Origin of the sequence: Streptomyces sp. OR43, assembly GCF_008042275.1 — a bacterium.
Lineage (GTDB): Bacteria > Actinomycetota > Actinomycetes > Streptomycetales > Streptomycetaceae > Streptomyces.
On sequence record NZ_RDBK01000043.1, the window covers coordinates 2996998 to 3053370 of the forward strand.

Annotated in this window: 51 protein-coding genes and 2 pseudogenes (1 of these 53 only partly in view); 33 read left to right on the top strand and 20 right to left on the bottom strand. The window is 71.7% G+C overall.

Annotation, left to right across the window (positions count from 1 at the left end):
* Positions 1–175: pseudogene (locus EAO72_RS43470) on the top strand (glycoside hydrolase family 3 protein); the annotation flags it as partial.
* 172 nt (positions 176–347) lie between these two features.
* Here EAO72_RS43470 and nagB read toward each other — a convergent pair.
* Positions 348–1133, bottom strand: coding sequence for a glucosamine-6-phosphate deaminase (gene nagB / locus EAO72_RS32555; protein ID WP_148020654.1), 786 nt, complete (start codon positions 1131–1133; stop codon positions 348–350).
* 217 nt (positions 1134–1350) lie between these two features.
* On the opposite strand from nagB, the gene EAO72_RS32560 reads away from it, so the two are divergent.
* Both EAO72_RS32560 and EAO72_RS32570 read left to right on the top strand, forming a co-directional pair.
* Positions 1351–2421: an SIS domain-containing protein gene (locus tag EAO72_RS32560; protein ID WP_148020655.1), complete on the top strand. Its 1071-nt coding sequence runs from the start codon at positions 1351–1353 to the stop codon at positions 2419–2421.
* 364 nt (positions 2422–2785) lie between these two features.
* Positions 2786–4252 (top strand): sensor histidine kinase, encoded by a 1467-nt coding sequence (locus tag EAO72_RS32570; protein WP_148022166.1) that lies wholly within the window; start codon positions 2786–2788, stop codon positions 4250–4252.
* A 181-nt stretch (positions 4253–4433) separates the two neighbouring features.
* Here the strand turns inward: EAO72_RS32570 and EAO72_RS32575 are convergent, their stop codons facing one another.
* Together EAO72_RS32575 and EAO72_RS32580 are read right to left on the bottom strand one after the other, a co-directional pair.
* Positions 4434–4691: a WhiB family transcriptional regulator gene (locus EAO72_RS32575; RefSeq protein WP_003953983.1), complete on the bottom strand. Its 258-nt coding sequence runs from the start codon at positions 4689–4691 to the stop codon at positions 4434–4436.
* Between the two features lie 318 nt (positions 4692–5009).
* Positions 5010–5978 (bottom strand): diacylglycerol/lipid kinase family protein, encoded by a 969-nt coding sequence (locus EAO72_RS32580; RefSeq protein ID WP_148020657.1) that lies wholly within the window; start codon positions 5976–5978, stop codon positions 5010–5012.
* 244 nt (positions 5979–6222) lie between these two features.
* On the opposite strand from EAO72_RS32580, the gene EAO72_RS32585 reads away from it, so the two are divergent.
* On the top strand, positions 6223–6615 hold the full coding sequence (locus tag EAO72_RS32585) for a hypothetical protein (RefSeq protein ID WP_148022167.1): 393 nt from the start codon (positions 6223–6225) through the stop codon (positions 6613–6615).
* A 61-nt stretch (positions 6616–6676) separates the two neighbouring features.
* Here the strand turns inward: EAO72_RS32585 and EAO72_RS32590 are convergent, their stop codons facing one another.
* From EAO72_RS32590 to EAO72_RS32600, 3 genes are all read right to left on the bottom strand, one after another.
* Positions 6677–7603 (bottom strand): RNA polymerase sigma factor SigF, encoded by a 927-nt coding sequence (locus tag EAO72_RS32590; protein WP_371602880.1) that lies wholly within the window; start codon positions 7601–7603, stop codon positions 6677–6679.
* Positions 7604–7653: 50 nt separating this feature from the next.
* Positions 7654–8067: an ATP-binding protein gene (locus EAO72_RS32595; RefSeq protein WP_067163834.1), complete on the bottom strand. Its 414-nt coding sequence runs from the start codon at positions 8065–8067 to the stop codon at positions 7654–7656.
* A 230-nt stretch (positions 8068–8297) separates the two neighbouring features.
* Positions 8298–8558, bottom strand: coding sequence for a UBP-type zinc finger domain-containing protein (locus tag EAO72_RS32600; RefSeq protein WP_148020658.1), 261 nt, complete (start codon positions 8556–8558; stop codon positions 8298–8300).
* A 35-nt stretch (positions 8559–8593) separates the two neighbouring features.
* On the opposite strand from EAO72_RS32600, the gene EAO72_RS32605 reads away from it, so the two are divergent.
* Positions 8594–10192: a Na+/H+ antiporter gene (locus EAO72_RS32605; protein ID WP_148020659.1), complete on the top strand. Its 1599-nt coding sequence runs from the start codon at positions 8594–8596 to the stop codon at positions 10190–10192.
* On the opposite strand, the gene EAO72_RS32610 is transcribed toward EAO72_RS32605, so the two are convergent.
* The 4 genes from EAO72_RS32610 to EAO72_RS32625 all read right to left on the bottom strand — a co-directional run bounded on the left by EAO72_RS32610 (position 10171) and on the right by EAO72_RS32625 (position 13622).
* The gene (locus tag EAO72_RS32610) at positions 10171–11103 is read right to left on the bottom strand and encodes a 1-aminocyclopropane-1-carboxylate deaminase/D-cysteine desulfhydrase (protein WP_148020660.1); all 933 of its coding nucleotides are present in this window, start codon (positions 11101–11103) and stop codon (positions 10171–10173) included. The two genes, EAO72_RS32605 and EAO72_RS32610, sit on opposite strands and share 22 nt — an antisense overlap.
* Before the next feature lie 40 nt (positions 11104–11143).
* Positions 11144–11734: an N-acetylmuramoyl-L-alanine amidase gene (locus EAO72_RS32615; protein WP_187285297.1), complete on the bottom strand. Its 591-nt coding sequence runs from the start codon at positions 11732–11734 to the stop codon at positions 11144–11146.
* 149 nt (positions 11735–11883) lie between these two features.
* Positions 11884–13080 carry a globin domain-containing protein gene (locus tag EAO72_RS32620; RefSeq protein ID WP_148020661.1) on the bottom strand — a complete coding sequence of 399 codons (1197 nt, stop codon included), beginning with the start codon at positions 13078–13080 and terminating at the stop codon, positions 11884–11886.
* A 92-nt stretch (positions 13081–13172) separates the two neighbouring features.
* Entirely contained in the window at positions 13173–13622 is a 450-nt protein-coding gene (locus EAO72_RS32625) for an RrF2 family transcriptional regulator (RefSeq protein WP_148020662.1), read from the bottom strand.
* 178 nt (positions 13623–13800) lie between these two features.
* Here EAO72_RS32625 and EAO72_RS32630 point away from each other — a divergent pair, with 178 nt between their 5' ends.
* The 7 genes from EAO72_RS32630 to EAO72_RS32665 all read left to right on the top strand — a co-directional run bounded on the left by EAO72_RS32630 (position 13801) and on the right by EAO72_RS32665 (position 20399).
* On the top strand, positions 13801–15207 hold the full coding sequence (locus EAO72_RS32630; protein WP_148020663.1) for a family 2B encapsulin nanocompartment shell protein: 1407 nt from the start codon (positions 13801–13803) through the stop codon (positions 15205–15207).
* A gap of 142 nt (positions 15208–15349) precedes the next feature.
* Positions 15350–16396 (top strand): family 2 encapsulin nanocompartment cargo protein polyprenyl transferase, encoded by a 1047-nt coding sequence (locus tag EAO72_RS32635; RefSeq protein ID WP_148020664.1) that lies wholly within the window; start codon positions 15350–15352, stop codon positions 16394–16396.
* Between the two features lie 247 nt (positions 16397–16643).
* The gene (locus tag EAO72_RS32640; RefSeq protein ID WP_148020665.1) at positions 16644–17312 is read left to right on the top strand and encodes a DUF6304 family protein; all 669 of its coding nucleotides are present in this window, start codon (positions 16644–16646) and stop codon (positions 17310–17312) included.
* 183 nt (positions 17313–17495) lie between these two features.
* Positions 17496–18218, top strand: coding sequence for an SdpI family protein (locus tag EAO72_RS43865; protein WP_315986334.1), 723 nt, complete (start codon positions 17496–17498; stop codon positions 18216–18218).
* A 133-nt stretch (positions 18219–18351) separates the two neighbouring features.
* Positions 18352–18708 (top strand): DUF952 domain-containing protein, encoded by a 357-nt coding sequence (locus EAO72_RS32655; RefSeq protein WP_148020666.1) that lies wholly within the window; start codon positions 18352–18354, stop codon positions 18706–18708.
* A complete protein-coding gene (locus tag EAO72_RS32660; RefSeq protein WP_148020667.1) occupies positions 18705–19637 on the top strand; it encodes an SDR family oxidoreductase in 933 nt (310 codons plus the stop codon). Before EAO72_RS32655 ends, EAO72_RS32660 begins: the two co-directional genes overlap by 4 nt.
* A 147-nt stretch (positions 19638–19784) precedes the next feature.
* Positions 19785–20399 carry a nucleotidyltransferase domain-containing protein gene (locus EAO72_RS32665; protein WP_148020668.1) on the top strand — a complete coding sequence of 205 codons (615 nt, stop codon included), beginning with the start codon at positions 19785–19787 and terminating at the stop codon, positions 20397–20399.
* A gap of 19 nt (positions 20400–20418) precedes the next feature.
* On the opposite strand, the gene EAO72_RS32670 is transcribed toward EAO72_RS32665, so the two are convergent.
* A complete protein-coding gene (locus tag EAO72_RS32670) occupies positions 20419–21039 on the bottom strand; it encodes a TetR/AcrR family transcriptional regulator (RefSeq protein WP_148020669.1) in 621 nt (206 codons plus the stop codon).
* Positions 21040–21140: 101 nt separating this feature from the next.
* Here EAO72_RS32670 and EAO72_RS32675 point away from each other — a divergent pair, with 101 nt between their 5' ends.
* Entirely contained in the window at positions 21141–22598 is a 1458-nt protein-coding gene (locus tag EAO72_RS32675; RefSeq protein WP_148020670.1) for an MFS transporter, read from the top strand.
* Positions 22599–22705: 107 nt separating this feature from the next.
* On the opposite strand, the gene EAO72_RS42270 is transcribed toward EAO72_RS32675, so the two are convergent.
* Complete coding sequence (locus EAO72_RS42270; RefSeq protein WP_187285298.1) at positions 22706–23056, bottom strand: hypothetical protein; 351 nt, start codon at positions 23054–23056, stop codon at positions 22706–22708.
* A 256-nt stretch (positions 23057–23312) separates the two neighbouring features.
* Here EAO72_RS42270 and EAO72_RS32685 point away from each other — a divergent pair, with 256 nt between their 5' ends.
* Positions 23313–24422, top strand: coding sequence for a hypothetical protein (locus tag EAO72_RS32685; RefSeq protein WP_148020671.1), 1110 nt, complete (start codon positions 23313–23315; stop codon positions 24420–24422).
* A 159-nt stretch (positions 24423–24581) separates the two neighbouring features.
* Here the strand turns inward: EAO72_RS32685 and sodN are convergent, their stop codons facing one another.
* Positions 24582–24977 (bottom strand): superoxide dismutase, Ni, encoded by a 396-nt coding sequence (gene sodN, locus EAO72_RS32690; RefSeq protein WP_148020672.1) that lies wholly within the window; start codon positions 24975–24977, stop codon positions 24582–24584.
* 123 nt (positions 24978–25100) lie between these two features.
* Here sodN and sodX point away from each other — a divergent pair, with 123 nt between their 5' ends.
* Positions 25101–25616: a nickel-type superoxide dismutase maturation protease gene (sodX, locus tag EAO72_RS32695; RefSeq protein WP_410090520.1), complete on the top strand. Its 516-nt coding sequence runs from the start codon at positions 25101–25103 to the stop codon at positions 25614–25616.
* Here sodX and EAO72_RS32700 read toward each other — a convergent pair.
* Positions 25520–26149 (bottom strand): CGNR zinc finger domain-containing protein, encoded by a 630-nt coding sequence (locus EAO72_RS32700; RefSeq protein WP_148020674.1) that lies wholly within the window; start codon positions 26147–26149, stop codon positions 25520–25522. The genes sodX and EAO72_RS32700 overlap by 97 nt on opposite strands.
* A gap of 75 nt (positions 26150–26224) precedes the next feature.
* Here EAO72_RS32700 and EAO72_RS32705 point away from each other — a divergent pair, with 75 nt between their 5' ends.
* The 3 genes from EAO72_RS32705 to EAO72_RS32715 all read left to right on the top strand — a co-directional run bounded on the left by EAO72_RS32705 (position 26225) and on the right by EAO72_RS32715 (position 28377).
* Entirely contained in the window at positions 26225–27007 is a 783-nt protein-coding gene (locus tag EAO72_RS32705) for a class I SAM-dependent methyltransferase (protein WP_148020675.1), read from the top strand.
* Positions 27008–27154: 147 nt separating this feature from the next.
* Positions 27155–27643, top strand: coding sequence for a SigE family RNA polymerase sigma factor (locus EAO72_RS32710; protein ID WP_148020676.1), 489 nt, complete (start codon positions 27155–27157; stop codon positions 27641–27643).
* Positions 27640–28377 carry a hypothetical protein gene (locus EAO72_RS32715; protein ID WP_148020677.1) on the top strand — a complete coding sequence of 246 codons (738 nt, stop codon included), beginning with the start codon at positions 27640–27642 and terminating at the stop codon, positions 28375–28377. The genes EAO72_RS32710 and EAO72_RS32715 overlap by 4 nt, the downstream gene beginning before the upstream one ends.
* Positions 28378–28444: 67 nt before the next feature.
* Here the strand turns inward: EAO72_RS32715 and EAO72_RS32720 are convergent, their stop codons facing one another.
* The 3 genes from EAO72_RS32720 to EAO72_RS32730 are packed head-to-tail and all read right to left on the bottom strand — an operon-like array spanning position 28445 to position 31156.
* Positions 28445–29206, bottom strand: coding sequence for an amino acid ABC transporter ATP-binding protein (locus EAO72_RS32720; protein WP_148020678.1), 762 nt, complete (start codon positions 29204–29206; stop codon positions 28445–28447).
* A complete protein-coding gene (locus EAO72_RS32725; protein ID WP_148020679.1) occupies positions 29203–30153 on the bottom strand; it encodes an amino acid ABC transporter permease in 951 nt (316 codons plus the stop codon). The genes EAO72_RS32720 and EAO72_RS32725 overlap by 4 nt, the downstream gene beginning before the upstream one ends.
* Positions 30154–30181: 28 nt before the next feature.
* Complete coding sequence (locus tag EAO72_RS32730) at positions 30182–31156, bottom strand: ABC transporter substrate-binding protein (RefSeq protein ID WP_148020680.1); 975 nt, start codon at positions 31154–31156, stop codon at positions 30182–30184.
* Between the two features lie 522 nt (positions 31157–31678).
* On the opposite strand from EAO72_RS32730, the gene EAO72_RS32735 reads away from it, so the two are divergent.
* The 4 genes from EAO72_RS32735 (at position 31679) to EAO72_RS32750 (ending at position 34868) form a co-directional block, all read left to right on the top strand.
* The gene (locus EAO72_RS32735; RefSeq protein ID WP_148020681.1) at positions 31679–32902 is read left to right on the top strand and encodes an NAD(P)-dependent malic enzyme; all 1224 of its coding nucleotides are present in this window, start codon (positions 31679–31681) and stop codon (positions 32900–32902) included.
* Between the two features lie 177 nt (positions 32903–33079).
* Positions 33080–34051 (top strand): zinc-binding dehydrogenase, encoded by a 972-nt coding sequence (locus EAO72_RS32740; protein WP_148020682.1) that lies wholly within the window; start codon positions 33080–33082, stop codon positions 34049–34051.
* A 32-nt stretch (positions 34052–34083) separates the two neighbouring features.
* The gene (locus EAO72_RS32745; protein ID WP_148020683.1) at positions 34084–34293 is read left to right on the top strand and encodes a helix-turn-helix domain-containing protein; all 210 of its coding nucleotides are present in this window, start codon (positions 34084–34086) and stop codon (positions 34291–34293) included.
* Positions 34293–34868: a Clp protease N-terminal domain-containing protein gene (locus tag EAO72_RS32750; protein WP_148020684.1), complete on the top strand. Its 576-nt coding sequence runs from the start codon at positions 34293–34295 to the stop codon at positions 34866–34868. The genes EAO72_RS32745 and EAO72_RS32750 overlap by 1 nt, the downstream gene beginning before the upstream one ends.
* Before the next feature lie 152 nt (positions 34869–35020).
* Here the strand turns inward: EAO72_RS32750 and EAO72_RS32755 are convergent, their stop codons facing one another.
* Both EAO72_RS32755 and EAO72_RS32760 read right to left on the bottom strand, forming a co-directional pair.
* A complete protein-coding gene (locus EAO72_RS32755) occupies positions 35021–36034 on the bottom strand; it encodes a PadR family transcriptional regulator (RefSeq protein WP_148020685.1) in 1014 nt (337 codons plus the stop codon).
* A 1-nt stretch (position 36035) separates the two neighbouring features.
* On the bottom strand, positions 36036–36893 hold the full coding sequence (locus EAO72_RS32760) for a DUF4097 family beta strand repeat-containing protein (protein WP_148020686.1): 858 nt from the start codon (positions 36891–36893) through the stop codon (positions 36036–36038).
* Between the two features lie 165 nt (positions 36894–37058).
* Between EAO72_RS32760 and EAO72_RS42275 the strand changes: the two are divergent.
* The 11 genes and pseudogenes from EAO72_RS42275 to fxsT (EAO72_RS32810) form a co-directional block, all read left to right on the top strand.
* A pseudogene (locus EAO72_RS42275) lies at positions 37059–37271 on the top strand (hypothetical protein); the annotation flags it as partial.
* Positions 37255–40533: an SAV_2336 N-terminal domain-related protein gene (locus tag EAO72_RS32765; protein ID WP_410090553.1), complete on the top strand. Its 3279-nt coding sequence runs from the start codon at positions 37255–37257 to the stop codon at positions 40531–40533. The pseudogene EAO72_RS42275 and the gene EAO72_RS32765, both read left to right, overlap by 17 nt.
* A 155-nt stretch (positions 40534–40688) precedes the next feature.
* On the top strand, positions 40689–40880 hold the full coding sequence (gene fxsA, locus EAO72_RS32770) for an FxSxx-COOH cyclophane-containing RiPP peptide (protein ID WP_148020687.1): 192 nt from the start codon (positions 40689–40691) through the stop codon (positions 40878–40880).
* Between the two features lie 271 nt (positions 40881–41151).
* A complete protein-coding gene (locus tag EAO72_RS32775) occupies positions 41152–42351 on the top strand; it encodes an FxsB family cyclophane-forming radical SAM/SPASM peptide maturase (RefSeq protein WP_261991702.1) in 1200 nt (399 codons plus the stop codon).
* A complete protein-coding gene (locus EAO72_RS32780) occupies positions 42348–43739 on the top strand; it encodes an aKG-HExxH-type peptide beta-hydroxylase (protein ID WP_148020688.1) in 1392 nt (463 codons plus the stop codon). Before EAO72_RS32775 ends, EAO72_RS32780 begins: the two co-directional genes overlap by 4 nt.
* 81 nt (positions 43740–43820) lie before the next feature.
* The gene (gene fxsT / locus EAO72_RS32785) at positions 43821–46814 is read left to right on the top strand and encodes an FxSxx-COOH system tetratricopeptide repeat protein (protein WP_148020689.1); all 2994 of its coding nucleotides are present in this window, start codon (positions 43821–43823) and stop codon (positions 46812–46814) included.
* A gap of 68 nt (positions 46815–46882) precedes the next feature.
* Positions 46883–47296, top strand: a complete 414-nt coding sequence (locus EAO72_RS32790; protein WP_261991703.1) for a CU044_2847 family protein — start codon at positions 46883–46885, stop codon at positions 47294–47296.
* Positions 47293–48237: an AAA family ATPase gene (locus EAO72_RS32795; protein ID WP_148020690.1), complete on the top strand. Its 945-nt coding sequence runs from the start codon at positions 47293–47295 to the stop codon at positions 48235–48237. Before EAO72_RS32790 ends, EAO72_RS32795 begins: the two co-directional genes overlap by 4 nt.
* Positions 48238–48244: 7 nt before the next feature.
* Positions 48245–50161, top strand: a complete 1917-nt coding sequence (locus tag EAO72_RS32800) for a hypothetical protein (RefSeq protein WP_148020691.1) — start codon at positions 48245–48247, stop codon at positions 50159–50161.
* Entirely contained in the window at positions 50154–51434 is a 1281-nt protein-coding gene (locus tag EAO72_RS32805; RefSeq protein WP_148020692.1) for a CHAT domain-containing protein, read from the top strand. The genes EAO72_RS32800 and EAO72_RS32805 overlap by 8 nt, the downstream gene beginning before the upstream one ends.
* Positions 51431–54787 (top strand): FxSxx-COOH system tetratricopeptide repeat protein, encoded by a 3357-nt coding sequence (gene fxsT / locus EAO72_RS32810; RefSeq protein ID WP_148020693.1) that lies wholly within the window; start codon positions 51431–51433, stop codon positions 54785–54787. Before EAO72_RS32805 ends, fxsT (EAO72_RS32810) begins: the two co-directional genes overlap by 4 nt.
* A gap of 92 nt (positions 54788–54879) precedes the next feature.
* On the opposite strand, the gene EAO72_RS32815 is transcribed toward fxsT (EAO72_RS32810), so the two are convergent.
* Positions 54880–56373: the end of a multifunctional oxoglutarate decarboxylase/oxoglutarate dehydrogenase thiamine pyrophosphate-binding subunit/dihydrolipoyllysine-residue succinyltransferase subunit gene (locus EAO72_RS32815; RefSeq protein ID WP_148020694.1), read on the bottom strand. Its footprint extends 2313 nt past the window's final position; the window shows 1494 of its 3807 coding nt (coding positions 2314–3807); the start codon falls outside the window, past its right edge; it ends in the stop codon at positions 54880–54882.

A 56373-nucleotide genomic window follows, 5' to 3' on the forward strand; every position in this document is an offset into this window, starting at 1 on the left:
CCACCCGTGGATGACCGAGGCCCTCGACGCGGTGCTCGCGGCGCGCCCGGACACCATCGTGGTCGAGATGGGCGTTCCCCAGGCCGACCCCAGGGGCGCCCTCCACATCGCCACCCACGGCGCCGCCAGGGTCTGCGGCCTGGCAGCGGCGGAAGCGATCGTGGCGCCGAAGTAGCAGCAATCCAAGCCCGTCCGGCGTTCGAGGACGAAAACCTCGCACCGGACGGGCGGGCAGTCCCCGTCGAGCCCGCCCGGCGATTGAGGGCAGCACGTCCACGCGGGACGCCCCGTACGCGAGAGGGCCGGGACACCACACGGTGTCCCGGCCCTCTCGCGTACCGCCAGAACTAAATACCCTGCCACTGCGGCTTCGCCGCATACGTGGCGCGGAAGTAGTCCGCCAGCTTCAGCTTGGACGCCGCCGCCTCGTCGACCACGACCGTCGCGTGCGGGTGCAGTTGCAGCGCCGACGCGGGCACGATCGCGGCGACCGGTCCCTCGACCGTCTGCGCCACGGCGTCCGCCTTGCCCTCGCCCGTGGCGAGCAGGATCGGGTGGCGGGACTCCAGGATCGTGCCGATGCCCTGGGTGATGACGTGGTGCGGCACCTGTTCGATGTCGTTGTCGAAGAAGCGCGCGTTGTCGACCCGCGTCTGCTCGGTGAGCGTCTTGATCCGGGTGCGCGAGGCGAGTGACGAGCACGGCTCGTTGAAGCCGATGTGCCCGTCCGTGCCGATGCCGAGCAGCTGGAGGTCCACCCCGCCGGCCTCGGCCAGCGCCCGGTCGTACGCCTCGCAGGCGGCCTGGACGTCCTCCGCGGAGCCGTCGGGGCCCATGAAAGACGTCTCGGAGAGCCCGAGCGGCTCGACGACCTCGCGCAACACCACGGAGCGGTACGACTCCGGGTGGCCCGTCGGCAGCCCCACGTATTCGTCGAGCTGGCAGATGCGGGCGCGCGACGCGTCGACCGCGCCGGAGCGGACCTTCTCGGCCAGCGCCCGGTAGATGGGCAGCGGGGTCGATCCGGTGGCAACGCCGAGAAGGGCGTCGGGCTTACGGCTGAGCAGGGCGCCGATGGCCCCCGCGATCAGTTCGCCGCCTGCCTTGGCGTCCGGGACGATGACAACTTCCACGCGGGGCCTGCCGATCTAGAGTTGACGATATGTGGTATAGACCAATCTAAGTCCTAATCTAGCAGAACTCCCGATCCCGGACACGGCCCCCCGGTGCCCGCCGGCCACGCGTTTCGGGGCGCGCGGGCGCCCGTCCCGCCGGGTCGTCCGCTGGCGGGCCCACGGTGCCCCGTGTTGACTTGACCGAGGCACCGCGACACTCCGGGAGGCACCAGACATGTCCGCCACGTACCCGGCCGACGAGGGCGAGCAGCCCGGCCGGATCATGTCCGGCGAGATGGCCGAGCAGCCCGAGATGCTGCGGCGCATCCTCGAACGGGGGGCGCCCGCCATCCGGGCGGTCGCCGCCGAGATCGCGGGCCGGAAGCCGCGCTTCGTCCTGCTCACCGCCCGCGGCACGTCGGACAACGCCGCGCTCTACGCGAAGTACCTGCTGGAGATCACGCTCGGTCTGCCCTGCGGCCTGGCCTCGATGTCCACGACCACCGCGTACGGCGCCAAGCCGGACCTCCGGGACGTCCTGGTCATCACGGTGAGCCAGTCCGGGGGATCGCCCGACCTGGTGGCCTCGACGAAGGCGGCCCGGGAGGCCGGCGCGGTCACGCTGGCGGTGACCAACAGCCCGGACTCACCGCTCGCCGCGGTCTCCGAGTACCACATCGACATCCTGGCGGGACCGGAGAAGGCCCTGCCCGCCACCAAGACGTACACCGCCTCACTGCTCTGCCTGTACCTCTTCGTGGAAGGGCTGCGCGGCGGCGACGGCGCGGCGGCCGCGATCCTGCCGGAACTCGCCGGGGCGATCCTGGCGCGCAAGGACGAGGTCAAGGCCCTGGCGTCCCGCTACCGCTTCGCCGAGCGCATGGTCATCACCTCGCGCGGCTACGGCTACCCCACAGCCAAGGAGGCCGCCCTGAAGCTGATGGAGACGAGCTACATCCCCGCCCTGTCCTACTCCGGCGCCGATCTGCTGCACGGTCCGCTCGCCATGGTCGACAACATCTCCCCGGTGATCGCCGTGGTCACCGACGGCCGGGGCGGCGAGGCGCTCCAGCCGGTGCTCGACCGGCTGCGCGGCCGTGGCGCGGACCTCTTCGTGGTCGGCCCGAAGGCCCAGGTGGAAGCGGCCTCGGCGGGCTTCGTGCTGCCCACGGCCGGGGTCGCCGAGGAGGTACAGCCGATCCTGGAGATCCTGCCGCTGCAGATGCTGGCCTATGAGGTGACGATCGCCCGCGGCCAGGATCCGGACGCGCCGCGCGCGCTCGCGAAGGTCACGGAGACGCGCTGACCCGCCGAAACCCGCCTCCGGAAACACCCGCGGGCCGCGGCGCCGGGCCGGGACCCTCAGCCCGACCAGCACCGCAGCCCGGAGTAGGACCGCCCGTTAGGGGCGATCGGCTCGGCCGGCGGTGTGCGGTGCCCCCGGCCGGGGAGAGGCACCCGGCGCAGTCAGGGCAGAGAGCGCGGGTACCTCGTTCCGCTCTCCTGTGCGGGGAGAGCGGAGGCTCTGTCTTCAGCATTCTGGACTAGACCACTCGCGGTGTCCATCCGCGGGACGCGGTGAATTCCGGCCCTTCCTCCTGCACGTACGGGCGGGCCGTCCGGTTCGGAACCTGTCCGCATCCACAGGTACGCTCGCACACGTGCCCTCCATGAACGACCTCGTCCGCCAGCACACCGCCCTGAGTGACACCGACCTCGAGTGGCTCCATCTGCTGGTCTCGGAGTGGCAACTGCTCTCCGACCTGTCCTTCGCCGACCTCGTCCTCTGGGTCCCCACACGGGACGGTACGCGCTACGTGTCCGTCGCCCAGATGCGGCCCAACACCGGCCCCACGTCCTACCAGGACGACATGGTCGGCCATCTGGTCCCGCGCGGCCGCCGTCCGCTGCTGGACGCGGCGCTGGACGAGGGCCGGATCGTGCGCGAGGGCGACCCGGAGTGGCGGGAGGAGGTCCCGGTACGGGTCGAGTCCATCCCCGTACGCAGGGAGGGCCGCGTCCTGGGCGTCATCGCGCGCAACACCAACCTGCTCACGGTCCGCACCCCGTCCCGGCTGGAGCTCACCTACCTCCAGTCCGCCTCCGACCTGGCGCAGATGATCGCGGCCGGCTCCTTCCCGTTTCCCGGCCAGCAGGTCGACATGGATGCCTCGCCGCGGGTCGGCGACGGGCTGGTCCGGCTCGACGCCGACGGCGTCGTCCAGTACGCCAGCCCCAACGGCCTCTCCGCCTACCACCGCCTGGGCCTCGCCTCCGACCTGGTCGGACAGCACCTCGGCGGGATCACCGCCGAACTCGCGCCCTCCCGCGGCCCGGTGGACGAGGCGCTGGTCAAACTGGCCAGCGGTTACGCGCCCCGGGAGTTCGAGGTCGAGTGTGCGGGCGGCGTGATCCAGCTCCGGGCGATCCCGCTGAAGCCCAAGGGTGTCCGGATCGGCTCGCTGGTCCTGCTGCGCGACGTCACCGAACTGCGCCGTCGTGAACGTGAGTTGATCACCAAGGACGCCACCATCCGGGAGATTCACCACCGGGTGAAGAACAACCTCCAGACGGTGGCGGCCCTGTTGCGTCTGCAGGCCCGCCGGATGGACTCCCCGCAGGGCCGTGAGGCGCTCAACGAGGCGGTGCGGCGCGTCGGTTCGATCGCCATCGTCCATGAGACGCTGTCCCAGAATCTGGACGAGCGGGTGGAGTTCGACGAGATCGCCGACCGGGTCATCGCCATGGTCGCCGAGATCTCGCCGGGCAAGGTCACCTGCCGGCGCACGGGACGGTTCGGCATCCTCGACGCCGAAGTGGCCACCCCGCTGGCGATGGTCCTCACCGAGGTACTGCAGAACGCCCTGGAGCACGCGTTCGGCGTGGCCGAGTCCGGCACGGTCGAGGTCTCCGCGGTACGCGGCGGATCGCCCACGGAAGGGCGGTTGCTGATCACCGTCCAGGACGACGGCTGCGGCCTGCCCGAGGGATTCGACCCGCAGCGCGCCGGGAATCTGGGACTCCAGATCGTGCGGACGCTGGTGGAGGGCGAGCTGAGCGGCACGTTCGGCATGGTGCCGGCGCCCGAACGGGGCACCCAGGTCGTGCTCGACATCCCGGTCCGCGCCGACAAGTAACACGCACGGACGCAAGCACCACGCACACGCGCACAGCAGAGAGCCCGGACCGTTGGTAACGGTCCGGGCTCTCTGGTCAAGCATGCGCTTCGTGGGGTACTGCGCGCTGCGACTCGGGGGGCGGGGTGATGCGTACACTCCGTACGCGCCGCCTGGCTGAGGTTCGTAGCGGTGGCGTCGGTCAGGCGCTGGCGTTACGCGCCCGGTTGCGAGCGGCGCGGCGCTTCATTGCGCGGCGCTCGTCCTCGCTGAGGCCACCCCAGACGCCGGAGTCCTGGCCGGACTCGAGCGCCCACTGCAGGCACTGCTCCATGACGGGGCAGCGACGGCAGACGGCCTTGGCTTCCTCGATCTGCAGCAGCGCAGGACCGGTGTTGCCGATGGGGAAGAACAGCTCCGGGTCTTCCTCACGACAAACGGCGTTGTGACGCCAGTCCATGGCTGCTACCTCTCCTTGGTATACGTACTGTGGCTTGTGAATGTGAACGCTTTCACGAATCCCCCCGCAAGTGTCGGGCCGACGCCCAGATGAACTGGTTGTGGTCCTGTGCAGTGAGGAGGGGTTCTGGCTCTCAGTGGAGGCCGTTGTTGCGGGCCGTCCCGATCGCCATGTAGAGATTCGCAAACCTCGGCGACGGATACAACCCCTTCTGGAAAGTTTTTTTTGATTCCTCGGTGTCGGCTAGGTCACAGCCGTACTTCTAGAGGGTGGAGCCCAGTCCAAACGTTCGAGTTAAAGGACTTTGGTCCCTTCCACTCACACAATCACACGCAGTGCACGGCGTACGCCTGTGAACGTCACACTTGTACGCAGCCCCAGGTGGTCACCGTCCATCTGGAGGGGCAGTGGTGCCTTTGAATGCAAGGTGAAGTCCGTGAGGTCATGCAGTGAAACGGCGTGCTTGCCGCGCGGGCCCTTTTCCGGGCTCGAAGTGAGCAGCTGCGTGGCGTACCGGGTGACGGCCGGGGTGGACAGTCGCCGCAGGCCGAGGACGTCCAGGGCGGTGTCGAACGACGCCTTCGGGGAGGCGTAGATCGGCCGGTTCCCCAGGTACGTCCAGGGAGCCGTGTTGCAGATTATGGAGAGCGCGAGGTCGGTGACCGGATCCTGGCCGGGCACCTCCAGCGTGATGATTCCCTGCCGCCGATGCGGCTCCTCGAGGAACTGGCGCATCACCTGGCGCACATACAGCGCATGGGTCGAACGCTTGCCGCGCTCGCGCTGTTGTTCGACGCGGCCGATCACTCCGGCGTCGAATCCGAGGCCGGCGCAGAAGGTGAACCAGCGCTCCGGGACCGATTCGTCCTCCGTGCCGGGGGTTCCGGCCGCCAGGCCGAGGCCGACCGTCCGTTCGGTGCGGTTGGCCAGCGCGTCCAGGATGGCGCCGGTCGCCTCCACCGCGTCGTTCGGGAGGCCGAGGGCGCGGGCGAAGACATTGGTCGAGCCGCCGGGGACCACGGCGAGTTTCGGCAGGTTGTCGATGTCGGGACCCTTGTGGAGCAGGCCGTTCACGACCTCGTTGACCGTGCCGTCTCCGCCGAGCGCGACCACGAGATCGATGTCGTCGCTGTCGGCGGCCCTTCGTCCCAGGTCACGGGCGTGCCCGCGGTACTCCGTGGACACGGCCTCCAGCTTCATCTCGCTGGCCAGTGCATGGATCAGCACGTCACGGGTCCGCGCACTGGTGGTGGTAGCAGCTGGATTGACCACAAGAAGTGCGCGCATGACCGCCAGACTACCTACCGCGAGGTATCGGCCTGAAGTCCTGCCCGGATGCCTTCACGCTGCGTGACGGCATGGGCGCGGCGCGCCGGTCCGCGCGTGTGTGCCTCCGCCCGGCCGAAGGCGTTCCGACCCCGGCTTCGCTTTCGTGTGCGGGGGATGCCAACCTGCAAGGGTGAGTACTCAGCAGAACGCGCCCTCGCCGACGCCCTCGGCCCAGCCGCCGAAGCCGGCCAGGCTCACGCTCGTGGCCGGCCTCAGCGCCCTCGAAGGGGCGGCCCTCGTCATCGGCGGTGTCTCCATGCTGGTGATGGGGCTGCTCGGCCGCCCAGACAGCCCGCAGCAGGCCGAGATGGGAGGCCTGACGGTGATCGCCCTGGGGCTGATCCCGCTCTTCGCCGCCCGCGGGCTCCTTCGGCGGCGGAGCTGGAGCCGCGGACCCGCACTCATCACGCAGATCATCGCGCTGCCGGTGGCCTGGACGCTGCTGCGGTCCCAGGGTGTACTGATCCCGGCCGGCATCGTGCTCGCCGCGATGGCGCTGACCGCGCTGTACCAGCTGGCCCGCCCGGCGACCATCGAGGCGCTCGGCATCCGCCGGCCGGGCGCGACGCCCGGCACGGACAGCGCCGACGCCTGAGGCGCGGTACTGCGGCCCCGGGCCGGCCGGACGGGTGCCGTCCGGCCGCCCCCGCGGCCGCCTACTCCTCGACGAGCAGCCGCTCGCGCAACTGGGCCAGGGTGCGGGCCAGCAGCCGGGAGACGTGCATCTGCGAGATGCCGACCTCCTGGGCGATCTGCGACTGTGTCATGTTGCCGAAGAAGCGAAGCAGTAGAATCCGCTTCTCGCGCGGCGGCAGGTCCTCCAGCAGTGGCTTGAGCGACTCCCGGTACTCGACACCCTCCAGCGCCTCGTCCTCGGAGCCGAGCGTGTCCGCGACCGCGGGGGACTCGTCGTCCGTGTCCGGCACGTCCAGCGAGAGCGTGCTGTACGCATTGGCCGATTCCAGGCCCTCCAGGACCTCTTCCTCGGAGATGCCGAGCCGCTCCGCCAGCTCGTGCACCGTGGGCGAGCGGCCGTGCTGCTGGGAGAGCTCAGCGGTCGCCGTGGTCAGCGAGAGCCGCAGCTCCTGGAGCCGGCGCGGCACCCGCACCGCCCAGCCCTTGTCACGGAAGTGCCGCTTGATCTCGCCGACGACCGTGGGCGTCGCGTACGTCGAGAACTCGACGCCGCGCTCCGGGTCGAACCGGTCCACCGATTTGATCAGACCGATCGTGGCGACCTGGGTCAGATCGTCCAGCGGCTCGCCGCGGTTGCGGAAGCGCCGCGCCAGGTGCTCCACCAGCGGCAGATGCATCCGCACCAGCCGGTTGCGCAGCTCCGCCTTCTCGGGTGACCCGTCCGGGAGCTTGCCCAGCTCGATGAACAGCGCCCGCGCCCCGCTGCGGTCGTGTGGATCGTGGTGCCCGTGCTCGCTCATCTGGCCCGCCCGCTCCGCCTGCGACTTCTCCACCGCGACCGTAATGCCGGCGGGCCCCTGTGCCCCGTCCACCGCACGGGGCAGGTCCGCCCCGTCCACCGGATGAGGCAGGGCCTGCTGCTCCGGGATGCCTGCTGCGCGCACCACCCCTGGTCGGATCGTCTCGTCCCGCACAGGACCGTCCCCGTTCCCGTTGCTCACGCCGGCCCGGGTCCCGCGCCGCGCTGTTTGTACAGGCTGATGCTGACCGTACGGTCATCGGCGACCGAGGAGTCGACCTTTCCGGCCAGTGCGGAGAGCACCGTCCAGGCGAACGTGTCGCGCTCCGGGGCCCGGCCGTCCGTCGTCGGGGCCGAGACCGTCACCTCGAGAGAATCGTCGACGAGCCGGAACACGCAGCTGAGGACGGAACCCGGCACGGCCTGCTGGAGCAGGATCGCGCAGGCCTCGTCGACCGCGATACGAAGATCCTCGATCTCGTCGAGAGTGAAGTCCAAACGCGCTGCGAGACCGGCCGTGGCCGTACGCAGCACCGACAGGTAGGCACCCGCAGCGGGCAGCCGGACCTCTACGAAGTCCTGATTCCCGGGCTCGCCTGCGATCTGGGACACCCTCACCTCCAAGGTGGCACAAACTCTTCGAGGATCCGGGAAGGGTCGCCCGGAGCCATGCGGTACGTCTTCGGTTCTTGGTCCGGCGACGCTATCGCGATCCATGATGCCGTGTCGCCGGGACCCCACCCATGACTGTCACTCATGGTAAGCCCATGAGCACACACAGTGGCTAGGGGTCTGCGGCGGTCAATTACGAACAACAGGCGCCGGTTTGACGTACCCAGACGTCAGACGATCGAACCGTCCTCGAAGCACCAGCGCCAGCTCTCGCCCGCCTCGAAGCTCCGCATCACCGGATGGCCGGTCTCCTTGAAGTGCCCCGTGGCGTGCTGGCGGGGCGACGAATCGCAGCAGCCGACATGCCCGCAGATCAGGCAGAGTCTCAGTTGCACGGGGTGGGTGCCCGCCGCCCGGCATTCGAGACAGGTCTCGGAGAGGGCTGCGGGCTCGGGGCGCGGCAGGTCCGGTACATGCGGGCACTCGCTCATGATGGCCAGGTTACGACGGATGCGAGGACCGTGAGATGGACGCATTGCCACTGGTGGCACTGGTCGCAGCCAGTGCGGCGACGGCCGGTCTGGCCCGCCGGACGCCGGTGCCGGCACCGCTGTTGCTGGTGGCCCTCGGGCTGATCGGCTCGTACGTGCCCGGGGTGCCGGCGTACACGCTGGACGCGCACATCGTGCTGCCGCTCCTGCTGCCGCCGTTGCTCTACACGGCGGCCGTGGACAGCTCGTACCTGGATCTGCGGGCCAACATCCGCCCCGTCGCGCTGCTCTCCGTCGGCTACGTCCTGTTCGCCACCGTCGCGGTGGGCTGGCTGGCGTACCGGCTGGTGCCCGACCTGCCGCTCACGGCCGCGCTGGTGCTGGGCGCCGTCATCGCCCCGCCGGACGCCGTCACCGCCGCGGCCATCGCCCGCCGGGTCGGCCTGCCCGCCCGGGTCACGACGATTCTCCAGGGCGAGTCCCTGGTGAACGACGCCACCGCGATCACCGCCTACAAGGTGGCACTCGCCGCTGCCGTGGGCGAGGGAATGAGCTGGGGCGGCGGGATCGGCGAGTTCCTGCTGGCCTCGGTCGGCGGTGTCGGCGTCGGGCTGGTCCTCATGGTCCCGCTGCACTGGCTCCGCACCCACCTCAAGGAGCCCCTGCTCCAGAACACCCTGTCGCTCCTGATCCCGTTCGTGGCGTACGCGGCCGCCGAACGCGTGCACGCCTCCGGAGTGCTCGCGGTCGTCGTCGTCGCGCTCTATCTGGGCCACCGCTCCTGGCAGGTCGACTTCGCCACCCGGCTCCAGGAGGCCGCCGTCTGGAAGATGGTCGCGTTCATCCTGGAGTCCGCCGTCTTCGCCCTGATCGGCCTCCAGTTGCCCTTCGTACTGAAGGGGCTCGGTACGTACGCCGTCACCGAGGCGCTCTGGTACGCGGTGGCGGTGTTCCTGGCGGTCGTCGCCGTGCGGTTCATCTGGGTCTATCCGGCGACCTATGTGCCCCGCCTGCTGTCCAGACGCATCAGGGAACGCGAACCCGAGACCAACTGGACCTCACCGCTGATCGTCGGCTGGGCCGGGATGCGCGGCGTCGTCTCGCTCGCCATCGCCTTCTCCATCCCGCTGGTCACGAGCGACGGCGACGCGTTCCCGGCACGCAACCTGGTGCTGTTCCTGACGTTCACCACGGTCATCGGCACCCTGGTGATCCAGGGGCTCACCCTGCCCGTGATGGTGAAGGTCCTGAAGCTCCCCGGCCGCGACCGGCAGGCCGAGACGCTCGCCGAGGCGCAGGCCCAGAGCGAGGCGTCCACGGCCGCCGAGGCACGCCTGGAGGAACTGCTCGCCGACCGGCGCAACTGCCTGCCCCAGCCGCTCACCGACCGGCTGCGCACGGTCCTGGAGCGCCGCCGCAACGCCGTCTGGGAGCGCCTCGGGGCGGCCAATCCGGTGACGGGCGAGTCGGCGGACGACACCTACCGGCGACTGGCCGGCGAGATGATCGAGGCCGAGCGCGAGGTCTTCGTACGGCTGCGGGACGAGCGCAGCATCGACGACGAGATGATGCGGACGCTGCTCAGGCGCCTCGACCTGGAGGAGGCCGCGGCCTACCGGGAGGAGTCGGACTGATCGTCCGGGCGCCCGGTGATCACAGCCGCGACCGTGGTGCCCGCGGCGAACGCGCCCTCTCCGGCCAGCGTGGTGAGCGCGTACAGGAGTTTGGCCACATAGAGCCGCTCGACCGGCAGCCCGTGGCGGTCCTCGAAGTCGTCGGCGAACGCGTGCAGGGCGGGTGTGGTGCGGGCGTACCCGCCGAAGTGGAAGCGTTCGTCCAGGGACCACGAGCCGGCCGGACCGCCGAACGCCTCCCGCTGGAGCTCCCGGACCGCGTCCCCCAGGAAGCCACCCCGCAGGACCGGGATGCCCAGGGCGCGTTGCCCGGGTGCCAGTCCCGCGGCCAGTCCGGCGAGGGTGCCGCCGGTGCCGCAGGCCACCGCCGCCACCCCGGCCGCGCCGCGCAGTTCGCGGCCGAGCTCTGTGCAGCCCTGTGCGGCCAGGGCGTTGCTGCCGCCCTCCGGGATGACCTCGCACTCTCCGTAGGCGCTCAGCAGGCCCGCCAGAACCTGCGGATCGGCCTTGGCGCGGTACGTCCGGCGGTCCACGAAGTGCAGCAGCATGCCGTCGGCCGCGCACCGGGCCAGCGAGGGGTTGAGGGGGCGGTGGGCGAGTTCGTCGCCCCGGACCACGCCGATCGTGCGGAAGCCCAGCAGCCGGCCCGCGGCGGCCGTGGCCCGCAGGTGGTTGGAGTAGGCGCCGCCGAAGGTCAGCACGGGACGGCCGGCCGCCGCGCGGAGGTTCGGGGCGAGTTTGCGCCACTTGTTGCCCGGCAGGTCCGCATGGATCAGGTCGTCGCGCTTCAGGAGCAGCGTCACGCCGTGACGCGCGAAGCGCTCGTCCTCGGCCGGCCGCAGAGGTGACGGGAGCACCGGCTGCAGCCGGCGGAGAGCGGGGTCCTGTCCGTCGGGGGGCGTGGAGGGCATGGCTCCATTGTGGCCGTGCCCCGGACCGAGCGGGCCCGGGCTACTTCAGGCGGTCGTGGATCCGTGCCCGCATGGAGGTCATGGAGAAGCCGCGCGGGTCGACCTTGCCGGGCTGCCACTCCCGGTGGCCGATGACCGAGCGGGAGGTCCAGTTGTGGTGGCGGCAGACCGCGGCCGCCGCCTTCTCGATGGCTTCGAGCTGGACGGCGGGCCAGGGGTCCTTGCCGTCGCCGAGGTTCTCGCACTCGAAGCCGTAGAAGTGCCGGTTCCCGTCGGTGTTGGCCTCGTTGTCCGACGGCAGGCCCTTCTCGGCGATGACGGCGCGCAGGACGTCGTCGTCGCCGAGCCCGGCGTGGTTGGCCCGTCCGTAGCCGACGAGGTGGACCCGGCCGTCCTTGGCGATGACGCCGTGGCACAGCGGCCCCGGCAGTGCCGCGTAGCCGTCGCGGCAGATCCGGACGGTGGCGGCGGTGCCCTTGGTGACCGTGTGATGGATCATCACGCCGTTGACCGGCCCCCAGGGGCCCTTGTGGTTGCGGTTGTGCGTGCGCCAGTCGCCGACCTGGACGACGGTGAGCCCTTCGTCCTTCAGCGCGTCGAGAAAGGTGCTCGCGGACATGGGTGAGGACATGACCGACTCCTTCGTGCGTGGGGGGAGTGTGTCCGTACAGCGCTTGTACCCGACGGACGGGGTCCCGGACCAGTCACGGGGAGATTCCGGGGCCCTGTTCGGACGGTGTGCGAGCCGATCCGGTCAATTCCGCGCGCACCGGCCGCCGCTCAGTCCTGGGCGAGCCACAGGTCGGGGCCGAACACCTCGTAGTGGATGTCGGCCGCCGGGACGCCCTTGGCGAGGAGCTGGGTGCGCACGGCCCGCATGAAGGGCAGCGGGCCGCAGAGGTAGGCGTGGGTGCCGGACGGGATCGTCACGCCGGTCAGGTCGACGAGACCGGTGCGGTCCGCCGGGTGGCCCTCCTCCGGGTTCTCGTACCAGAAGTGGGCCGCTGCGTCGGGCAGTTTGGCGGTGTACAGGGCGTGGTCGGCGCGCAGCGCGTGGTCGGCGGGGGAGCGGTCGCCGTGCACCACGGTCACCGGCGCGCGGTGGCCGGAGTCCGCGAGGTGCGCCAGCATCGACAGGACCGGGGTGCAGCCGATGCCCGCCGAGGCGAGCAGGAGCGGGGCGTCCGCGGACTTCAGTACGAGGTCGCCGTACGGGGCCGAGACGCGGAGCCGGTCACCGGCGCGGACCTGGGCGTGCAACTGCCGCGAGACCTCGCCGTCGGGGGCGCCGCCGCCGTGCACCCGCTTGACGGTGAACGAGCGGAGCACCGAGCCGGGGGCGCAGGAGAGGCTGTACTGGCGTATCTGACGGGCCCCGTCGGGCAGTTCGACCTGCACGGACACGTACTGGCCGGGGCGGAAGGCGGGGGCGGGGGCGCCGTCGGCCGGACGGAGCTGGAACGTGGCGACGTCCGCGGTCTCCTCGGTGCGCGAGACCACCTCCCAGTCGCGCCAGACGCCGCCGGCGACGACGCCCTGCTGTGCGTACAGCCGCTCCTCGATGGCGATCAGGGCGTTGGCCATCAGCCAGTAGACCTCGTCCCAGGCGGCCGCGACCTCGGGGGTCACCGCGTCACCGAGCACTTCGCCGATGGCCGCGAACAGGTGGGTGTGCACGACGTCGTACTGGGTGGGCGTGATGCCGAGCGAGGCGTGCTTGTGCGCGATGCGGTCGAGCATCACGTCGGGACGGGTTCCGGGGTGCTCGACCAGCTGGGTGGCGAACGCGGCGATGGAGCCGGCGAGGGCCTGACGCTGGGCGCCGGAGGCCTGGTTGCCGCGGTTGAACAGGTCGCGCAGCAGCTCGGGGTGGGCGTCGAACAGCTTGCGGTAGAAGAGATCGGCGATGTCTCCGATGGCTGCCCCGACGGCGGGAAGCGTGGCGCGGACAGTGGCGGTCGACGGCTCGGAGAGCATCGATGACTCCTCGGATCAGAATTGGCATCTGAGATGCGTATTTAAAACCAGTGTAGGAACCGGGCCGTGTGCCCGGTCCGGCGGGGGGTGGTTCAGGCGTCCGAAGGCGGTCTGCTGCTGATGCCGATCAGCAGCGGGCCGGTCGGCGAGGAGACCAGATCGGTGACGGTGAGCGGGTCGAGCGAGACGTAGAAGGCCTCCGAGGCCGCGCGCAGGGCGTGGCGCAGCCGGCAGTCCGACCGCAGCGGGCACGGGTCGGAGCCCTCGCACTCGACGACGTCGCCCGTGCCTTCGAGTGCGCGGACGAGGCCGCCGATGGAGGCGGAGCGGCCGGCCGGAGTGAGGGCGAGTCCGCCCCCGCGGCCCCGCCGTGCCTCGACCAGGCCGAGGTGCTGGAGACGGGCCACGACCTTCGCGGTGTGGGAGTACGGCACCTGCATCGTCGCCGCGACCTCGCGGGTGGTCGGCGGGTCCTCGTTCTCCACGACGGCCAGACGCATCAGCACGCGCAGTGCCACGTCGGTGAATCTCGTCAGCCGCATGACGGTCACGTTAAGTGAATTTGCATTCCGTATGCAAATTAACCGGTCGGCGGGCATCGCGCAGCGTTGTGCCCAGCCCAAAGCCCGATTAGTCACACTCTTTTGTGTAATGGCGTGGCGAGTCCGCATGCTGAAAGGTTCTTCTCGCAGGTCAGCCGATGAATCGAGAGGACGACAGATGTCCGTTGGTGAAGAGGTTCAGAACGTGCAGGTGCCGCCGCAGCAGAGTCTTGGCACGGCAGCCGCGCGGAACCTCGCGACGACCACCAAGTCCGCTCCGCAGATGCAGGAGATCACCTCACGGTGGCTGCTGAAGATGCTTCCGTGGGTTCAGGTGCAGGGCGGCACGTACCGGGTGAACCGCCGGCTGAGTTATTCGGTCGGGGACGGCAGGGTGACCTTCGTACAGACAGGGGACCGGGTCTCCGTGATCCCCGCCGAGCTCGGCGAACTCCCGGCTCTGAGGGGCTTCGGGGACGAGGAGGTGCTCGCCGAACTCGCCAGGCGGTGCGAGCAGCGCGACATTCCCGCCGGCCAGCTCCTGGCGACGGCGGGCGAGGCGGCGGACCGGGTCTTCCTGCTGGCGCACGGAAAGGTCGAGAAGGTCGGCACCGGGCCCTACGGGGACGAGACGGTGCTCGGAGTCCACGCGGACGGCGCCTACTTCGGAGACCACTCCCTGATCGAGGGCGACGCCCTCTGGGAGTACACGGCCCGCGCCGTCACGGCGTGCACGGTCCTGACCCTGAGGCGGGCCGATGTGCTCAACCTCGCCGAGCGGGCCGAATCGCTGAGCACCCATCTCGCCGGGCTGCTCGCGATCCCGCACCAGCGCACCAACAAGTACGGCGAGGCGGAGATCGACCTGTCCGCCGGGCATGTCGGCGAGGCCCTCGTCCCGCACACGTTCGTGGACTACGAGTCCGCGCCCCGCGAGTACGAACTGAGCGTGGCCCAGACCGTCCTGAAGGTCCACAGCAGGGTCGCCGACCTCTACAACCAGCCGATGAACCAGACCGAGCAGCAGTTGCGGCTCACGGTCGAGGCGCTCCGTGAGCGCCAGGAGCACGAGCTGATCAACAACCGGGAGTTCGGCCTGCTCAACAACTGCGACTACGGGCAGCGGCTCCAGCCGCACGACGGGGCGCCCACACCCGACGACATGGACGAACTGCTGTCGCGCCGCCGAGGATCGAAGCTCTTCCTGGCGCACCCGCGGGCCATCGCCGCCTTCGGCCGCGAGTGCAACAAGCGCGGACTGGTGCCGGAGAGCGTGGACGTCGGCGGACACCATGTGCCGGCCTGGCGCGGGGTTCCGATCTTCCCGTCCAACAAGATCCCGGTCACGGACGCCCGGACCACGTCGATCATCTGCATGAGGACCGGCGAGGCCGAACAGGGCGTCATCGGCCTCCAGCAGACGGGCATCCCGGACGAGATCGAGCCCAGCCTGTCGGTCCGGTTCATGGGCATCGACGAGCAGGCGATCATCTCCTACCTCGTGACGGCCTACTACTCCGCGGCCGTCCTGGTCCCGGACGCCCTCGGTGTCCTGGAGAACGTCGAGGTCAGCCGCTGGCGTTGAGTCCACGGGGTCCCGGGTCCGCCGGGTCCGGGACCCCGTCGGCCACAGCCGGCGCACCCACCGCAACCACCCACGTCCCCGGCCCCCGGGACGAAAGTCATCGGGGGCCGGGGACGGCAACGACCGGGGTGACCGATTGACCATGACCCGTACCGACGCCGCCGCCACCGAGGGCAACGAGGCCGCGGCGCTCCTGGAGTACACCCGGACCCTCGTCGATCCGCATCTGCGGGCCGCGGTCGCCTCTCTGCCGGGATCGATCCGGCGTGTGGCGATGTACCACTTCGGCTGGGAGAACGCCGACGGCAGCCCCGCCGCGGGCGGCGCCGGCAAGGCGATCAGACCCGCACTCGTCCTGGCCGCCACCCGTGCGCTCGGCGGCGATCCCAGAGATGCCGTGCGGGCCGCCGTCGCCGTGGAACTGGCCCACAACTTCACCCTGCTGCACGACGACGTCATCGACGAGGACCGCACCCGCCGCCACCGGGCCACGGCCTGGTCCGTCTTCGGTATCCCCGACGCCGTCATCGCGGGGGACGCCATGCTCGCCCTCGCCCAGCGGCTCCTGGCCGAGGACGCGCGCGCGGTGTCGCCCCGTGCGTCGGCTCGGCTCTCCACCTGCGTCATCGAGCTGTGCGCGGGCCAGCAGGCGGACTGCGCCTTCGAGGAACGCGCGCCGGACGAGGTCACGTTGGACGAGTGCCTGACCATGGCGACGGCGAAGACGGGAGCGCTGCTCGGCTGCGCCTGCGCACTGGGCGCGCTCTATGCGGGCGTGGAGGAGCGTGCCGTCGGAGCGATGGACGGCTTCGGCCGGGAGGCCGGGCTCGCCTTCCAGCTCATCGACGACCTGATCGGCATCTGGGGCGACCCCGCCCAGACCGGGAAGCCGGTCGGCGCCGACCTCGCCGCCCACAAGAAGTCGCTGCCCGTGGTCGCCGCGCTGACCTCGGGCACCCCGGCGGCGGCGGAGCTCGCCGCGCTCTACCGGGGCCCGATGAACACGGCCGGTGAGATCAGCCGTGCGTCCGACGCCGTCGACCGGGCGGGCGGCCGCGACTGGGCCCAGGTCTGCGCCGCCGACCGCATGGCACGCGCGGTGCACCACCTGTCCAGGGCCGTGCCCGATCTGTCGGCGGCGGGCGATCTCCTGGCCCTGGCGGAGTTCGTCACCCGCCGGACGCACTGAACGAAGGCGGACGCACTGAACGAAGGCGGACGCACTGAACGAAGGCGGACTCGCTGGACGGAGGCGGACGCACGAGAGGCGGCCGACGCACGGAACAGCGGCCGACGCACGAAACGCCGGCCGACGCGCTGAAGGGAGATGGACGTGCCGAGCGGCCGACCGAAGATCGGCCGAGGTCACAGGGGTCGGGCGGCGAAGTGGAGGGCGGCACGGGGAGTGTCCGAGCCACGGGCTACAGTCCCTGCCCATGACAGATGAGTCGTGGGCAGGGTGGTACCGGGACCGACAGGGCTCAGATGCCGTCATCCTCACCACCGACGGGCAGCAACTCCGGCTTCGCATCAGGGGCGTCGATTTCGAGGGCGAGAGCTTCGACGCGCTCTGCCCGGTGGCGGGCATGCCGCCGGAGAGCGGGATGTTCGCCCTCGCCGACGGGGTGCTCAACGACTGCGTCCTGGAATGGGACCTGCCGTTCCCCGTCACCGCGGACGGAGAGGTCCATCAGGCCACGCTGAGCTGCCTGTTGTCGCTGCGCAGGCCCGACCCGTATCTCTACCTGGAGCTGCGCTACGGCGGCGCGGCCTTCCGGTCCCACCGGGCCGAGAGCGACTTCGGAGCCGCGCTCGCCACCATCCAGCGCTCCCTGCCGCCCGGGATCCGGCTCCGGACGTGCATCGCGTGCGCCTTCTCTGACTACTTCCCGGCACCCGGCCGGGGACTTTCCGGCGGCCTCGCCTGCTTCCGGGGCGCCAAGGAGGCCTACCGCGGGGCGGCCGGCGAGGACGACGTGCTGGATCTGTGGGACCGGCGCAGTGGATTCGTCCAGGAGGTCTGGAGCTGCCGCGAGTTCGAGCCCCGCCCGGAGGCGGGCGCGGGCACCGGTCACCGCGGCGCGTTCCCACTCGAAACGGCCTGACCGCGGCGGCGGGCGGGACCGCGGCCCGCATGAGACACGACATGACATGACACTCCTTCAACCGGCCTGACGGCGACCTGCTGTCGGGCCGGTTCGTCGTTCCGGCCGGATCGCCGCGCGCCCACCTTGGGGCGGTTGCCGCACCTCCATTGTTCTACTAGCATGCGAACAATGGAGGTTTTGATGAACCGAAAGAACACCGGCCGCGCGGCTCTCGCCGCTCTGCCGTTCCTGCTGGCCCTCGCCGCTGACCTGATCCTTTTCGCTACGCGCCGCGACCGCCTGCCCGGCCAGCTGGCCAGCCACTTCGTGGGCAACGGCCGGGCGGACGACTACGCGGGCCGGACCTCGTACGTCGTCATCACCACGGTGCTGCTGGTCGGCACCGGTGCGCTGTGGGCCCTGATGGCCACCCGGGGAGGGTTCCACGGCCGGTCGTACCGACGAGTGGTCGCCTTCGGCTACGCGGTCGCGGGATTCCTGGGATACCTGATGGCGGTGGTCCTGCTCGTCAACGTGGACGCGGCCGAGGACGCCCAGGGCCGCGCCCAGGACGTCTCGTTCCCGATGTGGCAGCTGGCTGCCGCACTGGGAGTGGCCGCGCTCGCATTCGGGCTGGGCCTGCTGCTCGCCGCAGTCGTCCCCGTACCGGAGCAACCGCCGGCGGGCGGACACCCGGACGGGTCCACCGGCCGGCACACGGACGGGGCGACGGCGGGCGGGGAGCGGATCGCGCTGGCCGCCCGGTGCAGGCTGCCGGTGTCGGCGATGGCGCACAGCGCCCTGAGGTGCCTCACCTCAAGCTCCATACCCCGCACCCCACTCCGACGGACAGCGGGRGGCCCGGGCCGCCCCATGACGGCGGACAGCTACCGGACACGGGTGCACGCGGCGGTGAATGGGTGATCGGCGGAATCGCGGCCGCCCTGCTCGTCGCCGGTTCGGTGGCCACCCTCATGGCCCGCAGGACGCGCCGACGCGGCTAGGGTCTTTCGTTCGGATCATGCCGGATCAGGGAGCGGGGCCTAGTTTTGCACCCATGGCCGAACTGCTGCACCTGACCGAACGCCCGTTGTGGGAGGCGGCCCGCGGGACCGGGACGTACGAGATGTCCACCCGCGGCCGCACCCTGCACGAAGAGGGTTTCATCCACTGCTCGCTGCCCCATCAGCTCGCCGGTGTGGCCGAGTTGCTGTACGGCACGGGGAGCCGGGCCGGAGCCGATGACCAGGACCTGGTGGTGCTCGTCATCGACACCGGACGGCTCCCCGTGCCCGTGCGGTACGAGTCGTTCGAACCCGGTGGCGAGGAGTTCCCGCACATCTACGGACCGGTTCCGGTCGGGGCGGTCGTGGAGGTGCGCCCCTGGCCGTACGAGAAAGGCAACCCCTCATGAGCCCCACAGACCCCACGCAGGATTCCGAAGCCGTCACGAACGGCCCGCTCACCGCCGTCACCGGAGCAAGCGGCGCGCTCGGCGGCCGGGTCGCCAAGCGGCTGACCCGGGCGGGCGTCCCCGTTCGGCTCCTCGGCCGCGACCCTTCACGGCTGCCCGAACTGCCCGGCGCCGACACCGCGCCGCCTGCCCCGTACGGGGACGGCGAGGCCATGCGCCGCGCCCTGGCCGGGGCCCACACCCTGTTCCTCGTATCGGCGCACGAGAGCCCGGACCGCGTGCACGAGCACACCACGGCCGTGGACGCGGCGGTCGCGGCAGGCGTCGAACGGATCGTGTACGTCTCCTTCCTCGGCGCCGCACCGGACGCGACGTTCACCTTCGCCCGGGACCACTGGGACACCGAGGCCCATATCCGGGTCTCCGGCGTCCGGCACACCTTCCTGCGGGACAGCTGGTATCTGGCCGGCCTCCCGGCGATGACGGGCACCGACGGGGTCCTGCGCGGACCGGCCGGCGACGGCAGGGTCGCCGCGGTGGCCCACGAGGACATCGCCGACGCGGCGACCGCCGTCCTCCTGTCCGGCACCGACCCCACAGGCCCGACGCACGACGGGGTGACGTACGACCTCACCGGGCCTGAGGCGTTCACCCTCGCCGAGGCCGCCGAGGAGCTGAGCCGGGCCGCCGGACGGACCGTCACCTACGTGCCGGAGACCCGGGAGGAGGCCTACGCCTCACGGTCCGGCTACGGCGCTCCGGACTGGGAGGTGGCCGGGTGGGTGACCTCGTACGAAGCCATCGCGGCCGGCGAGATGGCCACCGTCTCCGATGCCGTGGCCACCCTCACGGGCCGGCCGCCCGTGAGCCTGGCCACCTACCTCCGCGAGCACCCGGACAGCTACCGCCACCTCCTCACGGGCGGCTGAGCGACCGGGCCGACAACGGGAGACCGGCCGGGGACCGGAGACCGGCCGGCGACCGGCAATCGGCCGGGGACCAGAAGTCCGCCGGCGACCGGAGACCGGCCGAGGCCCGGAGATCCGCCCGACGACCAGAGATCCGACGGGAACCCGATGCGCACGGAGACACCCTGGGGCCCCTGGGACCCGATGACCCTCGCCGACGCCGTACACCTCCTCGCCCCGCTGCGCACACCGTGGTGGATCGCGGGCGGGTACGCGGTCGAGCTGGCCGTGGGCCGCGCCTTCCGGGACCACGGGGACATCGACGTCCTGCTGCTCCGCCGCGACCAGCTCGCCATCCAGCGGATCCTGCCGGACGGGCAGTGGTGGGCCGCCGATCCGCCCGGCACGCTACGCCCCTGGCTCCCCGGCGAGATCCTCCCGCCGCAGGTCCACGACATCTGGTGCCGGCCGGGCACGGGCGAACCGTGGCGGGTGCAGTTCATGCTCGACGACACGGAGGACGGCGACTGGGTGTTCCGCCGCGACCCACGGATCCGCCTCCCGCTGGAGCGGCTCGGCAGGGTCTCCGACGACGGCGTGCCCCACCTCGCGCCGGAGGTCCAGCTCCTCTACAAGGCCAGGTCCCGACGGCCCAAGGACGAGCAGGACTTCGAGGCCGCACTGCCCGTTCTCGGTGAGGACGGGCGCGCCTGGCTGACGGAGACGATCACCCTGGCCGAGGGCGCCGGCCATCCCTGGGCGGCCCGGCTGCGGGCGAACTGACGCCCGGGCGCGGGCTCGCTCACCTCACATACGTACCGGCCTTCGCGGCCACGACCGCGGCCTCGGCCGCGCGGTCGGCGGCCGCCTCGTCGAGCGGGTCGCCGCTGGCCAGCAGGCGGTAGTAGAGAGGGGCCGACACGGCGCGGATCACCTCGTCCGGGTCGGTCCCGGCGGGTAGCTCGCCCCGCTCGACGGCCTCGGTGACACACCCTGCCCACTCCTGGATGCGGACCGCGTAGAACCGGTGCAGGGCCTGGGCCGTACGCGCGTCGCAGGTCGCTGCGGCGATCACGGACCGGAACAGGGCTCCCTGGCGAGGATCGGTGAGTGCCGACAGCACGAGCCGGGCATTGGCCCTGAGGTCCTCGGCCAGGGAGCCGGTCCGGGTTCGCGGCGAGGACTGTTCGGCCATGTCGTCGAGCAGGTCGGCGATCAGCCCCGTCGTGGTGGACCAGCGCCGGTAGACGGTCGTCTTGCCCACCTCCGCGCGGCGTGCGACGTCGGCGAGGTCGAGCCGGTCGAAGCCGTGTTCCGCCAGCGCGTCACCTGCCGCGAGCAGGACGGATTCACGGACCCGGGCGGTACGCCCGCCGGGCCGGACCGTGCCGGGCTCCACGTTCTCCGCGCGCTCGGATGTCATAACGGGTCTCCAGTTCCATTAATGGCCGTTCCTCTGCTACGGTCATCCCATCTTAACGGAACCGCAGACCCGTTAAAACTCCCGTCCGAGGAAGGACGACCATGTCCGCACCCAGCCAGATCCAGCAACGCGGCACGACCGCTCCCGCAGTGGCCCCGCCGGCCACGCCCCGCATGACCGGGCGGCAGAAGCTCGTCCTCACGCTCCTCCTCGGCGCCCAGTTCATGATCGCCGTGGACTTCTCGATCCTGAACGTCGCCCTGCCCGTCGTCGGCGAAGGACTCGGCTTCTCCCTCCCGAACCTTCAGTGGATCGCCACCTCCTTCGCCCTGGCCGCCGCCGGATTCACCCTCCTGTTCGGCCGCATCGCCGACCTCGTGGGCCGCAAGCGCCTCTTCGTGGGCGGCATGGTCGTCCTCGGCCTCTCCTCGGCGCTCGGCGGACTGGCGACCTCACCCGAGGTCCTCCTCACGGCCCGGGTCCTCCAGGGCCTCGCCACGGCGGCCGTGACCCCGGCCGGACTCGCCCTGCTGACCACGGCGTTCAAGGAGGGCCCGCTGCGCGAACGCGCCCTCGGCCTCAACGGCGCCCTGATGTCCGCGGGCTTCACCGCGGGCGCCATCCTCGGCGGACTCCTCACCGACCTGCTCTCCTGGCGCTGGGCCTTCTTCGTCAACGTCCCCGTCGCCGCCCTGGTCGTCGCCCTCGCCCCGTCCGTCATCACGGACTCACGCCCGGCCGGCCGGCCCCGGCTCGACATCCCGGGCGCCGCGACCGTCACCGGCGGACTGCTGCTCCTGGTCTACGGACTGACCCAGGCCGGCGCGACCGGCTGGACCGCGCCCACCACCCTGATCGCCCTGCTCGCCGGCGCGGCGCTGCTCGTCGCCTTCTGGTTCGTCGAGAAGAGGTCCGCCGCACCGCTCGTCCCCGTACGCATCCTCAAGCGCCGCAGCGTCATCTGGGGCAATGCCACCGGTCTGATCGCCTTCGTCACCGAGACCTCGCTGGTCTTCCTGCTGACGCTCTACCTCCAGGAAGTCCTCGGCTACTCCCCGCTGGCGACGGGTCTCGCCTTCGGTGTCCTGGGCATCGGCACGGTGATCGGCGGCACGCTCGGCGGCCGGGCCGTCGGCCGCTTCGGCAACCGGACGACCATCGTGACCGGCGGAGTCGTCCAGGCCGTCGCCACGCTCTCCCTGGTGGCGCTCGGCGTCTCCGGCACCTGGATCTGGCTGCTGCTGGCCGCCACGTTCATTGGCGGGATCGGCAACATGCTGATGATCGTCGGCTTCATGGTCACCGCGACCTCCGGCCTCCCCGACGACGAACAGGGCCTGGCCACCGGCCTCGCCACGATGACCCAGCAGGTCGGCATCACCATGGGCATCCCGATCATGAGCGCCATCGCCACGGCCCGGATGTCCGGCCTCGCCGACGGCGACCCGCGGACCGTCCTGTCCGGGGTCTCGCTCGCGATCCTGGTCAACTCCGCCCTCGTCCTGGCGGGAGCCCTGCTGGCGGGGGCGTTCCTCACGCCGCGGCGCGAGGCGCGCTGACGACGGTGCGGAGCGCGCACCGTACGCAGAACACCGGCCGGAGACGCGGGGCCATGGGGGCCCCGCGTCTCCGGCCGTCGTGGCCCGTACGCGGTGACCCCCGACGCCTACGAAGGCGTGCTCCCCGCCCGCCGCTGCTGCCGCACACGCCGCATCATGACCACACCGGGCACGGCGACCGCCGCCAGGACCGGGGCCATGGTGGCGATTCCGAACCAGAGGAAGATGGCGCCGTAACCGTGGGCACCCTTCGCCGAGTCCGCGTCCGCCTCTGCGAGGAGGACGAGGCTCATCACGAACGCCACCACCATGACGGCGGCGATGGCGACGGCGAGCGACACGAGAACACCGGCCCAACGCCGGTAGGCGGCGCTGACCACCCGGGCTCGCGGCGGCGCGTGCCAGGTGTGCGCGCCGGGCACCTGGGCCGGGTGAGGACCTGGCTGCTGGGAGGACATGAGCCCAGTTCTACTGTGCGGACTCCGGAAACACCACACCCTCGGATGCCGGCGGCCTTCCACCCAGGAGCCCGGTGAGATCATCGCGGAAACGGTCGACGGCGTCCTGCGCACGCGGTGAGGGATTCGACAAGCCTGAGCCCGCCAAGGGGGACCTTGCCGGGTGGAGCCGACGACAAGCGCGCCATGCGCGTCATCATGTTGGCCGGCTGTCGGACAGCTGCGAAAATGTGCCTGATTCCCAGGTGGAGGACGCTTGTTCGTTTTCACGTGCGCGGGATGCGGTGCCGAGTTGACCGCCCCGCTGTCCCAGGTCGCACTGCCGGTCCACGCCCGTCAGAAGTACGGGAACGGGGCACAGCTCCCGGTGCTCATGCAGGCAGGAACGTTTGCCGTGGACCCGGACCCCTGGGGCGGGCCGTGGCGGAAGTGGGACGAAACCGATCCGGGCGAGGCAGAGGAACGCGGCATCCACGCGCCGGTCCGCGCCCTGTCCGACGGCAGGCCCGGGGCGAGTGTCATCGCGCCCGGCGATATCCGTGGAACTCGGCTGATTCCTGAGCAGCGGGGTGGCGCCTGCTGCGGCCTCGATGGAGCCGACGGGCCCAACACGGCCTGCGATGCCTGCGATCTCCCCGTGGCTACCAGGGTCGACGACTGCTCACTCTGGCAGGCGGTACGGCTCAGCCCGGACGCCGTGCACCGCATCCCCGTCGACGGCACCCACGTCGCGCCCCTTTCATGGACGGAACTGGCAGAGCAGGGTGAGGAGATACCCCTGATCGAGCCGATTGCCACGTGGGGAGGGCCGCTGGGGCCGAGCCACTACTGGTCGTGGAGCCCGCGGTGGGAGGCGGCAGCCGGTCACGCGCTCGCCCACCTGCTGGTGGCGTCCCGAGGGGCGCCGGTGAAGGTCCCGGACGGCGCCGCCACGGACGTGTTCCAGCGCGCGCTCGACACGCTGTTGCCCACCGGCGCCCCGAAGCGGCGTGCGGTCCTGGCCGGACCGGGACGGCCTTCCCCCGGCGGGGATGCCGACATACTCCTCGTACCGATCCATCCGCAGACGGGCAGGACCTGGACCCCTGAGGACCCGGCCGCGTCGCCGTACCTGGTGCCCCTGCCGCTGGGCGTGTGGCTGTGCCTGGCGTCACCACAGCGGTACGTGCCCGTTCCCGCCGCGGGCCGCATCCCCGAGGACGTACTCCGCGACGACCCGCTTCCCATGCTGCCCAACCAACTCTTCCGGGCCGACCGGGAAACGTTCGACCACACCTTGGTCAGGCTGCCGGCCGTGCGTCGCAGCCCGTGGCTGCGCGCGATCCTCGAGGATCGCGCGCACGGCATGTCGGCTGTCCTCGTCTAGGACGGCACGACCCGCGGCGCTACGCGCATCCGTGCCGGGAGAAGACAAGACCGCACCCGGTCCGCGACGGACGCCTTCATCGGCGCCCCGCGGTCCGGGTGCGGTCAGGTGCGAGAGGCGCGACCTGCGATGTCGCAGGTCAGGCGGCCCAACCGGAGATCAAGCCTTCTTGGTCTCCCAGAAGATCTTGTCGATCTCGGCGATCAGGTCGAGCGCCTTCTGGCCCGTGGCCGGGTCCGTGGAGCCCTTCGCGGCCGACAGCGCCTTGAGGGCGTCGTTGACCAGCTGGTGCAGCTGCGGGTACTTCTCGAAGTGCGGGGGCTTGAAGTAGTCGCTCCACAGCACCGAGACGTGGTGCTTGGCGAGCTCGGCGCGCTGCTCCTTGATGACCACCGCGCGGGCCCGGAAGTGCGGGTCCTCGTTGGCCTGGTACTTCTCCTGGACGGCCTTGACGGACTCCGCCTCGATGCGGGCCTGGGCCGGGTCGTACACGCCGCAGGGGAGGTCGCAGTGGGCGCTGACCTTCACCTTGGGGGCAAACAGGCGGGAAAGCATTGAGCTGTCCTTCCTCGTGATCGTCTTCTCAGGTGGGACATTACTCCGTGAGAAGCGTGTTTTTGCGGGTGCCCCCATGGGCTTAGGCCAAAAGTCCAGGGTGAGGATGAGACCAGTGGCCGAATGTACGGAACCCTGTGCGGGACGGTGTACTGGACGGACCGGGGAGGTGCCGGAGAGATGCGGGAGGTGCCGGAGGTGCCGGAACTGACCGATGACCAGCCCCGACGAGGGCTGGCGGCGAGAGTGCCGTTCCAGGTGGTGGAGGTGACGGGGCCCTCGATGGTGCCCACGCTCCACCACGGGGACTGGCTGCTCGTGCAGTACGGGGCGCAGGTGCGCCCCGGTGACGTGGTGATTCTGCGGCATCCGTTCCAGCAGGACCTGCTGGTCGTGAAGAGGGCCGTGGAGCGGCGGGCCGGGGGCTGGTGGGTGCTGGGGGACAACCGGTTCGCGGGCGGGGACAGCACGGACTACGGGACCGTGCCCGAGGAGCTCGTCCTGGCCAGGGTCAGGGCCCGGTACCGGCCCCTGACGAAGGATCAGCGCTCGGTGCTCGGGGTCGCGGGCTGGGCCGTGTCCGCGCTGCGGCCGGTCTCGGCGGCCCGTTCCGTCTCCAGGCGCTTGCGGGCCCGGTAGGCCGCCACGTTGGCGCGCGTCGCGCAGCGGTCCGAGCAGTAGCGGCGGGAGCGGTTGGTCGAGGTGTCGAGGTAGGCGTTGCGGCACGGTGCCGCCTCGCACAGGCCGAGCCGGTCCACGCCGTACGACGTGAGGTGGAAGGCCAGGCCCATCGCCGCGATCGCGGCGTAGCCCGCCGTGGCGTTGGACGGGTGGTCGGTCAGGTGCATGTGCCAGTCCGGCTTGCCGTCCGCGTCCCGGATGTCGTGCCCGGAGATCTGCGGGCTGACGGGGAACTCCATCAGCAGCGAGTTGAGCAAGTCGACGGCGAGCGTCTCGTCGCCGCCGTCGGCCGCCTCGAAGACCGCGCGAAGCCGGGCCCGTACGGCCCTGAAGCGGGTCACGTCCGCGTCGGTCGCCCGCCGCGCGGCCTGTGCGTTGGCGCCGAAGAGCTCGCGCACCGCCTCGACGGAGGTGAGGGCGTCCTTGTTGCGGGCCGGCTCCTCGGTGTTGACCAGGCGCACGGCGTAGTCCGAGTAATAGGCCAGTTCCACTTGTAGTCCTTACGGCGTCGGGCTAGGGTCGGTGCGGCGATGAAGTAATGGGCTTCTATGGGGCCAGGGTATTACATGGGAGGGTTTCGAGTGACGGATACAGCTACGGGTACGGGTACCGACTGGCAGGCCTGGCAGGAGAGCTGGGACCGGCAGCAGGAGTGGTACCTGCCCGACCGCGAGGAACGCTTCAGGGTCATGCTCGACATGGTCGAGGCCTTCACCGGCCCGGAACCGCGGGTGCTCGACCTCGCGTGCGGTACGGGAAGTATTACGGACAGGCTGCTGCGGCGGTTCCCGAACGCCACCAGCACCGGCGTCGACCTCGACCCGGCGCTGCTCGCCATCGCCCGCGGCACCTTCGCCGGCGACGAGCGCGTCACCTTCGTGACCGCCGACCTCAAGGACCCGCGGTGGACGGAGCGGCTGCCCCACGACTCGTACGACGCCGTCCTCACCGCCACCGCTCTGCACTGGCTGCACAGTGAGCCGCTCACCGCGCTGTACGGGCAGATCGGCGGCCTCGTCCGGGACGGCGGTGTGTTCATGAACGCCGACCGCATGATCGAGACGGGTACGCCCCGGATCAACGCCGCCGAGCGCGCCCACCGGCACGCCGGTATGGACCGGGCCAAGGCCGCCGGGGTCCTGGACTGGGCGCAGTGGTGGGCGCTGGCCGCGAAGGACCCGGTGCTCGCCGGGCCCACCGCCGAGCGGTTCGAGATCTACGGCGAGCACGCCGACGGCGGCACGCCGTCCGCGGCCTGGCACGCGGACACCCTGCGCGCCGCGGGGTTCGCCGAGGCGCGGCCCGTCTGGTCCTCGCCCTCCGACAGTCTGGTGCTCGCGGTGAAGTAGCGGCACCATGCGGAGCGGGGCGGTACGGACGACGGTCCGTACCGCCCCGCCAACTTTTGTGACCAGCCGCTGCAACCCGGCCCCCGCCCCACCGCACTGGAAGGGTGAGACGGTCCGCGCCCGCGGGCCGGGGGAGGGAAGCTGACGATGCGGAGCGATGACGACGAAGCGCTGCGCGCCTTCGTCGAGAGCAGACGCACCGCACTGTTCCGCAGCGCGTATCTGCTCTGCGGCGACCGGCACGAGGCCGAGGACCTGGTCCAGGCGACGCTGGTCAAGGTGGTGCTCGGCGGACGGCGGCACGGGCGGCTCGACAACATCGAGGCGTACGCCCGCAAGACCCTGGTCAACACCTTCATCGCGGCCCGCCGCCGGTTCTGGCGGCGCGAGCAGTCCTACGGCGAACTGCCCGAACGGGCGGCACACGCAACCGACACGGACACCGGCCTCGCGGTACGGGCGGCACTCGCCCGGCTCACGCCCAGGCAGCGGGCCGTACTGGTGCTGCGCTTCTGGGAGGACCTGAGCGTCGAGGCCACGGCCCAGGTGCTCGGGATGCGGGAGAACACGGTCAAGAGCCACGCGGCCCGAGGGCTGGCGGCGCTGCGCGCCGAGATGACGGAGGAGCTGGTATGAACGACGTGCGGGAGCTGCTGGGGCGGGCCGCCGAGGAAGCGGGACGGCCGGCCATCAGTACCGAGGAGGTCTACGCGAGGGCGGCCCGGGTCCGCAGACGCCGGCGGGTCGCGGTGTCGGCGGCGGCGGTGTGCACGGTGGCGGCGGGGGCGTTCGTGGTGCCCGGGATCTCGGCAGGAGGGGAACAGGCGCCGAGGAAGTCCTCGGTCGCGGCCCCCGCCAAGCCGGTGGGCAACACCGAGCGGGCCACTGCACTGATCAAGCTGCTGCCCGAGGGGGTCGGGGCGGTCGAGGAGGTGTCGATGTCGGACATCCTGAAGGACGGTATGCCCGAGGCCGAAGTCCCTCCGTCAGGACCGCTCGACGGGCTCTACGCGGTCCGCAGGGGCGGCGGCGTCGGATTCCTCGTCATCGGCGGCTCGCCCCGGACCCACGACCGGTGCACTCCGACGACGGGGGTGCTGAGTCGTCCGGACTGCGTCCGGGAGGAGCTGCCGGACGGGCGGGTGCTCACCATCTGGAGCGGCCCGTCGGAAGGCGTGCACAGCTTCATCCAGTGGGGTCCGCAGTTGCTGGCCGTGCTCACCCTCGCGGACGGCCGGCAGGTGACCGTGAGCGACAGCACCGGCTTCGAGGCCTACGCCACGCTGGGGCCACAGCTCAAGACCCCGCCCCTCACACGGGCACAGCTGCGGACGCTGATGCTCCGTCCCGAGCTGCTGACGGAGAAGTAGCACGCGGCATGGGAAAGGGCGGTACGAACCCCTAGGGGTCCGTACCGCCCTTTCCCATGCGTACCGGCTACAGCACCTTGGACAGGAACGACTTCGTCCGGTCGTGCTGCGGGTTGGTCAGGACGTCGCGCGGGTGGCCCGACTCGACCACCACGCCGTCGTCCATGAAGACCAGCGCGTCACCGACCTCACGGGCGAAGCCCATCTCATGGGTCACGACGATCATCGTCATGCCGTCCTCGGCGAGACCGCGCATGACGTCGAGCACGTCGCCCACCAGCTCCGGGTCGAGCGCCGAGGTGGGCTCGTCGAAGAGCATCAGCTTCGGCTCCATGGCCAGTGCCCGGGCGATGGCGACCCGCTGCTGCTGTCCGCCGGAGAGCTGCGAGGGGTAGTTCTTCGCCTTGTCGGACAGCCCGACGCGGTCCAGGAGGCGCTCCGCGCGGGCCCGGGCGACCGCCCGGGACTCGCCCTTGACCTGGACGGGGGCCTCCATGACGTTCTCGATCGCCGTCATGTGGGGGAACAGGTTGAAGCGCTGGAACACCATGCCGATGTCACGGCGCTTCAGGGCGACCTCGCTGTCCTTGAGCTCGTAGAGCTTGTCGCCCTTCTGGCGGTAGCCCACCAGCTCGCCGTCGACGTACAGCCGGCCGGCGCTGATCTGCTCCAGGTGGTTGATGCACCGCAGGAACGTCGACTTGCCGGAACCGGACGGGCCGATCAGACAGAAGACCTCGCGCGGGGCGACCTCCAGGTCGATGCCCTTGAGGATGTGCGCGGCGCCGAAGGACTTGTGGACGCCCTCGGCCTTCACCATGGCGGTCATGCCATGCGTCCCTTCGGGCGGCCCAGCGACAGCAGATTGGCCCGGATCTTCTGCATCGGTGTGGGCGGCAGACTGCGGCTGGAGCCGCGGGCGTAGTACCGCTCCAGGTAGTACTGCCCGACGCTCAGCACCGAGGTCATGACGAGATACCAGGCCGCGGCGAGGAAGTACATCTCCACCGGAGCCCCGGACGCCTGCCCGATGTCCTGGGCGTATTTGAACAGTTCGTAGAACTGGACGGCGGCCACCAGGGACGTGGTCTTCAGCATGTTGATGACCTCGTTGCCCGTGGGGGGCACGATCACCCGCATCGCCTGGGGGATCACGACCCGGCGCAGCGTCTTGCTGTGGCTCATGCCGAGCGCGTGCGAGGCCTCCGTCTGGCCCTCGTCGACCGAGAGCAGACCGGCACGGCAGATCTCCGCCATGTACGCGGCCTCGTTGAGGCCGAGGCCCAGCAGCGCCGTCAGCAGCGGCGTCATGAAGCTCGACCAGTAGTCCTTGTAGATCGGCCCGAGGTTGATGTACTCGAAGACCAGACCGAGGTTGAACCAGACGAACAGCTGGACCAGGACCGGTGTACCGCGGAAGAACCAGATGTAGGACCACGCGATCGACGAGGTCACCGGGTTCTTCGACAGACGCATGACGGCCAGCAGGATGCCGCCGACCACGCCGATCACCATCGACAGGACGGTGAGCAGCAGCGTCTGGCCGACGCCCTTGATGATCCGGTCGTCGAAGAAGTAGTCCGGGACCGCGCCCCAGTTGATCTTGCCCTGGCTGAAGGCGTAGATGATGGCGAAGAGCGCGGCGATGGCGATGACCGCCGAGACGTACCGGCCGTAGTGCCGGACCGGAATGGCCTTGATCGCCTCCGGACCGGCCGGCGGTGTGGGGGGTGCGGGCGACCGGTCGGCCGGGCCCGTCTTCTCGATGTCAGTCACGGCTGATGCCTTTCAGCGCCGGATCCGGTCAGGATCCGCCGTTCAGCTTGGCCTCGGTGACCGCGCCGGCCTCCACGCCCCACTTGGCGATGATCTTCTCGTACTCGCCGTTCTTGATGATCGCCTCCAGGGCCGCCTGGATGGCCTTGGTGAGCTGGTCGTTGCCCTTGGCGACGGCGATGCCGTACGGGGCCGCCTCGACCTGCTCGCCGACGATCTGGAAGTCCTTGCCGCCGCCCGAGGTCTTCACCGCGTACGCGGCGACCGGGAAGTCGGAGGAGCCGGCGTCGGCCCCGCCGGAGCGCAGCCGGGTCTGGGCCTGGAGGTCGTTGTCGTACGACTCGATGGCGATCTTCTTGCCGCCGGTGCACTTCTTGGACTCGGCCTTGGCCAGGTCGTTGGAGACGGTGTTGCGCTGGACGGCGATCTTCTTGCCGCAGAGGTCGGCCCAGGTCTTGATTCCCTGGTCGTCGCCCTTCTTGGTGTAGATCGAGACACCGGCGGTGAAGTAGTCGATGAAGTCGACGCCCTCGCCGACCTTCTTCTTCGTCTCGGGGTCGATGCCCTCCTGACGGTCCTTGGTGTCCGTCATGGCCGACATCGCCACGTCGTAGCGCTTGGCGCGCAGACCGGTGACCAGGGTGTCGAAGGTGCCGTTCTCGAACTGGAACTCCACGCCGAGCTGCTTGCCGAGCGCGGCGGCCAGGTCCGGGTCGATGCCGACCGTCTTGCCCGAGCCGTCCTTGAACTCGACCGGCGGGTACGCGATGTCCGAACCGACCTTGATGACGCCCTTGGACTTGATGTCCGCGGGGAGGAGGTCGGCGGGCGAGGAGGCCGCGGCGGACGCGCCGTCGCTCGCCTTGGCCGAGGCCGAGTCACTGGAGTTGTTCTTCGTCTGGTCGCCACAGGCGGTCAGCAGCATGGTGCCGGCGACCGCGATGGCGCCGACCGCGGCAATCCGGGACTTCGCGGTCGTGCGACGCGTGGTACGTGCGGTCATGGTGGGGTTCCTCCGGCAGGTGAGGGTGGTGTCGCCAGGCGGTATGGCACACGGCGTCGGGTGTCGCCGCCTTGTGTGATTACGGCATCTTGCCATTCGGACTAGCCCAATCAGGGGGCACCGCATGTCAAAATCGGGTAACGGGACACCCCCGAACCCAGTGGGCCGGCACATCAAGGCCGGACCTTTCCCTGGAATCGCTTCTTCATGCCGGAAGATCCACCGACCTGGACCTGCTCTGGGCGGATTTCGTGTCGCCTGGCCGACTTGTGTGTATGTCCCACTATGAGACGCGTCACCGTGGGTATACCGACTCGTCTGCGGTGCGGCCTGTCCGGTAAGAAGGACGTTTACACCCCTCATCCGGGGCTCAGGGCGCGTGTGCGGCGCGCCCGCGCGTATGAATCCCTCCCTGCCGAGGCGGACCAATCGCCAGTGCGGGGAACGTACGCGGTGCCCACCCACCCCTCCTCAACCAGGAGTGGCCACCCTCGAACGATGAAGACTTAAGGGGTCAACACCATGGCAGCGGAGATCGTCAATCCTCGCAGCGACAGCAAGACGGACAGTACGACCGACAGCACCACCGACGAGCCGTTCGATCCGGCCTTCGCGCTCCACCGGGGCGGGAAGATGGCCGTGCAGGCCACCGTCCCGATCCGGGACAAGGACGACCTGTCCCTCGCGTACACGCCCGGCGTGGCGAAGGTGTGCAGCGCGATCGCCGAGAACCCGGAGCTCGTCCACGACTACACCTGGAAGTCGCAGGTCGTCGCCGTCGTGACGGACGGCACCGCGGTGCTCGGTCTCGGCGACATCGGCCCCGAGGCCTCCCTCCCCGTGATGGAGGGCAAGGCGATCCTGTTCAAGCAGTTCGGCGGGGTGGACGCGGTGCCGATCGCGCTCGCGACCACCGACGCGGACGAGATCGTGGAGACCGTCGTCCGGCTCGCCCCGTCCTTCGGCGGTGTGAACCTGGAGGACATCTCGGCGCCGCGCTGCTTCGAGATCGAGCGCAAGCTCCAGGAGCGGCTCGACATTCCCGTCTTCCACGACGACCAGCACGGCACGGCCGTGGTCACGCTCGCCGCCCTGCGCAACGCGGCGAAGCTGTCCGGGCGCGGCCTGGGCGAGCTGCGCGGCGTCATCTCGGGCGCGGGCGCGGCCGGGGTCGCCATCGCCAAGTTCCTGCTGGAGGCGGGGCTCGGCGATGTCGCCGTCGCCGACCGCAAGGGCATCGTCAGCCGGGACCGCGAGGACCTGACCGACGTCAAGCGGGAGCTGGCCGAACTCACCAACAAGGCCGGCATCTCGGGATCCCTGGCGGACGCGCTGGCCGGTGCGGACATCTTCATCGGTGTCTCCGGCGGTACGGTCCCGGAGCCGGCCGTCGCCTCGATGGCACCCGGCGCCTTCGTGTTCGCCATGGCGAACCCCAACCCCGAGGTGCACCCCGACGTCGCGCACAAGTACGCGGCGGTCGTGGCGACCGGGCGGTCGGACTACCCGAACCAGATCAACAACGTGCTGGCGTTCCCCGGGATCTTCGCGGGCGCGCTCCAGGTGCGGGCGTCGCGGATCACCGAGGGCATGAAGATCGCCGCGGCGAACGCGCTGGCCGACGTGGTGGGCGACGAGCTGGCCGCCGACTACGTGATCCCGTCGCCGTTCGACGAGCGGGTCGCCCCGGCGGTGACGGCCGCGGTGGCCGCGGCGGCGCGGGCGGAGGGTGTCGCCCGGCGTTGAGCTGAGTGAGTGCGGGGGTTCGGGCGCGGCGCCTTTCCGGGAGGCGCTGCCCCCGGACCCCTGCTCCTCAAGCGCCGGAGGGGCTGGATTCCCGCCCGAGGGGCTTGCCACACGCGCGGTGCGTGTCACACCCGCAGCCGGTTACGCCCGGCCACGGCCCGGCCTATCGTCGGGCCCATGTTCGCCGCCTACGCATCCCGCCTCGACCGCGACCACCCCCTCAACGGCCTTGAGCTGGGCGAACGCCCGGCTCCCGAGGCGCGTCCCGGGTGGACCACCGTCAACGTCCGGGCCGCCTCCCTCAACCACCACGACCTCTGGTCCCTGCGCGGTGTCGGGATCACCGAGGACAAGCTGCCGATGATCCTCGGCTGCGACGCCGCGGGCACCGACCAGGACGGCAACGAGGTCGTCCTGCACTCCGTCATCGGCCAGACCGGACACGGGGTCGGCCCCGACGAGCCCCGCTCCATCCTCACCGAGCGCTACCAGGGCACGTTCGCCGAGCAGGTGACCGTCCCCAGCTGGAACGTGCTGCCGAAGCCGAAGGAACTCACCTTCGAGCAGGCCGCCTGTCTGCCCACCGCCTGGCTGACCGCGTACCGGATGCTCTTCACCAACGCCGGTGTGCGGCCCGGTGACTCCGTCCTCGTCCAGGGCGCCGGTGGCGGTGTCGCGACCGCCGCGATCGTCCTCGGCCGGGCCGCCGGTCTGCGGATCTACGCCACCAGCCGCGACGAGGCCAAGCGCGAGCGGGCCGTCGCACTCGGCGCGATCGAGGCGTACGAGCCCGGCGCGCGGCTGCCCCACCGGGTCGACGCCGTCATCGAGACGGTCGGCGCCGCCACCTGGTCGCACTCCGTCAAGTCCCTGCGCCCCGGCGGCACGCTGGTCATCTCCGGGGCCACCAGCGGCGACCGCCCCTCGCACGCCGAACTGACCCGGATCTTCTTCCTGGAGCTGAAGGTCGTCGGCTCGACCATGGGGTCCAAGGACGAACTGGAGGACCTCCTGGCCTTCTGCGCGACCACGGGCGTGCGGCCCGTCATCGACGAGGTGCTGCCGTTGGAGCGGGCCCGCGAGGGGTTCGAGCGGCTCGCCTCGGGTGACCAGTTCGGGAAGATCGTGCTGACTGTCAACCAGGGTTGACGAGCGCCATGGTGTCAACGTAAGTTGACACCATGACCGATGCAACGGATCTCGCCGAGCGTGCCGGTGACCGCGACCCCCGTGTGGGGCTGCGGTCGGTCGCCGCGCTGCGGCGCCTGCTGGAGCAACTGGAAGCCGTACAAGTCGGAAGCGCCCGTGAGCAGGGCTGGTCGTGGCAGGAGATCGCTGCCGAACTGGGCGTCAGCCGGCAGGCCGTGCACAAGAAGTACGGGAGGCATTGATGTTCGAGCGATTCACCAAGGGCGCCCGCGCCACCGTGGGCGGCGCCGTGGCCCATGCCGAACGGGTCGACGCCGACAAGGTCTCCGAGGAGTTTCTGCTGCTGGCTCTGCTGGACCAGGAGGGCGGCCGGGCGCCGTTCGCCCTGGCCGCGCTGGGCCTCACCGACCGCAGGGAGTCCGTGGAGGCGGCCCTGGCCGACGCGCGCAGGCGCGGCGGTATGACGAGGGCCGACGCGGACGCCCTCGCGGACATCGGCATCGATCTCGGCGCGATCGTGTCCCGGGTCGAGGAGACGCACGGCGAGGGGGCTCTGGGGGGCGGCCGCGGCGGACGTCGTCGGCGCACGGGGCATCGCCCGTTCACCCCGGGTGCCAAGAAGATCCTGGAGCGGGCGCTCCGGATCGCGGTCGGCCGCGGGGACCGCTTCATCGGCGAGGAGCACCTCCTGCTCGCTCTCACCGCGTCCCCCGGAGTCGTCGCCGATGTGCTCGCCGAGCACGGTGCGACGTACGGGACGGTCAGCCATGCGCTGTACGGGGACGGCGAAGCGGGCGGGGACCGCGAGGCGGGCTGAACGACGGGCGGCCCGGGGAGTGTCACCGCTCCCCGGGCCGCCCGGCCGGTCGGTTCCGGTCCCGTTCGGTCCGGCAGCGGTTCTGGCCGGTTTCGGTCCGGCACCGGTTCTGGTCCCGTTCGGTCCGGCGCCGGTCCTGGTCCGCTCCGGTCCTACTCCGCGCCGCCGTCGGTGTCCTTCCGCAGCAGCGCACCGATGTGGGCCGCCGCCGTCGACAGGTGGCGGCGGGCCTCCGCGAGCTGGTCCTCCGTCACCCCCCGGTCCCTGGCCGCATCCCGGATGTCGTCGCGGAAGCGGTCGAGCAGGCGGTCCAGGTCGCGGGCCGGGTCGCCGGTGCCGCCCGCGTCCTTGCCCCACTCGGGGTCCGTCGCGGCTGCGTCCGGCTTCACGTAGGGCGGCCAGTTGCCGGTACGGGCGAAGCCGCCCAGCTGGCCGGTGATCTCGGCCAGCCCTTCCCGTACGCCCGCCGGCCAGTCGCCCCGGGCGAAGTGGTCCTGGACCTGGCGGGCGGCGTTCTGCATCTGCTCGCGCGCCCTGTCCTGGGCCTCCTTGGCCTGGCGGCGGGCCTGCTGGGCCTCCTCGCGGGCGCGGCGGGACTCGTCCTTCGCCCGGCGGGCCTGCTCCTTCCACTCCTGCTTCGCCTTGCGCAGCTCCTCCTTGGCGGTGCGCCAGGACTCCTTGTCGGCGAAGTCGCCGAAGTCACCGAAGTCCCCGACCCCGAAGCCGCCGAAGGGGGGCTCCTTGGCGGTCCTGCCGCCCGGCCGGGAAGAGCCCGTGTGCCGCGACTCGTCGGCCGCCGCGCGCATCTCGCTGCGCAGCTTGCCCGCCGCGCCCCGGACGTCGTCGCGGATCTCGGCGGCCAGCTCGGAGACCGACTCCCGGATCTCCAGCTCCAGATCGGCGAGCTCGCCGGTGCGGCCCGCCAGTTCGGCGCGGCCGGCGTCCGTGATCGAGTAGACCTTGCGGCCGCCCTCGGTGGCGTGCGTGACGAGGCCCTCCGCCTCCAGCTTGGCCAGGCGCGGGTAGACGGTGCCCGCGGAGGGGGCGTACAGACCCTGGAAGCGTTCCTCCAGGAGCCTGATCACCTCGTAGCCGTGGCGGGGGGCCTCGTCGAGCAGCTTCAGCAGGTAGAGGCGCAGGCGGCCGTGGGCGAAAACGGGGGGCATCTCAGAGCACCTTTCCGGTCGGCTCGGCGTCGTGCGGTTCGTCCTCGGCCGGTGGGCGGCGCAGCAGGGCGATCGATCCCGAGATCGTCGTCGCCCTCAGTGTCCCCGTTCCGGAACCCAGTGTGCCGGTGATCTTCTTCGCACCCCACTGGCCGCTGACCCGGAGGTCCTCGAAGCCGTTGGAGACGGAGCCGCTCGCGGTGTTCGCCTCGACCTTCGCGTCGGCCGGGTGCGGCAGCCGGATGGCGAGCTCGCCGGAAACCGTGGCCAGCCGGACATCCGTGGGCTGCCCGGTCGGGTCGAGGTCGAGCACCATGCTGCCGCTGACGGACTCCGCTTTCAGGGAGGATCCGGCGCCCTCGACGACGGTCAGGTCGCCGGAGACCGAGTGGAAGCGCAGATCGCCCGTGACGGCCTGGGCCTCCACGTTGCCGGACACGGTCTCCGCGCCGACCGGCCCGGCGATCCCGACGAGCGTGGTGTCGCCGGTGACGCCGCGTACGTCGGTACGGCCGCGGATCCCGGAGACGAACGCGCCCGCGCTGACCACGCCCACCTCCACCGCCGATCCGGCCGGGACCGCGAGGGAGACCACCGCCCGGCGGTGCCAGCCCTTGCGGTCGAGCCACTTGAGCACGCTCTGCCAGGCCAGGTCCTCGTACGAGACGGTCAGGACGCCGTCCTCCTGCGTGACGATCAGCGGTGGTCCCTCGATGTCGGAGACCTCCAGCCTGGCGGTCGGCTCGTCGGTACCGACGACGTTGACCGTCCCGTTGACGACGCGCACGCTCAGCGCGGTCACGGGTTCGTCGAAGGTGAGCTTGCGAGGCTCGGCGATGGCCCACGTCGACACAGGCATGGATCTGACCTCCTGGGGAGCGCGGATGACGCAACATATCGCGTCTCTTGCAGAACACGATATATCGCGGATGGGGGAAGTCAAGGCCGGTCTCGGGGGAGTGGAGGGGGTGACGGCCAGGCTGAAGTGCATCAAAACCGGGCAATCTGCCCTACGGTGTGGGGCATGGACGCGACATCACCCGTGGGGGCACTGCTGCTGTGCCGGACCGAACCGGACACCGTGCGGCCGGTCGCCCATCTGCTGCGCGAGCGGATGCTGCTCGCGCCCGCCGGCGAGGACTGGAGCGTCCTCGTGCCGGAGGGAACGCCCTGGCGGGGCGGGGACGCCGGGCCGCCGGCGGAGCGGGTTCCTCGGGGAGCTGTGCGGGCCCGGGCCCGCACAGCTCCCCGAGGAACCCGCGCCCCCCACCCGTACCGGAGCGGGGGCCGCGCCGGACAGCGATGCCCCTGACCGGGACGAGGAGGCCCGGCCCGAGGGGCCGCGTGGGCCGCGGGGTGACGGGAAGATCTCCCTGTACCCCCTCCCGGGCCGGGCGCGTGCGTCCCGCGACGACGACCACGGCTCCGGCCGGCGGCCCCCGCCGGGCGCCCCCGGCACCGCGCTCACCTTCGGCGTGCCCGCGGCCCCCGTGCTGCCCGCCCCGCTCGAACTCACCCGCGCCCTGCGCCCGTTACAGCGCTACCACCCGGCCTCCGCCCCGCTGCGGCGCGCCCTGGACGAGACGGCGACCGCGGAACGCAGCGCCCGGGCGGGCGGCATGATCATGCCGGTGTTCCGCGGCATCCGCCGGGGCGATGCCATCCTCCAGTGCGTCATGGACGCCTCCTCCTCCATGCTGGTGTGGGACCGGATGTTCCGTGAACTCCAGCGCATATTCGCGCAGTTGGGCGCCTTCCGGGATGTCCAGGTGCGCTATCTGCACCAGGGTCCCGACGGCGGATGCGCGGTCAGCCGCAGCTCCGACCCGGCCGCGGGCCCCCTGCACTCCGCGGACCGGCTCAGCGATCCGACCGGGCGCCGGGTCACCGTCGTCATCAGCGACTGCGCCGGACCGCTCTGGCACAGCGGGCGCGCCCACCGGCTGCTGCACCAGCTGGCCTGCCAGTCCCCGGTCGCGGTCCTGCAACCGCTGCCGCAGCGCATGTGGAACCGGACCAGGCTGCCCGTCACCTTCGGCTCCCTCTCGCGGGGCGACGGCCCGGCCGGCGCGGCGCAGCTGAAGGTCGCCGAGGACGCCGGGACGGGTCCCGCCGTGCACCCGGGAGCCCTGGCCGTGCCGGTCCTCCCGCCGACGGCGGACGCGCTCGGGGCCTGGGCCCGGCTGCTCTCCGGCACCGGTGCGGCCCGGATCGACGGAGCCGTCGGCTGGGTGCGGGCCGACCAGCCCGCGGCCGCGGCCCAGCGGTCCGGCGGATCGCTCTCCTCGCTCCAGCTCGTCAGCCGCTTCCGCTCGGTCGCCTCACCGGCCGCCGGACAACTCGCCGTCCATCTGGCGGCGGCCCCCCTCTACCTCCCGGTGATGCAGCTCGTGCAGCGCACGATGCTTCCCCACTCGGGACCCTCCGAACTGGCCGAGGTGCTGCTCAGCGGACTGCTCACCCGCGCCGACGGCGGTGGCGGCCGCGGGCAGTGGTACGCCTTCGAGCCGGGTGTCCAGGACGCACTCCTCGGACCGCTCGGCCGTGACGAGGCCCTGCTCGTGCTGAAGCACTGTTCGCAGTACATCGAGCAGCGGTTCGGCAAGGGCGGCCCCAACTTCCCTGCCCTGGCCTTCGCCCAGCTCGGGGACGGCACACTGGGCGGTGCACGGCCCGGCGCCGTCACCCGGACCCGGCCCGGCGACGGGGCGCGGGACACCAGGGAGGGCGAGGCGGACGGCGGCGGTGAGCCGGACGGGATCGAGGGCGAGGAGGACGGCGGCGGCGAGCCGGAGGGGATCGGGGGCGAGGAGGACGAGCCGGGCGACGGCCGGGGCGTTCCGCACGCGTTCGCCGAGGTCGCGGCCCGTGTGCTGGAGCGCTTCATGCCCGTACCCCCCGGGTTCGTGACCCAGGAGCCCGCCGACGGGTCGGACCTCGCGGAAGCCGGTACGAGCCCCGCGGTGGAACAGGCCCGCGAGCTCGTGCGCCAGTTCGAGGCGGACAAGATGGTGCAGCGCCTGATCGACGCCGTCCAACTGCTCAGAGGAGCCGCCGGGAGCGCCCCGCGGTCCACCGCGGGCCCGGAGCTCTGGGCCGAGTACGCGCGGTGCGCGCTGAGGCTCTGGGAGGTGCGGGGCGGCGACGAACTCCTCGGCGAGGCCAGGCGGGCCGCCGAACGGGCCGTGGCCCACCCCGGTGCCGTACGCGAACGCGCGGTGCTGGCCCAGGTACTGCACGCGGCGGCCGACGACGGGCGGCGGCGCGGGGACCGGCGCGGCGCCCTGGACCTCCTGCGGCGCGCCGAGCGCGAGTACATCCTCGCCTGCGCGGCCCCCGGAATGGAGCCGGCCGAGGCCCTGCGGCTCACCCTGGAGCGGGTGCGGGCCCTGGAGGCGCAGTGGCGGCTCGACGGCGACAGCGCCCTGCTCCAGAGCGCCTGCGGGATGCTGGAGGCCTTCGCCGACTCCTGGCCCGACCAGGAGAACCGCCCGGCCGCCCTGCCGCTCCAGCACGGCAGGACGCTGCTGAAACTGGCCGGTGCCACCGAGGACCCGGAGCAGTCCCGGGAGTACGCACGGCAGTCCGCCCGCTCCCTGCGCACGGCGTTCGCCCAGGGCGGCGGCCACACCACGGGCACCGAGACCCGTATCGTGCTGGATCTGGTGGACGCCCTGCTCGCCTCGGGCGAGGAGCCGGACGAGGCCGCGGCCCTGACCGGCCAGGCGCTGGAGACCGTACGCGAAGGGCGCCGGCGCGCCCAGTTGCAGACCAGGGCCGGACGGGTCCGGACGGCCCGCTACGAGCACACCGGCGACCCGGCCGAACTCGTCGCCGCCGCTGAGTGGTTCGCCCGCGCCGCCCGCGGCACCCCGCGCGACTCACGGGCCCACACCGACCTGCTCGCCGAGTGGGGGGCCACGCTGCTGCGCCGCGCCGAACTGCCGGACGGCGGTGCGTACGTCGGCGCGGCCGTACGGGTGCTGCGCGACTGCCGGTCCGAGACACCCGCGGGCGGAGCGCACCAGTCCGAGCGGCTGCTCATGCTCGGCCGGGCCCTGATGCTGCGGCACCGGGCCGTCGCGGACCGGGTCGACCTGCGGGAGGCCGAGCATCTGCTCAGGCTGGCGGCGCAGGAGGCGACGGCTCCGCTGACCGCGGCCCGTTGCTGGCTGGAGCTGGGGCGGGCCTGCCTGGAGGCCGCCGAGGTACTGGACCGCCCGGCCCGGCGGGACGACGCCGCCGAGGCCTTCCGGTCGGCTGCCGAGTCCGCCGCGGAGGCGGAAGCGGAGCAGCTGAGTCCACAACAGGTTCAAGAGGCTGTGGAGTTGGGTGCTACAGCCAACCACTGGCGGGGTAAGACCTATGAGAGTGCGGGGCGCCCCCGGGCCGCGCGGGACGCGTACCGGGCGGCCCGTCAGGAGTGGCGGAAACTGCCGGACGGCGGCGGCGCGGCGGGCGAGTCGACCGCCGGGCGGCTGGCCGAGCTGGAGCGCTGAGTGCTCAACGGCGAGCACAGGGCGTCGCGCGACCGGTGACGCCCGGTGTGATCCACATGAAGGGCCCGAGGCGGGTCAGGGACGCGGGACCGGCGGTGTGCGCTCAACGACGAGCGCCGCACGGCGGTCCCGGTGCTGCACTACGGGGAGGCGTGATGAGCGAGTCGACACGTGAGGACGGGGCGGGGGCGACCGGTGCCGCCGGCGAGCTGCCGGATCTGCTGGGCCTCGATCTGGAGTCCCTGCGGACCATGGACCACCCCGTGCTGTCCGAGGTGGTCGCGGATCTGCGCGACCGCGTCGAACAGCCGCGGGAGATGCTCTGGGGATTCAACAACGCCTTCTGAGGCGGGGCGCCGCCCCGCGATCACGCGGTCCGGGGCGGACAACGTGTCCCAGGCGCGCCGCCGCCCGCTGTCCGGGGCGCCGACGACCACGACTTCACCGCCCGGGACCGACCGGCTCCCGCCGCGCGACACGGGGGCCGGACGACCCCCGCCGTACGACGCGGGGGCCGGCCGGCCCGGGCAGCCGGTTCCGGGCGCCGTCCCGGCAGACGTACAGCACGGGGGTGCCCGAGTGGCCCGACCATCGACGCCGCGGCGGACGGAGGCGGCGGTGCGCCCGGAACCGGCGCCGTTCTCCTCGGCGGAGACCCCGGTGCCCTTCGGGCAGTTCATCGTGAAGGTGCACGGCCGCTGCAACCTCGCGTGCCGCTACTGCTACCTCTACGAGGGCCCTGACGCGACCTGGCGGACCCGGCCCGCCGCCGCCTCGCCCGCCGTCCTCGACCGCACCGCGGACCGGATCGCCGAACACGCGGCCACCCACCGGCTCCGCCATGTCGCGCTCGTCCTGCACGGCGGCGAACCCCTCCTCGCAGGCCCCGACCGGCTCGCCGCCCTCGCCGACCGGCTGCGTGAGCGCGTGCCCGTCGGCTGCACCGTGCACGCCACCGTGCAGACCAACGCCACCCTGCTCACCGACGCGAAGGCCGCCACCCTCGCCCGGCACGGCATCCGCATCGGCATCAGCCTGGACGGCGGCCTGGCCGCACACAACACCCAGCGCACCGACCACGCGGGCCGCCCCTCCTGGCCCGCCGCCTCGCGCGGCGCCCGGCTGCTCGCCGACCGTCACCCGGAGGCGTACGCGGGCATCCTCACGGTCGTCGACCCGCGCACCGACCCCCTGGAGATGTACGAGTCACTGCTCGCCCTGCGCCCCCCGGCCCTGGACCTCCTGCTGCCGCACGGCAACTGGACCAGCCCGCCGCCGGGCCTGGCGGACCGGGCCGGGCCGCCCACCGGCCCCCGGCCGGGCCGCGCCACTCCGTACGGCGACTGGCTGTGCACCGTCTTCGACCGCTGGTGGCCGGCCGCCCGGCGGGAGACCCGGATCAGGCTCTTCGAGGAGTGCATCGCCCTGCTTCTCGGGCTGCCCGCCGCCACGGAGTCCCTCGGACTCGACCCCGTCAACGCGGTCGTGGTCGAGACGGACGGATCGATCGAACAGGTCGACTCCCTCAAGTCCGCCTATGACACCGCGGCCGCCACCGGACTCGACGTCTTCCGCCACACCTTCGACGACGCCCTGCGCCACCCCGGCGTCGCCGCACGCCAGGCAGGGGCCGGTGCACTCGCCGCCGTCTGCCGGGCCTGCCCGCTGCTGAACGTCTGCGGCGGCGGCCACTACGCCCACCGGTACCGCGCAGAGAACGGCTTCGTCAATCCGTCCGTCTACTGCGCCGACCTCGACCGGCTGGTCCGCCACGTGGCGGACCGGCTCGCCGACGCAACCGCAGGAGACCCCCCATGAGCTCCGCCATCCCCGACCGCGCCCTGCGCGAACTCGGCCGCACCGAAGGCACCGCCGACACCCTCGGCCTGCTCGTACGCGACCAGGACACCCGCCGTCTCGTCCTCCTCCGGGCCCTCCTCGACGCGGCAGCCGCAGCGCCCGCGGCCCTCTGCCCGCCCCCACTGCTCGACCGGCTGCACAAGGACTGGGCGCTGCTCGAAGCCGCCGAGCGCACCGACCGGGCCGCGGTGCGCGCCGTGCTGTTCCACCCCATGACGGGCCCCTGGGCCGAGGGCCTCCTGGCCGGCCTCACCACGCGGACCGTGGCGGGCCCCGACCTCCTCGCCGCGCTGGCCCATCTGACCGCCCTCGCCGCAGCGGCCGCGATCCGCGCCGGGATGCCCGTCACCGCCCGGCTGACGGTCCGCGGCGGACAGCTCTCCCTGCCCACACTCGGGGCGGTGCGCGCCCAGGACGGGCCGGCCGGCATCGTCTTCGAGGACGGCGAGATGACCGTCCGGCCGGCCGGCGGACCGGCCCTGACGGTAAGGACCCAGCCGGACGGCACCCTGAGCTCCGCCGACCCCCGCTGGCTCCCGGTGCTCATGCTGCACCCCGTGCTGCCCGGCACCGGACCCGTGCCCCTGGACGACACCGACCCGTACCGCACCCGCGGAACGGGCCTGGAGCGGCACGGACTGAGCGCGGCCACCCACATCGACGACCAGGAACGCAAGGCCTGGATCGCGTCCTGGTCCGGAGTCGAACCGCTGCTCCGGCTCGGCGGCGAGCACCGGCTCACCGAAGCGGCCGTGCTGCTGCGCTGCCTCGTCCCGCTCGGCCCGCCGCCCGGCTCGGGACCCACCGGCGAGGCCGCGGCGCACTGCAGCGGCACCCGGCGCGAGGCCTTCGGCGCGGTGCTCAGCAGCAAGCCCGCCACCCCCGCCTACTTCGCCTCGACGCTCGTCCACGAGCTCCAGCACACCAAACTCGCCGCGCTCGGCGCCCTCGTCCCGCTCCACCACGAGGACGCCGTGCCCCGCCACTTCGCGCCCTGGCGCGCCGACCCCAGGCCCTTCGACGGGCTGTTCCAGGGCGCCTACTCGCACCTCGCGCTCGCCGACTACTGGCAGCGTTTCGCGCTCGGCGCCCGGCGCGTCACCCCTCGCGACCTGGCCTGGGCCGAACATGCCCGCTGCCGCCAGCAGGTCGGGGCCGTACTGCCCGTGCTGGCCGGATCGGCCCGGCTGACCAGCGAGGGACGCGTGCTCGTCAACGAGATGATCACGCTCTACCACCGTCTGGAGGATTCGCCGCCACCCACGGGTCACCTCGCGCGCGCGGACGCGTACGTGAACACCACGAGGGTGATATGGCAGCAGAGGAACGGATCACCCAGGACCTGAGCAGCCAGGTGATTCCGGCCGGAGCGGGCACGCCCCGGTGTATCGTGAAAAGGCTCACAACGATGTCAGGGAGACGGTTGAATGCCCGGTACGCGTAAGCAAGTTGGAGCAATCGGGGCGCAGACCGTCACCCTCAGTTTCGCCGGGTTCAACCGGGCCTGGGCGGCGTGGATCGCGGACCGTTTGGAGCGCCGTGGAGTGACGGTCGTCCAGCAGCGCTGGGACCCTCAGGTGGAGGTCCCGCTGGAGGACGCGTTGCAGGACCTGACGCTCTCCCGCGGCCGGGTCCTGGTCCTGCTCAGCGACTGGTACTTCCAGCTGGGCCCGCGCAGCCACGAGGAGTGGAACCGGGCCCTGCGCGAGGTCGTCGCCCCCGACCCCGACCGGTTCGCCGCGGTCTCCATCACGACCTCCGCCCTGCCCGGCGCCACCTCCGTGTTCGGCGCCGCGGACCTCACCAACGTCGGCGCGGTCGAGGCGGAACGCCGACTGCTCGTACGCCTGGGCCTGCCCACGACCTCACTGCCCGAGGCCACGGAGGCCCGGACCGGGCCCCGCTTCCCGTTCGACACCCCCGAGGTGTGGGGCGGGGTCCCGCGCCGCAACACCCGTTTCACCGGTCGCGAGGAACTCCTCAGCAAGGCCTACCAGGCGCTCCAGGACGCGGGGGCGGGCGCGGGTGTGGTCACGCTGCACGGCATGTCCGGCGTCGGCAAGACGCAGCTGGCCGCCGAGTACGTCTACCGCTTCGGTTCCGAGTACGACGTGGTGTGGTGGGTGCCCGCGGACCGGCGCGCGCTCTACCGTCAGAAGCTCGCCGAACTCGCTCCGGAACTGGGCCTGTCCACCGGCGCCGAGTACGGCGAACGCCTCCGCGCCGTCCGTGACTCGCTGCGCCGCGGCGACCCGCACGGCCACTGGCTGCTGATCCTGGACGGCGCGGACGAACCCGACCAGATCTGGGACCTGGTCCCGACCGGCCCCGGACACGTCCTGATCACCTCCCGCAATCCGGAGTGGAGCGAGCACAACAGCAACCTCGTCGAGGTCCCGGTCTACGAGCGCGAGGAGTCGGTCGCCTTCATCCGCCGCCGAGCCCCCCGCCTCACCCACACCGAGGCCGACCGGCTCGCCGAGGCGCTGGAGGACCTCCCGCTGCTGCTCGACCAGACCGCGGGCTGGCTCAACGACTCCGACATGTCGGTCGAGGAGTACATCGACCTCCTCGGCGGCGGCATCGACCAGGACGTCGTCAAGGTCTCCGCGGACTTCCCCCTCGCCTTCCAGACCGCCTGGTCGATACTGCTGAACAAACTCCGCGACACCGTCCCCGAGTCCGTCGACCTGCTCCGCCTGTGCAGCTTCTTCGCGCCCGGCTCCATTCCCGTACGGCTGCTGAAGGAAATGCCGTCCGGGGAACTGCCCGAACAGCTCTCGGGCCTGATGAACGACCCGCTGCTGTGGAACAAGGCGATCGGTCAGCTGCGCCAGTACTCCGTGGTCCGCCTGGAGTCCCACGACTCGATCATCGACGACGCGTCCTCCGGTGAGTCGATCTACCTGCACCGCATGGTCCACCAGATCGTCCGCAAGGACATGCCGGACCAGGACCGCCGGGAGTTCATCGACGTCGTACGCCGCGCCCTGGCGGCCGCGGACCCCGGCCGCCCCACGGACACCCGGCTGTGGCCCACGTACGCGGAGATCACCCCGCACCTGAAGTGGGCCGACGTGCTGCGCAGCACGGATCCGGCCGTGCACGGTCTGGTGCTCAACTGCCTTCGCTACATGTACCTCTCCGGGGAGTACCGCGCCGGGATCAAGCTGGGCGCGCGTGCCATGGAGGCCTGGCGGGAGCTGCTGGGCGAGAACCACCCGCGTCTGTGGGACCTCAGCTACAACTACGCGAACCTGCTGCGGGCCGTGGGTGACTACGCCGGAACCGAGGCCATCGAGCGGGCGGCCGTGGACCATCTGCGGGCCGAGCGGGGCGCACAGGACCTGGAGCACCTGCGTGCGGCCGGCGGTCTGGCGGCCGATCTGCGGGGGCTGGGGCGGTACGAAGAGGCCCACGAGATGTCCGAGTGGATCCTGGGTGCCTACCGGGAGCTGCTGGGTGAACAGGACTCGCGCACGCTCAACGCGCAGAACAACCTGGGTGCGTCCCTGCGTCTCCTCGGCCGGTACAAGGAGGCACTGGAACTCAACCGGCGCACCCTGGAATCCCGTAGGCAGTTGCTCCGCCCGCGCCATAGCTGGACGCTCTACTCGGAGATCAACTACGCCACCGACCTGCGCCTGCTCGGCCGGTACAGCGAGGCCGAGTCACTCCAGGCCCAGAGTGCCCAGGTGCACCGCACCGTGATGAAACCGGACAACCCGCAGACCCTGCGCGCCGAACACAACCTGGCCCTGTGCCTGTACCGCTCGGGGAAGCGCGGCGAAGCCGCGGACCTCTTCACCCGGGTGCTGGAACGGGGCGAGCGGGTCCTGGGCGAAACCGACCCCCTGACCATGATGTTCGCGGCCAGTCAGAGTTTCTTCGCCCGGGAGCACGCCGACATCGACCAGGCCAGGGCCATAAGCGAGAAGGTCGTGGGTGGATATGTCGACATGCTGGGTGAGGAGCATCCTTATGTCGCGGGCACGCGTGCCAACCACGCGCTGATCCTGCGCAACGTCGGCGAGCGGGACCAGGCGCACCACCTGCTGGAGGAAGCGCTCATCGACATGGGCCGGGCCGTGGGGGAGAACCACCCATGGACCCTGGGCTGTGCAGTCAACGCTTCGGCCCTGAGGAACCTCGTGGGCGACCCGGAATCCGCGGCCGCGCTGACGGACGCGATCAGCAGCCGGGCCATTGAGGTGCTGGGGCGCACCCACCCGCTGACGCTCTCCGCCCGCATCGCGCACGCGGCGGACCTGCGCGGCCTGCGCGACCTGCAACATGCGGACAAGGTGGAGTCGGAGGCGCTGGACGATCTGAAGAAGACACTGGGTGCCCAGCACGTCCACACCGTGTCGGCACGGTCCCGCGTCCGGCCGTACTGGGACTTCGAACCGCAGATGATCTGATTCATGGATTCATTGATGCAGCGTCAGTATCCTTGCTGTACGCAGGAGTTGTGAGACCAGGGGGGCGCATGACGGTCGTGGTGGGGTCGGTGGCACCCGGCGAGGACGGTCCGATACCGGTCGTGGTGGACGCCGAGGCGTACACCACGACCCAGTCGCCCGTCACCGACGCGGACTCGCTGTACGGGAGCGTGGACACCCGGGACGGCACAGGTGCCGCCCGGCGCGCGCTGGGCGCGGCCGGCGATCTGTACGGGGACGGCCTCGATCTCGCCCGTCGCTGCGCCTCCCAGGCCATGCGCAGGCTGGGCGACCTCGGGGACGGGCTGCGGCCCGACGAGGTCGAGCTCCAGGTCGGCATCACCTTCGAGGCGGGCATGGCCGCGGTGGTGAAGGCCGGTGCGGAGGCGCAGATCCAGGTCACGTTCCGCTGGCAGCCGGGGCGCGAGGAGCAGGCGACCGCGGTTGTGGCCCCGTCGTGAGCGAGGAGCCCGGGGGGACGCCGGCTCCCATTCTCCCGTACAGCCGTGTCGTCGGGCAGGGCGAACTGAAGCTGGCCCTGGAACTGAACTTCATCGCTCCCGGCATCGGCGGTGTCCTCATCGCGGGCCAGCGCGGCACTGCTAAGTCCACCGTCGTGCGCGCCTTCGCGCTGATGACCGGCGGCCGACTGCCCGTCACCCTGCCGATCAACGCGACCGACGACCGGGTGCTCGGCGGATGGGAGCTGGACGCGCTGATGCGCGGCGAGGCGAAGCGGCAGACCGGACTGCTCGAAGAGGCCCACGAGAAGGGAATGCTCTACGTCGACGAGGTCAACCTCCTCGACGACCACATCGTCAACATCATCCTCGATGTCGTCTCCACCGGCGTCCTCTCCGTCCAGCGCGAGGGCATCGACACCGAGACCCATGTGTCGTTCGGGCTCGTCGGCACGATGAATCCGGAGGAGGGCAGCCTCCGGGCCCAACTGCTGGACCGCTTCGGCCTGATGGTGACGACCAACGAGCTGGACACGGAGGAACGGCACCGGATGATCACCACCGTGCTCACCTTCGAAGAGGAGCGGACCGACCCCGGTTCCGAGTGGCTGCGCACCGCCGAGGATGAGAACCGGAAGCACCGAGAGGGACTGCTTGCCGCCCGCGACCGGCTGACCGCCGTCCGGCTCGGGACCGACGTCAGCAGGCTCTGTGCCGAGGCCGCCGCCCGGACCGGGGCCGTCGGGCAGCGCGGCGACCTGCTGGTGGCCAAGGCCGCCCGCGCGCTGGCCGCCAAGGAGGGTGCGCCGCGGGTGGAGCCCCGCCATGTGCGCAGGGTCCTGCCATTCGCGCTGCGCCACCGCAGGCCCGATTCCGTTCACGGTTCGGAACTGAGCTGGGGACCGGACGAGGAAGCCGCTCTCGACGAGCTGTTCGGCTGAGCCGCGGATGTCCGCCCGTCCCGAGCAGGCCGAGGAATCCCGGGAGCCGGACGACGTCTCCCGCCGGCTGCTGGCCGCTCTCGTCTGCGCCACCCTCGAACCGTCCCTCGGCGGCGTCCTCCTCTTCGACCTTCCTCCTGAGCATCTGACCGCCGTCACCGGGGTGTTCGCCCAGGTGCTCGGCCGGGCCGCCGGTCATGCCCCGGGCAGCACCGTGCCACGGACGGTGCTCGACGCGGCCACGGTCGACGAGGATCTGTGGATACGGCCCCGTGTGCACCGCGGACCGAGAGGCGTCGAGTTCACCTTCGGCCCCGGGCCCCTCGCCGAGACGGACAACGACCCCCGGCTCGTCGTCGTGCCCGATCTGGCCCGGCTCAGTATCCCGGGCATGCGGGCGGCCGTTCAGCTGCTCGGCGCGGACACCGCCACCCTCGAACACTCCGGCATCCGGCACCGCTGGCGGCCCCGCGCCCGATGGCTGGCCTGCTGCCGGGCCGAGGACGCCGAACTGCTCTCCCCGCACCTGCTGGACCGCTTCCCCGTACGCCTCGCCACCCCGGGACTGCGGCCGCGCCGGGGCGCCGACCCACTCGGAGTGCTCCCCGCCGCCTGGGCCACGGCCCTGGACCCGGCGACCCCGCGCCCCCGCGTCACGCTCGCCGAAGAGTTCGCCCCGGCCGTGCTGGAACACCTGGAGGACCGGGAGGACACCGGACACCGCCGGGCGCTCGCCCTGGCCCGCATCGCCCGCGCCCTTGCCCTGCTGGATGGTGCCGGGCAGGCGGGGGCTGCCGACGGTGTGCCCTCCGGCGGCCCGCTCACGGCCACCGCCGACCACGTCGGCCGGGCCGCCCGGCTGATCCGCCTGCACACCGCCCACCGTCCGGAGACACCCCCCGAAGAGCCTGTGGACCCGGATACGCCCGTCTTCCCGGAGCCCGGCCGGAACCTGCCCCGGCCCGATGCGCGGCACACCCCGGAACCGGGCACCGACACCGGCGTTCCGGTACACGACCCGGAAGCGGAAGTACCGCTCGGCCCCGCTCCGACGGGCGGGGAGCGGCCGCTCTCGGCGTCCCCGTACCCGGAGGACACCGCGGGGCCGGGGCCGGAGGGGGGTACGCTCCGGACACCCACCCGGCGCCCGGCGGGCGCCCGCGCCTCGCGGGGCCCGGTCGTCGGGGTACGGCGCGCCCGCGACCTGTGGGACCTGGCCCCGGTACGTACCGCGATGGAAGCCGCGAAATACCGGGGCGTCCGGGGCGGCGGCGCGGGACCATTGGTGATCGTCCCGCAGGATCTGCGCGGCTATGTCCGGGCGCCCGAACCGGTCCGGATGCTCACCCTGGTGCTCGACCACACGTGTCGCGGGGACTGGGACTGGCACACCACGCTCGAACCGTTCCTGCAATGGGCCTACGTCACCCGGGCATCCGTCCAGGTCGTCGAGGTCGGAGGCGCGGGGGAGACGAACGAGCTGCGGGCCGGCGCGTTCACGGCACGCTCCACCCGGGACCCCCGGATCGCGGCCGCGCTGGCCCGTCCGCCCGGCCGGGCCACCCCGCTCGCACACGGCCTCGACCGGGCCGCGCACGCGCTCCGGCGCACCTTCCGTCACCACCGCGCCGGGCTCGTCGAAGCGTTGCTGGTCGTGGTCAGCGACGGCAGGGGCAACGTACCGCTGTCCGTGAGCCGCTCCGGCGTGCGTGGCCGGGGCCCGGTCCAACGGGTAGGCGTCGACGACGCCCTGGCCGTGGCCGCTCGCATCCGCGCCCTGGGCCGGAGCCGGCTGCACTGCGTGGTCGTCGACCCGGGCGGGCATCCGCACACCCGGCTGCCGGCCACCCTGGCGGAGGCTCTCGGCTGCGGAGTCGTCCCGGGCCGGGCGGAGCGGGACCCGCGGGTGGCCGGCCATGGGTGAGGACCGCCTGCGGCTGATCCGCAGCATGGTCGCGTCGGCCGCTCAGGCGCTGCCCGGGCAGCGGACCCCGGTACCGGACAGGGCGCGCACGGCGGAGCCACGGCGGCTCGGGCCCGCCCCCGCTCACGCCGGCCGGGCGCCGGACACCACGTACGCCCGCATCCTCGTCGTGCGCCACCGCAGGGACGACCCGGGCGGCCCGGAGGCCTTCGGGGTCCGGGCCTGGTGCGACGGTGTGGAGACGCTGCCGTACACCACGGGCAACGGATTCCTGCGCCCGGTCGACGTCAACCTCGGCCGGGCCCGGCAGGGCGGTGCCCCTCCGTCCGAACTCTTCAAGTCCATCGAGCGCTGGTCGGGATACCAGTATCTGCTGACGGAGTGGATCAACCGGTGCCGACGGGCTCACGGTGACGCCCTGCAGATCGTCGTCCTCGACCAGACGGGATTCGATCTGCCCTGGGAGGCGCTCGTGCTGCCGGCGGTCCCGGACGCCGGGCTCCGCGAAGGACCTCTGGGCGCGCTCGTCGACGTGGCGCGCTGGCTGGGCGGGTTCCCGGACCGGGCGGTTGCGCCGAGGGGCGCGGTACTGGGCTTCTTCCACGCCGACATGGCCGGCGACCAGGAGTTCTTCCAGGGCTACGATCACCGCCCGCACTTCGGTATCGGGGCCTTCCTCCGTCACCTCGACGACGGCGAAGCACAGCGGACCGGCCTGGTGTACATGGGATGTCACGGCACGTTCGACGATCAGCTCAGCAAGCTCACCCTGGCCGGTGCGACGTGGGCGGACTACCAGCGGCTCGGTATGCGCCGCCTGCGCCAGGACGCCTCACTGGTCTGCCTCAACGCCTGCCACTCGGGGCGCTTCCTCGACTACAGCGGGGACGGCATGCAGGGACTGCGGGGCTTCACCCAGATCTTCCTCGACAAGGGCGCGGGCGGCTGCATCGTCTCGGCCGGCGAGGTGGGTGACGCCGAGGCCCGCATCATGATCCGGCAGATCGTCGACACCGTGACCGAGGACCCCGACAGGCCGGTCGCCCGGGCACTGCGTGCGTTCCGGGCCGAGGTCCACGAGACGTTTACCGCAGGGGGCGGTGTGCCGATGCTGGTCGGGGACGACGGCACGTTCGACGTCGTGGGCCAGCGGAACGTGCTGCGGCTGCTGTACAGCCTGATGTTCCAGTACTACGGGCACCCGTTCAGCACCGTGCGCCTCACCGGGCGCCCCCACGACGGTCCGGGCCCGGCCGAGGCGGACGCGTCATGACCCGGGACGAACGCCCCTTGCTGATCGAGCCCGTCGTGGGCTGGCTGCCCGAGGTCGAACCCGGCCTCGTCCAGGCCGTCAGCGTCGACCTGCGTGGCCCGCTCGACGACCGGGGGGAGACGGACGGTGACGCGTGGCCGTACGAGGAGGAGGAACTGGCCTTCAGCGTCACCCTGGACGGAGCACCTCACTTCGTCTGCGAGGTGCTCGACGACCCGGACGTCATCATGCACCGCTTCGGAGGGACGTACGGCCCGGCGACGTTCCTCGTCACCGCGGGCTCCTCCGCCGGCGACGGTGTGCTGAGGCTGACCGTCTTCAACCAGTGGGGCGCGGCGATCCGCAAGGCCGAACTGCCGTGCTCCATCACGGAGTCGGCTCCGGCCCCGGCTCCGGCCGACCGCTTCGCCGACCTGCCCGGGAGAGCCGGTCCGCCCGGGCGGACCGACGCCTTCGGCCCGCCCGGTCCGCGTCTCGACCCGCGCGGCGCCGATGCCACCGCCGATGCGCCGGACTCCAGCATCACCGTGAGTTTCGCCGGGTTCAACCGGGCCTGGGCGGCGTGGATCGTGGACCGGCTGGAGCGGCGCGGGGTGAACGTGAGCCACCAGCGCTGGGACCCGCCGACCGAGCTGCCGCTGGCGGAAGCCCTCCGCGACCTCACGCTCGTTCCGGGGCGGGCCCTGCTCCTGTTCAGCGAGTGGTACTTCCAGCTGGGCCCGCGCAGCCACGAGGAGTGGGACAGGGCGCTGCGGGAGGTCGTCGCGCCCGCCCCGGACCGGTTCGCCGCGGTGTCGGTCACCACCGGGCCGCTGCCCGGCGCCACCTCGCTCCTCGACGCGGCGGACCTCACGGGCGTCGGCGCGCAGGAGGGGGAGCGACGGCTGCTGGAGCGGCTGGGTCTGCCCACGACCCCCCTGCCCGAGGAGACCGAGGCCCTTGCGGGTCCCCGCTTCCCGGGCAAGGTGCCGCAGGTGTGGGGTGGGGTCCCACGCCGCAACGTGCGCTTCACCGGGCGCGAGGAGCTCCTTTCCGTCGTGTTCGACACGCTGGAGAACGCTCGGGCCGACGCCGCCGTCGTCACCCTGCACGGGCTGCCGGGCGTCGGCAAGACGCAACTGGCCGCCGAGTACGTCTACCGCTTCGGCTCCGAGTACGACGTGGTGTGGTGGGTGCCCGGCGACCGGCGCGCGCTCTACCGGCAGAGACTCGCCGAACTGGCCCCCGAGCTGGCTCTGCCCACCGGGGCGGAGTACGGCGAACGGCTGCGCGCGGTCCGTGACGCGCTGCGCCGTGGCGAGCCGTACCGACGGTGGCTGCTGATCGTGGACGGTGCGGACGAACCCGACCAGATCCGGGACCTGGTGCCGACCGGCCCCGGACACGTCCTGATCACCTCGCGCAATCCCGAGTGGGGGGAGCACCACAGCAACCTGGTCGAGGTGCCGGTCTACGAGCGCGAGGAGTCGGTCGCCTTCCTCCTCCGCCGCGCCCCCCGGCTGACGCACACCGAGGCGGGGCGGCTGGCAGGGGCACTGGAGGACCTGCCGGTGCTGCTCGACCAGACGGCGGGGTGGCTCAACGACTCGGACATGCCGGTCGAGGAGTACATCGACCTGCTCGCCGGGGGCATCGACCAGGACGTCATCAGGGTCTCCGCGGACTTCCCCCTCGCCTTCCGGACCGCCTGGTCGATCCTGCTGAACAAACTCCGCGACACCGTCCCCGAGTCCCTCGACCTGCTCCGCCTGTGCAGCTTCTTCGCGCCCGGCTCCATCCCCGTACGACTGCTGAGAACCGTGCCGCCCGGGGAACGGCCGGGACAGGCGACGGGACCGCTGGATGACCCGCAGACCTGGGAACGGGCGATCGGCCAGTTGCGCCGCTACTCGGTGGTCCGTGTGGAGACGGACGCGTCCTCCGGTGAGTCGATCCATCTGCACCGCATGGTCCACCAGATCGTCCGCAAGGACATGCCGGAACAGGACCGGCAGGCATGCGCCGATGCCGCCTGCCGCGCTCTCGCCGCCGCCGATCCCGGTGACCCGTCGGAGATCCGGCACTGGCCCGCCTACGCCGCGCTCACCCCCCACCTCGAATGGGCGGGGGTCCTGGACAGCGCGGATCCGCAGGTGCACCAGCTCATCCTCAACTGCCTCCGTTACATGTACCTCTCGGGGGAGTACGGCAGCGGCATCCGGCTCGCCCGTCCCGCGACGGAGTCCTGGGAGACGCTGCTCGGGCCCGCCGACCCCCGCATCTGGGCCCTGCGCCACCACTACGCCAACCTGCTGCGGGCCCTCGGTGACTACCGGGGCAGCGAGCGCGTCGAACGCGTCACCGCCGACTTCCTGGCCGCCGAGCGCGGCGACATGGACCTCGACCATCTGCGGGCGGCCGGCGGCCTCGCCGCCGATCTGCGGGGCCTCGGCCGCTACCGGGAGGCGCTGGACCTCTCCGTCTCGATCCTGGAACGCGACCGGCGGCTGCTCGGACCCGAGGACCCCCGCACGCTCAACGCGGAGAACAACCTCGCCGTGTCGCTGCGACTGCTCGGCCGGTACGAGGAGGCGCGGGAACAGGACGAGCGCACCCTGGCCCTGCGCCGGAGTGTCCTGGCGCCGAACGCGCCGCCGACCCTCTATTCGGAGATCAACCTCGCCATGGACCTGCGGCTGCTCGGCCGGCACCGGGAGGCGGAGCTAGCCCTGCGCGAGACGGTCGGCCGTCATCTGCGGGGGATGGGCAGCAACAACCCGCAGACGCTGCGCGCCCAATACCATCTGACGCTCTGTCAGTACGCGCTGGAGGGAGCGGTGTCCGCGCTTCCGGCGCTTGCCGCGACCAGGCAGAGCGCGCTGCGGCTCCTGGGCGAGCACGACCCCCTCACTCTCCTGATCACCATGGCCGCCGCCACGGCGGAGAGGCAGGCCGGTGAACCGCAGCAGGCCCTGGACCTGCACGAACAGGTGGTGACCGGCTACCGGCGGATGCTGGGCGACCGGCACCCGTACACGATCGGCGTCGAGGGCAACGCGGCGGTGATGCGGTGGGTCCTCGGCGACCGGGAGGCGGCACACTACGAGACCGAGCGGGCCCGCACCCTGATGGCCGGGGCAGTCGGCGAGGACCACCCCTGGGCCATCGGGTGCGCGCTGAACGCGGTGCTGATGCGCACCCGGACGGGCCGGCCGGGTGCCGCACGCGAGCTCGGGCGGGCGAGCTGCGAGCGGGCCAACGAGACGCTCGGCTCCCGGCACCCGTTGTCCGCCGCCTGCTACCGGGCGATCGCGACCGTACCGACGGACACCGACGCGGAGTTCTTCTGGCCGTTCGAACCGCTCATCACCTGAGCGCTGCCGCGCCCGGCCGCACACGCCGAAGGCCCGCCCCCGCGATCAACTCGCGAAGCCGGGCCCTCGTTCCGTACGGGTACAGCGACCGGTCAGGCCTCGAAGACCTCCGCGACCAGCTGAGCCTGCTCGGCCTGGTGGCGCTTGGCCGAGCCGACCGCCGGGGACGAGCCGCGCGGCCGCGAGATGCGGCGCAGGCGCTCACCGTGCGGGACGTCGGCGCCGACGGCCAGGTCCAGGTGGTCGATCAGGTTCAGGGCGATGAACGGCCATGCGCCCTGGTTGGCCGGCTCCTCCTGGGCCCACAGGTACTTCTCGGCGTTCGGGTACTTGGCGATCTCCGCCTGGAGCTCCGCACCCGGCAGCGGGTACAGGCGCTCGAGCCGGATGATCGCGGTGTCCGTGACGCCGCGCTTCTCGCGCTCGGCCTCCAGGTCGTAGTAGACCTTGCCGGCGCAGAAGACGACCTTGCGGACCGCGTTCGGGTCGACCGAGTCGTCGCCGATCACCGGGCGGAAGCCGCCGGTGGTGAACTCCTCCACCTTCGACGCCGCCGCCTTGAGGCGGAGCATCGACTTCGGGGTGAAGACGATCAGCGGCTTGTGGTGCGGGTTGTGCACCTGCCACCGCAGGAGGTGGAAGTAGTTCGACGGCAGCGTCGGCATGGCGACCGTCATGTTGTCCTGCGCGCACATCTGGAGGAAGCGCTCCGGGCGGGCGGACGAGTGGTCCGGGCCCTGGCCCTCGTAGCCGTGCGGCAGCAGCAGCGTGACGCCGGAGGTCTGGCCCCACTTCTGCTCGGCCGAGGAGATGAACTCGTCCACGACGGTCTGCGCGCCGTTGACGAAGTCACCGAACTGGGCCTCCCAGATGACCAGCGACTCCGGGCGGGCCAGCGAGTAGCCGTACTCGAAGCCCATCGCCGCGTACTCGCTGAGCAGCGAGTCGTAGACGTTGTAGCGGGCCTGGTCCTCGGAGAGGTAGAGCAGCGGGGTGTAGTCCTCGCCGGTCTTCTGGTCGACGAGGACCGCGTGGCGCTGGCCGAACGTGCCGCGGCGGGTGTCCTGGCCGGCGAGCCGGACCGGGGTGCCCTCCATCAGCAGAGATCCGATGGCCAGCGTCTCGCCCATGCCCCAGTCGATGGTGCCGTTGTCCACCGAGGCGGCACGGCGCTGCATCTGCGGCATCAGACGCGGGTGGACGGTGATCCCGTCGGGGATGTTCACCTGCGACTCGGCGATCAGCTTGACGACCTCCGAGGACACCGCGGTGGTCACGGCCACCGGGAACTCGGCCTGGACGTCCGGGACATGCGGCTGGGACGGTGCCGAGGTGGCCTCGCGGACCTCCGCGAACACCTTCTCCAGCTGGCCCTGGAAGTCCTGGAGCGCCTGCTCGGCCTCCTCCAGCGTGATGTCGCCGCGACCGATGAGGGACTCGGTGTAGAGCTTGCGCACCGAGCGCTTCTTGTCGATCAGCGTGTACATCTGCGGGTTGGTGAACTCCGGGTTGTCGCCCTCGTTGTGACCGCGGCGGCGGTAGCAGATGAGGTCGATGACGACGTCCTTGTTGAACGTCTGCCGGTA

Excerpts from the sequence above, each read along its gene's own strand:
- sodX (WP_410090520.1), top strand. The coding sequence starts at position 25,101 with ATGTACGGAACCCTGTGCGGGACGGTGTACTGGACGGACCGGGGAGGT.
- EAO72_RS32640 (WP_148020665.1), top strand. The coding sequence starts at position 16,644 with ATGACAGATGAGTCGTGGGCAGGGTGGTACCGGGACCGACAGGGCTCA.
- EAO72_RS32730 (WP_148020680.1), bottom strand. The coding sequence starts at position 31,156 with ATGACCGCACGTACCACGCGTCGCACGACCGCGAAGTCCCGGATTGCC.
- EAO72_RS32740 (WP_148020682.1), top strand. The coding sequence starts at position 33,080 with ATGTTCGCCGCCTACGCATCCCGCCTCGACCGCGACCACCCCCTCAAC.
- EAO72_RS32635 (WP_148020664.1), top strand. The coding sequence starts at position 15,350 with ATGACCCGTACCGACGCCGCCGCCACCGAGGGCAACGAGGCCGCGGCG.
- EAO72_RS32630 (WP_148020663.1), top strand. The coding sequence starts at position 13,801 with ATGTCCGTTGGTGAAGAGGTTCAGAACGTGCAGGTGCCGCCGCAGCAG.
- EAO72_RS32790 (WP_261991703.1), top strand. The coding sequence starts at position 46,883 with ATGACGGTCGTGGTGGGGTCGGTGGCACCCGGCGAGGACGGTCCGATA.
- EAO72_RS32670 (WP_148020669.1), bottom strand. The coding sequence starts at position 21,039 with ATGACATCCGAGCGCGCGGAGAACGTGGAGCCCGGCACGGTCCGGCCC.
- EAO72_RS32620 (WP_148020661.1), bottom strand. The coding sequence starts at position 13,080 with ATGCTCTCCGAGCCGTCGACCGCCACTGTCCGCGCCACGCTTCCCGCC.
- fxsT (WP_148020689.1), top strand. The coding sequence starts at position 43,821 with ATGCCCGGTACGCGTAAGCAAGTTGGAGCAATCGGGGCGCAGACCGTC.
- EAO72_RS32570 (WP_148022166.1), top strand. The coding sequence starts at position 2,786 with ATGAACGACCTCGTCCGCCAGCACACCGCCCTGAGTGACACCGACCTC.
- EAO72_RS32755 (WP_148020685.1), bottom strand. The coding sequence starts at position 36,034 with ATGCCCCCCGTTTTCGCCCACGGCCGCCTGCGCCTCTACCTGCTGAAG.
- EAO72_RS42270 (WP_187285298.1), bottom strand. The coding sequence starts at position 23,056 with ATGTCCTCCCAGCAGCCAGGTCCTCACCCGGCCCAGGTGCCCGGCGCG.
- sodN (WP_148020672.1), bottom strand. The coding sequence starts at position 24,977 with ATGCTTTCCCGCCTGTTTGCCCCCAAGGTGAAGGTCAGCGCCCACTGC.
- fxsT (WP_148020693.1), top strand. The coding sequence starts at position 51,431 with ATGACCCGGGACGAACGCCCCTTGCTGATCGAGCCCGTCGTGGGCTGG.
- EAO72_RS32615 (WP_187285297.1), bottom strand. The coding sequence starts at position 11,734 with ATGTCCTCACCCATGTCCGCGAGCACCTTTCTCGACGCGCTGAAGGAC.
- EAO72_RS32735 (WP_148020681.1), top strand. The coding sequence starts at position 31,679 with ATGGCAGCGGAGATCGTCAATCCTCGCAGCGACAGCAAGACGGACAGT.
- EAO72_RS32720 (WP_148020678.1), bottom strand. The coding sequence starts at position 29,206 with ATGACCGCCATGGTGAAGGCCGAGGGCGTCCACAAGTCCTTCGGCGCC.
- EAO72_RS32715 (WP_148020677.1), top strand. The coding sequence starts at position 27,640 with ATGAACGACGTGCGGGAGCTGCTGGGGCGGGCCGCCGAGGAAGCGGGA.
- EAO72_RS32580 (WP_148020657.1), bottom strand. The coding sequence starts at position 5,978 with ATGCGCGCACTTCTTGTGGTCAATCCAGCTGCTACCACCACCAGTGCG.
- EAO72_RS32800 (WP_148020691.1), top strand. The coding sequence starts at position 48,245 with ATGTCCGCCCGTCCCGAGCAGGCCGAGGAATCCCGGGAGCCGGACGAC.
- EAO72_RS32610 (WP_148020660.1), bottom strand. The coding sequence starts at position 11,103 with ATGCCCTCCACGCCCCCCGACGGACAGGACCCCGCTCTCCGCCGGCTG.
- EAO72_RS32560 (WP_148020655.1), top strand. The coding sequence starts at position 1,351 with ATGTCCGCCACGTACCCGGCCGACGAGGGCGAGCAGCCCGGCCGGATC.
- EAO72_RS32600 (WP_148020658.1), bottom strand. The coding sequence starts at position 8,558 with ATGAGCGAGTGCCCGCATGTACCGGACCTGCCGCGCCCCGAGCCCGCA.
- EAO72_RS32575 (WP_003953983.1), bottom strand. The coding sequence starts at position 4,691 with ATGGACTGGCGTCACAACGCCGTTTGTCGTGAGGAAGACCCGGAGCTG.
- EAO72_RS32710 (WP_148020676.1), top strand. The coding sequence starts at position 27,155 with ATGCGGAGCGATGACGACGAAGCGCTGCGCGCCTTCGTCGAGAGCAGA.
- EAO72_RS32760 (WP_148020686.1), bottom strand. The coding sequence starts at position 36,893 with ATGCCTGTGTCGACGTGGGCCATCGCCGAGCCTCGCAAGCTCACCTTC.
- EAO72_RS32745 (WP_148020683.1), top strand. The coding sequence starts at position 34,084 with ATGACCGATGCAACGGATCTCGCCGAGCGTGCCGGTGACCGCGACCCC.
- fxsA (WP_148020687.1), top strand. The coding sequence starts at position 40,689 with ATGAGCGAGTCGACACGTGAGGACGGGGCGGGGGCGACCGGTGCCGCC.
- EAO72_RS32780 (WP_148020688.1), top strand. The coding sequence starts at position 42,348 with ATGAGCTCCGCCATCCCCGACCGCGCCCTGCGCGAACTCGGCCGCACC.
- EAO72_RS32605 (WP_148020659.1), top strand. The coding sequence starts at position 8,594 with ATGGACGCATTGCCACTGGTGGCACTGGTCGCAGCCAGTGCGGCGACG.
- EAO72_RS32675 (WP_148020670.1), top strand. The coding sequence starts at position 21,141 with ATGTCCGCACCCAGCCAGATCCAGCAACGCGGCACGACCGCTCCCGCA.
- EAO72_RS32805 (WP_148020692.1), top strand. The coding sequence starts at position 50,154 with ATGGGTGAGGACCGCCTGCGGCTGATCCGCAGCATGGTCGCGTCGGCC.
- EAO72_RS32705 (WP_148020675.1), top strand. The coding sequence starts at position 26,225 with ATGGGAGGGTTTCGAGTGACGGATACAGCTACGGGTACGGGTACCGAC.
- EAO72_RS32625 (WP_148020662.1), bottom strand. The coding sequence starts at position 13,622 with ATGCGGCTGACGAGATTCACCGACGTGGCACTGCGCGTGCTGATGCGT.
- EAO72_RS32750 (WP_148020684.1), top strand. The coding sequence starts at position 34,293 with ATGTTCGAGCGATTCACCAAGGGCGCCCGCGCCACCGTGGGCGGCGCC.
- EAO72_RS32660 (WP_148020667.1), top strand. The coding sequence starts at position 18,705 with ATGAGCCCCACAGACCCCACGCAGGATTCCGAAGCCGTCACGAACGGC.
- EAO72_RS32665 (WP_148020668.1), top strand. The coding sequence starts at position 19,785 with ATGCGCACGGAGACACCCTGGGGCCCCTGGGACCCGATGACCCTCGCC.
- EAO72_RS32655 (WP_148020666.1), top strand. The coding sequence starts at position 18,352 with ATGGCCGAACTGCTGCACCTGACCGAACGCCCGTTGTGGGAGGCGGCC.